67 protein-coding genes and 1 pseudogene (2 of these 68 only partly in view) are annotated in these 57,671 nt (G+C 33.1%); 16 read left to right on the forward strand and 52 right to left on the reverse strand.

Annotated elements, in window-relative coordinates:
* Together BGI23_RS13020 and BGI23_RS13025 are read right to left on the reverse strand one after the other, a co-directional pair.
* Positions 1-164: the beginning of a YxiJ-like family protein gene (locus BGI23_RS13020; RefSeq protein WP_000765926.1), read on the reverse strand. The gene continues 208 nt to the left of window position 1, outside the view; only the first 164 of its 372 coding nucleotides appear in the window; its start codon is at positions 162-164; its stop codon lies beyond the left edge, outside the window.
* 12 nt (positions 165-176) lie between these two features.
* On the reverse strand, positions 177-1,028 hold the full coding sequence (locus BGI23_RS13025) for a patatin-like phospholipase family protein (protein ID WP_070806167.1): 852 nt from the start codon (positions 1,026-1,028) through the stop codon (positions 177-179).
* 180 nt (positions 1,029-1,208) lie between these two features.
* Here BGI23_RS13025 and BGI23_RS13030 point away from each other — a divergent pair, with 180 nt between their 5' ends.
* Positions 1,209-1,586, forward strand: coding sequence for a PH domain-containing protein (locus BGI23_RS13030; protein ID WP_000522462.1), 378 nt, complete (start codon positions 1,209-1,211; stop codon positions 1,584-1,586).
* 121 nt (positions 1,587-1,707) lie between these two features.
* On the opposite strand, the gene BGI23_RS13035 is transcribed toward BGI23_RS13030, so the two are convergent.
* The 5 genes from BGI23_RS13035 to BGI23_RS13055 form a co-directional block, all read right to left on the reverse strand.
* Positions 1,708-2,181 carry a GNAT family N-acetyltransferase gene (locus BGI23_RS13035; protein WP_070806168.1) on the reverse strand — a complete coding sequence of 158 codons (474 nt, stop codon included), beginning with the start codon at positions 2,179-2,181 and terminating at the stop codon, positions 1,708-1,710.
* A 1-nt stretch (position 2,182) separates the two neighbouring features.
* Complete coding sequence (locus tag BGI23_RS13040) at positions 2,183-2,704, reverse strand: YfiT family bacillithiol transferase (protein WP_000999075.1); 522 nt, start codon at positions 2,702-2,704, stop codon at positions 2,183-2,185.
* A 16-nt stretch (positions 2,705-2,720) separates the two neighbouring features.
* Complete coding sequence (locus tag BGI23_RS13045; RefSeq protein ID WP_000708334.1) at positions 2,721-3,248, reverse strand: GNAT family N-acetyltransferase; 528 nt, start codon at positions 3,246-3,248, stop codon at positions 2,721-2,723.
* 63 nt (positions 3,249-3,311) lie between these two features.
* Positions 3,312-4,634 carry an FAD-dependent oxidoreductase gene (locus tag BGI23_RS13050; protein ID WP_070806169.1) on the reverse strand — a complete coding sequence of 441 codons (1,323 nt, stop codon included), beginning with the start codon at positions 4,632-4,634 and terminating at the stop codon, positions 3,312-3,314.
* Between the two features lie 82 nt (positions 4,635-4,716).
* Positions 4,717-5,496, reverse strand: coding sequence for an undecaprenyl-diphosphate phosphatase (locus BGI23_RS13055; protein ID WP_070806170.1), 780 nt, complete (start codon positions 5,494-5,496; stop codon positions 4,717-4,719).
* Positions 5,497-5,628: 132 nt separating this feature from the next.
* On the opposite strand from BGI23_RS13055, the gene BGI23_RS13060 reads away from it, so the two are divergent.
* Positions 5,629-5,835: a hypothetical protein gene (locus BGI23_RS13060; protein ID WP_070806171.1), complete on the forward strand. Its 207-nt coding sequence runs from the start codon at positions 5,629-5,631 to the stop codon at positions 5,833-5,835.
* Positions 5,836-5,886: 51 nt separating this feature from the next.
* Here the strand turns inward: BGI23_RS13060 and BGI23_RS13065 are convergent, their stop codons facing one another.
* From BGI23_RS13065 to BGI23_RS13080, 4 genes are all read right to left on the reverse strand, one after another.
* Entirely contained in the window at positions 5,887-6,267 is a 381-nt protein-coding gene (locus BGI23_RS13065) for a nucleotide excision repair endonuclease (protein ID WP_001048949.1), read from the reverse strand.
* A 77-nt stretch (positions 6,268-6,344) separates the two neighbouring features.
* Positions 6,345-6,908 (reverse strand): GNAT family N-acetyltransferase, encoded by a 564-nt coding sequence (locus tag BGI23_RS13070; RefSeq protein ID WP_000282935.1) that lies wholly within the window; start codon positions 6,906-6,908, stop codon positions 6,345-6,347.
* Positions 6,909-6,935: 27 nt separating this feature from the next.
* The gene (locus tag BGI23_RS13075; protein ID WP_001079215.1) at positions 6,936-7,508 is read right to left on the reverse strand and encodes a hypothetical protein; all 573 of its coding nucleotides are present in this window, start codon (positions 7,506-7,508) and stop codon (positions 6,936-6,938) included.
* Positions 7,509-7,689: 181 nt separating this feature from the next.
* The gene (locus BGI23_RS13080; protein ID WP_044792235.1) at positions 7,690-9,120 is read right to left on the reverse strand and encodes a PQQ-dependent sugar dehydrogenase; all 1,431 of its coding nucleotides are present in this window, start codon (positions 9,118-9,120) and stop codon (positions 7,690-7,692) included.
* A gap of 137 nt (positions 9,121-9,257) precedes the next feature.
* Between BGI23_RS13080 and BGI23_RS13085 the strand changes: the two genes are divergently transcribed.
* Together BGI23_RS13085 and BGI23_RS13090 are read left to right on the forward strand one after the other, a co-directional pair.
* Positions 9,258-9,515: a hypothetical protein gene (locus BGI23_RS13085; protein WP_070806172.1), complete on the forward strand. Its 258-nt coding sequence runs from the start codon at positions 9,258-9,260 to the stop codon at positions 9,513-9,515.
* Between the two features lie 91 nt (positions 9,516-9,606).
* On the forward strand, positions 9,607-9,786 hold the full coding sequence (locus BGI23_RS13090; RefSeq protein WP_000026319.1) for a hypothetical protein: 180 nt from the start codon (positions 9,607-9,609) through the stop codon (positions 9,784-9,786).
* A 111-nt stretch (positions 9,787-9,897) separates the two neighbouring features.
* On the opposite strand, the gene BGI23_RS13095 is transcribed toward BGI23_RS13090, so the two are convergent.
* The 8 genes from BGI23_RS13095 to BGI23_RS13130 form a co-directional block, all read right to left on the reverse strand.
* A complete protein-coding gene (locus BGI23_RS13095; RefSeq protein WP_029438549.1) occupies positions 9,898-10,560 on the reverse strand; it encodes a protein kinase family protein in 663 nt (220 codons plus the stop codon).
* A gap of 307 nt (positions 10,561-10,867) precedes the next feature.
* Positions 10,868-11,305: an NUDIX hydrolase gene (locus BGI23_RS13100; protein ID WP_044792231.1), complete on the reverse strand. Its 438-nt coding sequence runs from the start codon at positions 11,303-11,305 to the stop codon at positions 10,868-10,870.
* 203 nt (positions 11,306-11,508) lie between these two features.
* On the reverse strand, positions 11,509-12,624 hold the full coding sequence (locus BGI23_RS13105; RefSeq protein ID WP_000844373.1) for an NAD(P)/FAD-dependent oxidoreductase: 1,116 nt from the start codon (positions 12,622-12,624) through the stop codon (positions 11,509-11,511).
* A 125-nt stretch (positions 12,625-12,749) separates the two neighbouring features.
* Entirely contained in the window at positions 12,750-13,403 is a 654-nt protein-coding gene (locus tag BGI23_RS13110) for a YdeI/OmpD-associated family protein (protein WP_000022240.1), read from the reverse strand.
* 156 nt (positions 13,404-13,559) lie between these two features.
* Positions 13,560-14,327, reverse strand: a complete 768-nt coding sequence (locus BGI23_RS13115) for an arylamine N-acetyltransferase family protein (RefSeq protein ID WP_070806173.1) — start codon at positions 14,325-14,327, stop codon at positions 13,560-13,562.
* A gap of 138 nt (positions 14,328-14,465) precedes the next feature.
* The gene (locus tag BGI23_RS13120) at positions 14,466-14,969 is read right to left on the reverse strand and encodes a MepB family protein (protein WP_070806174.1); all 504 of its coding nucleotides are present in this window, start codon (positions 14,967-14,969) and stop codon (positions 14,466-14,468) included.
* A 109-nt stretch (positions 14,970-15,078) separates the two neighbouring features.
* On the reverse strand, positions 15,079-15,447 hold the full coding sequence (locus tag BGI23_RS13125) for a DUF4180 domain-containing protein (RefSeq protein ID WP_000403460.1): 369 nt from the start codon (positions 15,445-15,447) through the stop codon (positions 15,079-15,081).
* Positions 15,448-15,583: 136 nt separating this feature from the next.
* Positions 15,584-16,276, reverse strand: a complete 693-nt coding sequence (locus tag BGI23_RS13130; protein ID WP_070806175.1) for an HAD family hydrolase — start codon at positions 16,274-16,276, stop codon at positions 15,584-15,586.
* Positions 16,277-16,540: 264 nt separating this feature from the next.
* Between BGI23_RS13130 and BGI23_RS13135 the strand changes: the two genes are divergently transcribed.
* On the forward strand, positions 16,541-17,077 hold the full coding sequence (locus BGI23_RS13135) for a DinB family protein (protein ID WP_001167120.1): 537 nt from the start codon (positions 16,541-16,543) through the stop codon (positions 17,075-17,077).
* A gap of 505 nt (positions 17,078-17,582) precedes the next feature.
* A complete protein-coding gene (locus BGI23_RS13140) occupies positions 17,583-17,915 on the forward strand; it encodes a DUF1904 family protein (protein ID WP_001120954.1) in 333 nt (110 codons plus the stop codon).
* 431 nt (positions 17,916-18,346) lie between these two features.
* On the opposite strand, the gene BGI23_RS13145 is transcribed toward BGI23_RS13140, so the two are convergent.
* The 6 genes from BGI23_RS13145 to BGI23_RS13170 all read right to left on the reverse strand — a co-directional run bounded on the left by BGI23_RS13145 (position 18,347) and on the right by BGI23_RS13170 (position 26,809).
* Positions 18,347-18,946, reverse strand: coding sequence for an undecaprenyl-diphosphatase (locus tag BGI23_RS13145; protein WP_000010581.1), 600 nt, complete (start codon positions 18,944-18,946; stop codon positions 18,347-18,349).
* 409 nt (positions 18,947-19,355) lie between these two features.
* Entirely contained in the window at positions 19,356-21,926 is a 2,571-nt protein-coding gene (pulA, locus tag BGI23_RS13150; protein WP_070806176.1) for a type I pullulanase, read from the reverse strand.
* Positions 21,927-22,412: 486 nt separating this feature from the next.
* Positions 22,413-24,116 carry a M4 family metallopeptidase gene (locus BGI23_RS13155; RefSeq protein ID WP_070806177.1) on the reverse strand — a complete coding sequence of 568 codons (1,704 nt, stop codon included), beginning with the start codon at positions 24,114-24,116 and terminating at the stop codon, positions 22,413-22,415.
* 454 nt (positions 24,117-24,570) lie between these two features.
* Positions 24,571-25,548 (reverse strand): DUF4179 domain-containing protein, encoded by a 978-nt coding sequence (locus tag BGI23_RS13160; RefSeq protein ID WP_070806178.1) that lies wholly within the window; start codon positions 25,546-25,548, stop codon positions 24,571-24,573.
* Entirely contained in the window at positions 25,549-26,079 is a 531-nt protein-coding gene (locus tag BGI23_RS13165; RefSeq protein ID WP_017561583.1) for an RNA polymerase sigma factor SigX, read from the reverse strand.
* A 250-nt stretch (positions 26,080-26,329) separates the two neighbouring features.
* Positions 26,330-26,809 carry an AraC family transcriptional regulator gene (locus BGI23_RS13170; RefSeq protein WP_070806179.1) on the reverse strand — a complete coding sequence of 160 codons (480 nt, stop codon included), beginning with the start codon at positions 26,807-26,809 and terminating at the stop codon, positions 26,330-26,332.
* 179 nt (positions 26,810-26,988) lie between these two features.
* Here BGI23_RS13170 and BGI23_RS13175 point away from each other — a divergent pair.
* Together BGI23_RS13175 and secY are read left to right on the forward strand one after the other, a co-directional pair.
* Positions 26,989-27,174: pseudogene (locus BGI23_RS13175) on the forward strand (VOC family protein); the annotation flags it as partial.
* 354 nt (positions 27,175-27,528) lie between these two features.
* Positions 27,529-28,833: a preprotein translocase subunit SecY gene (secY, locus tag BGI23_RS13180; RefSeq protein ID WP_070806180.1), complete on the forward strand. Its 1,305-nt coding sequence runs from the start codon at positions 27,529-27,531 to the stop codon at positions 28,831-28,833.
* Between the two features lie 18 nt (positions 28,834-28,851).
* Here secY and BGI23_RS13185 read toward each other — a convergent pair whose 3' ends face one another.
* Both BGI23_RS13185 and BGI23_RS13190 read right to left on the reverse strand, forming a co-directional pair.
* The gene (locus tag BGI23_RS13185; RefSeq protein ID WP_070806181.1) at positions 28,852-29,883 is read right to left on the reverse strand and encodes a DnaA N-terminal domain-containing protein; all 1,032 of its coding nucleotides are present in this window, start codon (positions 29,881-29,883) and stop codon (positions 28,852-28,854) included.
* Between the two features lie 134 nt (positions 29,884-30,017).
* The gene (locus BGI23_RS13190; RefSeq protein WP_070806182.1) at positions 30,018-30,935 is read right to left on the reverse strand and encodes a DMT family transporter; all 918 of its coding nucleotides are present in this window, start codon (positions 30,933-30,935) and stop codon (positions 30,018-30,020) included.
* 146 nt (positions 30,936-31,081) lie between these two features.
* Here BGI23_RS13190 and pdxR point away from each other — a divergent pair, with 146 nt between their 5' ends.
* Both pdxR and mle read left to right on the forward strand, forming a co-directional pair.
* Positions 31,082-32,515: a MocR-like pyridoxine biosynthesis transcription factor PdxR gene (gene pdxR / locus BGI23_RS13195; protein WP_070806183.1), complete on the forward strand. Its 1,434-nt coding sequence runs from the start codon at positions 31,082-31,084 to the stop codon at positions 32,513-32,515.
* 318 nt (positions 32,516-32,833) lie between these two features.
* Positions 32,834-33,697 (forward strand): BCA family alpha/beta fold macrolide esterase, encoded by an 864-nt coding sequence (gene mle / locus BGI23_RS13200; protein ID WP_070806184.1) that lies wholly within the window; start codon positions 32,834-32,836, stop codon positions 33,695-33,697.
* A gap of 110 nt (positions 33,698-33,807) precedes the next feature.
* Here mle and BGI23_RS13205 read toward each other — a convergent pair whose 3' ends face one another.
* Positions 33,808-34,143, reverse strand: a complete 336-nt coding sequence (locus BGI23_RS13205; protein WP_042511174.1) for a hypothetical protein — start codon at positions 34,141-34,143, stop codon at positions 33,808-33,810.
* Positions 34,144-34,154: 11 nt separating this feature from the next.
* The gene (locus BGI23_RS13210; RefSeq protein WP_000025610.1) at positions 34,155-35,324 is read right to left on the reverse strand and encodes a ParM/StbA family protein; all 1,170 of its coding nucleotides are present in this window, start codon (positions 35,322-35,324) and stop codon (positions 34,155-34,157) included.
* Between the two features lie 209 nt (positions 35,325-35,533).
* Between BGI23_RS13210 and BGI23_RS13215 the strand changes: the two genes are divergently transcribed.
* On the forward strand, positions 35,534-35,938 hold the full coding sequence (locus BGI23_RS13215) for a DUF2178 domain-containing protein (protein WP_070806185.1): 405 nt from the start codon (positions 35,534-35,536) through the stop codon (positions 35,936-35,938).
* 44 nt (positions 35,939-35,982) lie between these two features.
* On the opposite strand, the gene BGI23_RS13220 is transcribed toward BGI23_RS13215, so the two are convergent.
* The 7 genes from BGI23_RS13220 to sleB all read right to left on the reverse strand — a co-directional run bounded on the left by BGI23_RS13220 (position 35,983) and on the right by sleB (position 41,440).
* Positions 35,983-36,519 (reverse strand): DUF1697 domain-containing protein, encoded by a 537-nt coding sequence (locus BGI23_RS13220; protein ID WP_070806186.1) that lies wholly within the window; start codon positions 36,517-36,519, stop codon positions 35,983-35,985.
* A 16-nt stretch (positions 36,520-36,535) separates the two neighbouring features.
* Positions 36,536-37,603 (reverse strand): aromatic acid exporter family protein, encoded by a 1,068-nt coding sequence (locus BGI23_RS13225; protein WP_070806187.1) that lies wholly within the window; start codon positions 37,601-37,603, stop codon positions 36,536-36,538.
* Between the two features lie 104 nt (positions 37,604-37,707).
* Positions 37,708-38,205, reverse strand: coding sequence for a GNAT family N-acetyltransferase (locus BGI23_RS13230; protein WP_070806188.1), 498 nt, complete (start codon positions 38,203-38,205; stop codon positions 37,708-37,710).
* 25 nt (positions 38,206-38,230) lie between these two features.
* Complete coding sequence (locus tag BGI23_RS13235) at positions 38,231-38,587, reverse strand: hypothetical protein (RefSeq protein ID WP_070806189.1); 357 nt, start codon at positions 38,585-38,587, stop codon at positions 38,231-38,233.
* A gap of 112 nt (positions 38,588-38,699) precedes the next feature.
* Complete coding sequence (locus BGI23_RS13240) at positions 38,700-39,296, reverse strand: YhcN/YlaJ family sporulation lipoprotein (protein ID WP_070806190.1); 597 nt, start codon at positions 39,294-39,296, stop codon at positions 38,700-38,702.
* Positions 39,297-39,322: 26 nt separating this feature from the next.
* The gene (gene ypeB / locus BGI23_RS13245; RefSeq protein ID WP_000943712.1) at positions 39,323-40,663 is read right to left on the reverse strand and encodes a germination protein YpeB; all 1,341 of its coding nucleotides are present in this window, start codon (positions 40,661-40,663) and stop codon (positions 39,323-39,325) included.
* 15 nt (positions 40,664-40,678) lie between these two features.
* Complete coding sequence (gene sleB, locus BGI23_RS13250) at positions 40,679-41,440, reverse strand: spore cortex-lytic enzyme (protein ID WP_070806191.1); 762 nt, start codon at positions 41,438-41,440, stop codon at positions 40,679-40,681.
* Between the two features lie 297 nt (positions 41,441-41,737).
* Here sleB and BGI23_RS13255 point away from each other — a divergent pair, with 297 nt between their 5' ends.
* Positions 41,738-42,070: a DUF3889 domain-containing protein gene (locus BGI23_RS13255; RefSeq protein WP_000793373.1), complete on the forward strand. Its 333-nt coding sequence runs from the start codon at positions 41,738-41,740 to the stop codon at positions 42,068-42,070.
* A gap of 27 nt (positions 42,071-42,097) precedes the next feature.
* On the opposite strand, the gene BGI23_RS13260 is transcribed toward BGI23_RS13255, so the two are convergent.
* The 5 genes from BGI23_RS13260 to kynU form a co-directional block, all read right to left on the reverse strand.
* On the reverse strand, positions 42,098-42,733 hold the full coding sequence (locus tag BGI23_RS13260; RefSeq protein ID WP_070806192.1) for a Pr6Pr family membrane protein: 636 nt from the start codon (positions 42,731-42,733) through the stop codon (positions 42,098-42,100).
* Between the two features lie 16 nt (positions 42,734-42,749).
* Complete coding sequence (locus BGI23_RS13265; protein ID WP_070806193.1) at positions 42,750-43,667, reverse strand: serine hydrolase domain-containing protein; 918 nt, start codon at positions 43,665-43,667, stop codon at positions 42,750-42,752.
* A gap of 116 nt (positions 43,668-43,783) precedes the next feature.
* The gene (gene kynA, locus BGI23_RS13270; protein ID WP_000661967.1) at positions 43,784-44,623 is read right to left on the reverse strand and encodes a tryptophan 2,3-dioxygenase; all 840 of its coding nucleotides are present in this window, start codon (positions 44,621-44,623) and stop codon (positions 43,784-43,786) included.
* 33 nt (positions 44,624-44,656) lie between these two features.
* Positions 44,657-45,286, reverse strand: a complete 630-nt coding sequence (gene kynB / locus BGI23_RS13275; protein WP_000858056.1) for an arylformamidase — start codon at positions 45,284-45,286, stop codon at positions 44,657-44,659.
* 2 nt (positions 45,287-45,288) lie between these two features.
* Entirely contained in the window at positions 45,289-46,575 is a 1,287-nt protein-coding gene (gene kynU / locus BGI23_RS13280; protein ID WP_070806194.1) for a kynureninase, read from the reverse strand.
* 159 nt (positions 46,576-46,734) lie between these two features.
* Here kynU and BGI23_RS13285 point away from each other — a divergent pair, with 159 nt between their 5' ends.
* On the forward strand, positions 46,735-47,346 hold the full coding sequence (locus tag BGI23_RS13285) for a TetR/AcrR family transcriptional regulator (protein ID WP_070806195.1): 612 nt from the start codon (positions 46,735-46,737) through the stop codon (positions 47,344-47,346).
* Between the two features lie 35 nt (positions 47,347-47,381).
* Here BGI23_RS13285 and BGI23_RS13290 read toward each other — a convergent pair whose 3' ends face one another.
* A complete protein-coding gene (locus BGI23_RS13290; protein WP_070806196.1) occupies positions 47,382-47,819 on the reverse strand; it encodes an NUDIX hydrolase in 438 nt (145 codons plus the stop codon).
* Between the two features lie 96 nt (positions 47,820-47,915).
* Here BGI23_RS13290 and BGI23_RS13295 point away from each other — a divergent pair, with 96 nt between their 5' ends.
* Positions 47,916-48,218: a hypothetical protein gene (locus BGI23_RS13295; RefSeq protein WP_070806197.1), complete on the forward strand. Its 303-nt coding sequence runs from the start codon at positions 47,916-47,918 to the stop codon at positions 48,216-48,218.
* A 29-nt stretch (positions 48,219-48,247) separates the two neighbouring features.
* On the opposite strand, the gene BGI23_RS13300 is transcribed toward BGI23_RS13295, so the two are convergent.
* The 8 genes from BGI23_RS13300 to BGI23_RS13335 form a co-directional block, all read right to left on the reverse strand.
* Complete coding sequence (locus BGI23_RS13300) at positions 48,248-48,706, reverse strand: SRPBCC family protein (RefSeq protein WP_070806198.1); 459 nt, start codon at positions 48,704-48,706, stop codon at positions 48,248-48,250.
* Positions 48,707-48,832: 126 nt separating this feature from the next.
* On the reverse strand, positions 48,833-49,072 hold the full coding sequence (locus BGI23_RS13305) for a YczI family protein (RefSeq protein ID WP_070806199.1): 240 nt from the start codon (positions 49,070-49,072) through the stop codon (positions 48,833-48,835).
* Positions 49,073-49,204: 132 nt separating this feature from the next.
* Positions 49,205-49,462: a DUF3977 family protein gene (locus tag BGI23_RS13310; RefSeq protein ID WP_070806200.1), complete on the reverse strand. Its 258-nt coding sequence runs from the start codon at positions 49,460-49,462 to the stop codon at positions 49,205-49,207.
* Between the two features lie 112 nt (positions 49,463-49,574).
* Positions 49,575-51,425, reverse strand: a complete 1,851-nt coding sequence (locus BGI23_RS13315) for a sigma-54-dependent Fis family transcriptional regulator (RefSeq protein ID WP_070806201.1) — start codon at positions 51,423-51,425, stop codon at positions 49,575-49,577.
* Positions 51,426-51,549: 124 nt separating this feature from the next.
* The gene (locus BGI23_RS28440; protein WP_000525553.1) at positions 51,550-51,723 is read right to left on the reverse strand and encodes a hypothetical protein; all 174 of its coding nucleotides are present in this window, start codon (positions 51,721-51,723) and stop codon (positions 51,550-51,552) included.
* Between the two features lie 17 nt (positions 51,724-51,740).
* Entirely contained in the window at positions 51,741-52,079 is a 339-nt protein-coding gene (locus tag BGI23_RS13325) for an NIPSNAP family protein (RefSeq protein WP_000499968.1), read from the reverse strand.
* 27 nt (positions 52,080-52,106) lie between these two features.
* Positions 52,107-52,649, reverse strand: a complete 543-nt coding sequence (locus BGI23_RS13330; protein ID WP_070806202.1) for a GNAT family N-acetyltransferase — start codon at positions 52,647-52,649, stop codon at positions 52,107-52,109.
* 12 nt (positions 52,650-52,661) lie between these two features.
* Positions 52,662-53,432, reverse strand: coding sequence for a DeoR/GlpR family DNA-binding transcription regulator (locus BGI23_RS13335; RefSeq protein WP_070806203.1), 771 nt, complete (start codon positions 53,430-53,432; stop codon positions 52,662-52,664).
* Positions 53,433-53,682: 250 nt separating this feature from the next.
* Between BGI23_RS13335 and BGI23_RS13340 the strand changes: the two genes are divergently transcribed.
* Both BGI23_RS13340 and BGI23_RS13345 read left to right on the forward strand, forming a co-directional pair.
* Positions 53,683-54,174: a hypothetical protein gene (locus BGI23_RS13340; protein ID WP_070806204.1), complete on the forward strand. Its 492-nt coding sequence runs from the start codon at positions 53,683-53,685 to the stop codon at positions 54,172-54,174.
* Between the two features lie 320 nt (positions 54,175-54,494).
* Entirely contained in the window at positions 54,495-55,091 is a 597-nt protein-coding gene (locus BGI23_RS13345) for a hypothetical protein (RefSeq protein WP_000914447.1), read from the forward strand.
* An 83-nt stretch (positions 55,092-55,174) separates the two neighbouring features.
* On the opposite strand, the gene lpdA is transcribed toward BGI23_RS13345, so the two are convergent.
* Entirely contained in the window at positions 55,175-56,554 is a 1,380-nt protein-coding gene (gene lpdA / locus BGI23_RS13350; RefSeq protein WP_070806205.1) for a dihydrolipoyl dehydrogenase, read from the reverse strand.
* 15 nt (positions 56,555-56,569) lie between these two features.
* Positions 56,570-57,671 carry the 3' portion of a dihydrolipoamide acetyltransferase family protein gene (locus BGI23_RS13355; RefSeq protein WP_070806206.1) on the reverse strand. Its footprint extends 98 nt past the window's final position, so 1,102 of the gene's 1,200 nt are visible here — the last part of the coding sequence; the start codon falls outside the window, past its right edge; it ends in the stop codon at positions 56,570-56,572.

Consider the following 57,671-nt stretch of genomic DNA (forward strand, 5'->3'; position numbering starts at 1 on the left):
TGCATCCAATAATAATTTAAATCAGCGCTTATACAATCATTTTCTGTAAACATAGTATTAAAATCTTTTCGTATTTTTCGAATGTCACAATTCGGAAACGGTTTATAAAGTGGACTATGCATTTTCTGCAATTCCTTAAAAATAATTTGTTTTCCTAACTTCAACTTTCTACCCCTTTACTTCTCTATCCAACTTAATAATTTTTCATAATGATATTGAGCATCTGTATAACCAAGATTATATAAATTAACGAGCTTTTCTTTACTTCTTTCTATTCCGCTTATTGGAAGCTGTACGCTAGGCTGAATAATATAAAAGTTGTCTTTTTGTTTTATTTGATGCATATAAGATATCGTCTCATTATAAAAACGATAATGTTCTACTAAAGATTGTGCGATATTCGGATATTTCCTATATAAAATTTTAGCTAGGCCTGAAAATTTATTACGTTGCTTCTCATATCCTTCTGGTTTTGTCATAATTACAACGTTCTTTTCATAACCATCAGTTTGCGCTTTTAACACCGGTATAGGATCTATAATCCCTCCATCTAGTAATTTGCGATTATCATATTCTACAGCAGGCGCTATAAACGGTACTGAGCTAGATGCACGAATGATTTTTAAAATATCATTTCCGTGTTCTGCTTTATTATAATAAATAGCTTGTCCCGATTCGCAATCAGTCGTCCCTATAACAAACTGTTCATTTGAGTTTAAGAAAGTTTGAAAATCAAATGGGACAATTTTATTAGGTACTTCATCAAATAAAAAGTCCATTCCGAATAATTCACGTTTTCGAATTAAATTTCGATAAGATATATAACGGTGATCTGCAACTAACTCTGTATTTACTTTTTTATTTCTCCCTTTTTGACGTGACAAATACGTTGCTCCCATACAAGCTCCAGCGGATACGCCAACTACATAAGGAAAGAATAAGTTCTTTTCCATAAAATATTCGAGTACGCCTGCCGTATATAAACCTTTCATTCCTCCGCCTTCTAATACTAAACCGATATTTTTCATGCTATATCCCTCTGCTTCTTTTTTTCTTACTTTTATATTAGCATAAGATATTAAGACGAGGTTATATAAAAGGATTACAACAATAGCCAGAAACTACTAATGTAATATCATAACTTCACACCGAGTTGCATGGTACAATATAAGTAACACATTCCACAAATAATGGAGGAGGAATTTCCTATGGGTTTATTTAGCGGTATTTTAGGAAATGCATCAAATGCGAGTACAGAAAGTGTAGAACGTGATTTAGAGAAGATTATGTTAGACGATGAGAAAGTTGAACATGCTTATAAATTAATTCGTGATTTAATCGTATTTACAAATCGTCGTCTTATTTTAGTAGATAAACAAGGAATATCAGGTAAAAAAACAGAATACCATTCTATCCCTTATAAAAGCATTACACAATTCAGCATTGAAACAGCTGGGCATTTTGATTTGGATGCTGAACTTAAAATTTGGGTATCTAGTTTGAGCGCCCCAATTACGAAAGAATTTAAAGGTGACGATAGTGTTTTAAGCATTCAAAAAGCGTTAGTAACATATACGACAAAATAACGCCTTTCCGTATATTTATTCATTTCTGAAATTACTAACCCGATTATTTTGGAATAATATTCATCGATTTTGTATATTTAATCTAAAATAACAGAAAAAGGTAAAGCGTATTTTAAATGCTTTACCTTTCTTTTTTGTAATAAATAAGTGTAGTTTTATCATTTAATTTCTTTATTACTTCTGTTCTTTTATACCCCATCTTTTCGTATAGAAAACAATTTCTTTCTTCTTCTAAAATCGTAGCAAGTTCAAAGCTTCGTGCTTCTGGAAACATCTCTTCAATTAAAATAAGTACCTGCTGAGCAATTCCTTTCCCTTGATAGACTGGATGAATAAACATTGGACTAATCCAAAATTTATAAGGTAGTTCTTTTTTGGATATACATATCGCTCCAACAAGGTTAGAATCTATTATCATTTTATAATAGTTACTGCTGGGATTATTTATCCTCAAAATCGTTTTTTCAATAGATTCATTTGCTGGGTTTGTTTCGTAGTCTTTATATTTATGTAATAAAGGGCTAAATGAGTCTATTTGCATCTGGAATATAACTTCTGCGTCGGTTTCTTTCGCTTTCTCTAAATGCATCTCCATGTTACCAATTTAGTCGCTTTCTTAATGAAGTTATATGAGCTGTATGATGACGTCCGTGCCATGCGTATAGTCCTATTGCAGCAGCAAGTTTTGTTTCACCAGTATCTGGATGGTTAAATGTCTTTTCTAGATCTTCAAGTTCTAAGGAATATAAAAGGTTAACCCATCTTTTATGTAATGACTCTAACATTACTAGTGAAACATCTACTGGTAATTTAGAATCAGGTAATTCTGCCCACTTCTCTTCTTTATATGGTTTAATCGTTGGATTCTTTTCTGTTAGTGCTAATTTAAAACGTATGTAGCTATTCATATGGCTGTCAACAACGTGATGGACTACTTGACGAACTGTCCATCCACCAACGCGGTACGGTGTGTCTAACTGCTTCTGATCTAAATCTTTGATAGCCTTCGTTAGTTCATTAGGTAAATCTTCAATTTCTTGAATCCATGTATCTATCATTTCTTCCGTTATAGGACGTTTGTATGTAAATTGTCCAATTGGATAACGTAAATCATTCATGAATAAATCCCCCTTCTTATAAGCGCGAAGTATTTCTCCAAATATAATGTACAAAATTCACCTGTTCCCCATTCAATTGTACAGATGTTGTATCTGCTTCGTTTTGATAAGAAGAAAACCCGCTTTTTTCTAGTACAATTTGTGATGCAAGATTATTAGAAGTTGTTTTAGCATGAACCTCATTAATTTCATTATTTTTTGCTACGTCTAAAATTAATTTTACGGCTGCAGTTGCAACTCCTTTTTTAGTAAATTTTTCTCCGACCCGATAACCTAACGAACTGATTCGAGTCTCCGAATCTATATCTACTAAATTTATTCTCCCTACAATTTCATTTTCTTCGTTACGAATTAAATAAAAATAAGATTCTCCATCCGCCTGTTCTATTAATAAATTATCTAGTAGTTTTTGGAAATATTCAAAATCAAAATATTGCGAGCCACGATTAGGTACCATTGTTTCAAAAAAAGACTTATTCGTAAGTTCAAACGTAAATAAATCCTTAGCATCGTGTTTCTTTAATTGTTCTATGTATATTTTCATCTCGATTACCCCTCCTATATCTACTAACTGCTATATATTCGTTTTTAATCAACTACTTTCCTGCTATTTCTTTTGTTTTAGTAACACAGCAAGTAGTACTTTTGGATGAAATAGGTGAAATGGACTACGAATTAAATTCATCACTCGTACTAACCGAATATAAACATCAGAATTACTTGCGGATAGTCGATATATTTGTTTTGTATACCATAGCTGAAATTTTTGTTTTGTAGTTAATGCTGTCTGTAGCTCCGGGTGACGCGATATTTCCGTTGTTGTCATATCCCAAGGGGTTTCTATTATAGTAGCTGCCTTTTTATAAAATTGTTGTGTAAATGTTTTATCAAGTTGTTTTCTACCTTGCAGAAGTAATTGCAACTGGTGAGCTTCCATAGCAGCAACGGAAACACCTTGACCGAAAACAGGATCAAAACGACAGTGTGCATCTCCAACTACTAACAATCTTTCGGGTAGATTATCCACTAAATCAAATCGCCTACGTACTTGATATGGAATTTTGTACGTTTTGGTATGTGAAATGGCTTCAGCTTTATTTAGAAAATCAGTAACATTAGAGATTGATAGGTTTTCAGCAAAATTATAAAATTCTTCATCTGTTTGTGGTGCTTTTTTATTTGCATATCCACTGAAAGTAACAAAATAACGATTATCCTCAATCGTTTGAATAAGAACGCCATACGGATTGTCAGGGAAACTTGGAGACATTAGCGTATTACAGTAATCTAATTTCTCATTTTCTTTAAGTTTAAACATTCTAGTTGTGTAAAATAAATCAATACGTGCTTTCTCTTCCTGCACTTCGATATTACATTCGCGTAACCATGCTATACTTTTTGAACCGAATCCACTTGCATCAACAACAATATCTGCATGTATTTCTTCTTGTGTGTCTGTCTCTAAACATTTCACTTTTACACCACATACTTTGTTAGCTTTTCTGTCTACTATTAACCCTTCCACTAGTGTTTTAAATTTACTAGTGATATTTGAAATTTGATGTATTCGTTTTTGAATATGCCATTCTAGCAAAGGACGACTTTGTTGAATCATATGTACTTCCCCTATGAACGGCTGTTTCCATAAACCAAATTGATGCCATTTTAAATCACGAGTAAAGTTATGTACGACACTACCTGCTTCTATTAATTCATTCGTAATATTAGGAAACAATTCCTCAATGGCGTTTTCTCCACCTTTTAATAACACATGAGGATGATTACTTTGTGGGACTCTTTTTCTCGAAGACTTTCCATCCCATCTTTCACCGGCTTCTATAATGATTACTTCTTTAAAAGCAGTTGATAATGCTTTTGCTGCGAGCTTTCCTGCAATACTTCCGCCAATAACGATAGCTTTATTAAACATATTTTCCTCCTTAATAAAAAGAGATCCTGTCTTTTATGAATGAAACAGGATCTTAAACTAATTAATTTCTTTACTATTATAATTAAAACACATGAGTATATTGCAACGTTATAATTAAAATACCTAATCCCCATACGTAATACGCAAATACTTTTAAAGAGTGACGTTTTAAGTATTGAATCATCCATGAAACAGCTATGTAACCAAAAAATGCTGCTGATAAAGTTCCGACAATTAAAGATGTACTAGAAATAGATTCTGCTTTCCCTTGAAAAACATCTGCAAATTGCAAAATAATAGCTCCGACAATGGCTGGTGTTGATAATAAAAAAGAAAAGTAAGCAGCAGTTTCGCGGTCTAACTTTCTCCATAATGCAGCGACGATTGTCATTCCAGAACGAGAAATTGCCGGAAAAATAGCAGCCGCTTGAAATGAACCAATGATAAATGCATCTTTATATGTAATGTTGACCATTTTTTTACGGCCATTCTTTTGTTTATCCGCCATGTAGAGAAAGAATCCTGTCACTAAAAACTCCCAACCAATCGTAATACCTGTTTTTGAAATATCCTCAAAAAAGTCTTTAAATAACAATCCGATTACAACTGCGGGTATCGTCCCGACAATAAGTAGTAGCATTAGTTTTGAAAATGGATTTTTAATTAAATATATAAATTCTTTTTTGTAATAAATAAACACAGCAAGTAAAGTCCCAATGTGCAGCATCGTATCTAAAAACAATCCTGCTTCATCTAATTGAAACAAATGCCTTCCTAAATAAAGATGACCTGTACTACTTATCGGTAAAAACTCTGTTAAACCTTGTATGATCCCTAATATAAAAGCTTCTAACCAATTCATGATGGTCCCCTTTCTTGTTTGCTTGTACCAATATATGAAGGTTAAATTTTCGATATGAAAAAAACTATATTTCTCTATGAATTTACTTTTAATTCATGGATATATATGTAAAAAGAGGTAAGGAGGCTTACTATGCGGAAACATACAAAATTCGGCAATGTATTACTGTGGGTAGGACCTATCCTCGTGTTTGTAGGGTTATGTATGACAAATGTTATTTCTGATATTCCTTTCTTTTTTGGAAAACATAAAACAATTGGAATTGTACTTATATGTATAGGTGTAGTTTGTTTTATTGCTGCTAATCATTTAAAAAAAGGAGGCAAATATGAGGAATAATTCTAAATAAAGAACAATCCCAGTATATGTACTAGGATTGTTTTTTATTACTTATTTATAGAATACTTTATCAACGTTATATTTTGCTTTGTATTCATTAATGATATATGTTTCGTAAATTTCTCTTTCTGTTGGATCTTCTACGATACATGCATCAATGCGGTATACTTCGTCACGGTGATTTTTAATTGGCGAAACGTTATCTTCGAAATGCTTCTTAATACGTTGTCTAATTTTACGAGCTTTACCTACGAAAAGAAGTTCGTCATTAATATTGTAAAACATAAAAATGCCGCCTTTATCTCGTGGGAACAAGTGGAAATCGATAAAACCATTGATTGGCGTAATTCTTGGCTCGTCTCCTCTAATAACTTGTTTACGTTCAGTAATTGTAACATCAACTTCAGGGATACTAATTTTAATCAAGTTCATTCACGTCCTCTTTTATTATAAAGGTAAATAATAGCATACATATGTAAGAAAAGCTACGTTCAGAGGCATTTTTCATTTTATAATTTAAATATTATAGGGGCATCATGTAAACTCTTCTTCCAAATCATATGATCACTTGATTCTCCCCAATAATCCTTCAGTACATAACTAGGCTCTCCAAACTTCTTCGTCCATATACTTTGCGCTTTTTTGTATCCACTATCTAAACAGTACTCTGTTATACCTTTGCTAAGTAACGTAAGAAATATTGCATTTAGTAGTAAACTCCCGATACCCTTTTTTTGATACTCCGGCAGTATAAAAACAGTTCCTATTTCATACAAATCCTTAAGTACACCGCCTGTACAACTATTAATTAATGTACTTGCTGGACCAACTTCGATTGTACCAATGATTTTATCGTTATTTGTATCTATTGCTAATAAAAAGTAACGTTTTTCTCCATTACTATCAAAATCTGTTTTTAAATATTGCTTTTTCGTGTTAATTTCATTTTCTATGTCATCCGATAATTGTGATAAACCTTCGTCTTTAAAGGTATTCGTAATAACTATACGAAAAAATGAGTGAAGTTCCTCTAAATCATCCGAATTCGGTCTCCTAATTTCAACGTTATACATGTTTTAAATCTCCATTCTATGCAATTGTTAAAACAATACTTTATATAACCTATTCAACAATATTCTACAAAGCCCTGCATAGATCCAGCAGTATAGAAAGCTCAGTATAAATATTGATAAAATAATTTTTATATCCATAGTTGTATGAATAGTAGGACCAAGCACGGGAAAGCGAAAAATATCTAGAACAATCGTAATTCCTATAAGTAGACAAATCGCAGAAAAGGAAATTACCCAAATTCTCCTCTTGAATTGTATAAAGGAAAGCCCTAAGGCTATACCTAATAAGCCTGTAGTAAATGGAAAAACAATTAGTTCACTTGGCTCAATAATAAATAATAGGAGGATAGTAAGGAGATAAGAAAGTACTCCCTCACGAATAGAGTAGCAAATAGCCAAAAAAATTGGTAACGTCGCAAAAGGGCTAATAAATAACCCTATACCAGGAATTAAGTTACCTGCTGCTTGAAACATGGTGGCCAAAGCACTCATTAAAGCGGTAATGACTACTTTATTTGCTAGGGATAATTTTCTTTTATGAACAAAGTCCCCATTATTCTCTATCATAAGTTGACACCAATAACGTACAAATCGATTCATCAAAATACCCCCTAAAGATATCTCATTCATCACTTTCTATCTTATTCATACACTAGTGGTTTATGAGCTGCTTTCTACTTGTTATGAGTTACTATACAATAAAAGGCTTTTAGGGGGAGAACTTGTACGTTTTAAAACAAAGGGAATTCCTTGTATGATTAAACTACGAGTGTATATCGTATTAAGGGATAATTTCAAAAATGGTACCTTTGTTAAAATCAGTTACTTTCATAGAACCGTAAACTCCTAAATATAACCTAGTTTGATCCAAATTTGTTCCTAAACTCATATAATAAGCTGCTTGCGTACCAAAATCATAATCAGTTTCAATAACATGAAAACCAGTATGTTTACCATCTGTACCTGCTTTAGTATATGCTAATACACCTTTAACTGGCGGCCGAGACTCTTCTTTTCTAGCAAGGTCGGTAAACACAACGCTACCATTTAAATTCGGGATTGCAGTTCCCATATATGGCTGAACTCCTGTTAGAGAAGTCCCGCCAAACTTATCTGGTCTCGGGTCTTTATGAAAATAACTAATGAGTGGCTGAATTCGCTTCGTTGATGTTTCTATTGTTTCATTATAATAAACCATTGTTCTCTCATCCAAAGTAGGATTTTCAGAACAGTGTTTTATAAAAGAAGTAGGCAATTCTCCTTCCCATCCTCTCCAACCAAAATTAATAAATCCATCTTGATTTGAAGTGAGTCTCATTACATGTATTTGAACAAGTTCGGTAACCGGTATTGGTTTATATTGAACAAATGAAAAAATAGACTCTACAATATCCTGTCCGACATTACCTACATATTTAATATACTGATTATAAAACCTTTGGAATGAAATACCGGTTATATTACGAATACCTTTCGCAATTACTGTAAGTGTTTCTTGTATAGATAGAGGAAGTTCATTAAAGCGTGTAACGACTGGAGGATTATTTATGAATGTATTTTTACTTACATCGATTTCAATAATTTTACCTGCTATTTCTAAATCATCTTGGCTTAAATTGAACGGATCATAACCCGAGCCACCATCTCCATTTGTAAAAACAAGTTTCCCCGTCTCTGGAGAAAAGTTTAAAGTATTTACCCCATTATGATTAAAAAATGGGCGTTTTATATTAAGTAATGTTCTACGTTTTTGAGGTTGACCGTTTGATTGTAAAATCCATTCTTCGATTGTATCGATATGATCATATTGCGTATCTCTATTTGTCCACTTTAAGTTTAACGTTTTTGGGTCACAAGGATTCGGTTTAAATTGTTCAGAAAGTGCACCTGGCCCTTGGGTTCCAGCGACAGAATAATGAAGATAAAATAAACCGTTTTGATAAAATTGTGGATGAAATGCTAGTCCAAGCAATCCTCGTTCATCATAACCACTACTAGAAACGCCTTCTTCAGATGTACCTAAATTTATAATTCGTTGACGAATATTTAAAAATGTTTTTATGACGCCATCTCCTATGTGAAAAACCTCTCCTAATTGCGTTGCGATAAATAGCTTTTCAGCCGATTCACCTGGAAGAATTGCTGTTTTTATTACAGTGGGTAAATTTATGTTATGAACAATGGGTCGTAAACGAACTTTAACTTTTGTCAATTAACTTTACACCCCTTTATATTCTTTTTAATAGAAGAATATGTTTAGAGTAATCTTATTAGTATCAAATAAGTCGCATTCCTTTTTATTACAATTTTGTATATAATATAATTATAGATAAATTAGGGGGCTACCTTATGACACTATTGCTACAAATCATCTTACCACTTATAGTTGCACTATATTTATTTACCCTCTATTGTAATACAGCTATTGGAAAAGCCGCTTTTCTTTTAGCAGTCATTATTGGAATTTATGGATTAGAGAACATTTTTCAACATGCTCATCTAACAGATCATGTTATTTATCCATATTGGGGCAGTTTAAAGGCAGTTATTATCGTTTTATCAGTCGTATTTCTATTTAAAAAAGGTGGTTTAACAGGAGAAACCTGATTTGTAATACTGTACATATTTTCTAGTTAAATTGCTTTCATTTTACAAAATAAGAAATGTTTATGTGAAAACAAAAAGGAAGGTGTTACATATGTCCATAAATATTATCTCGATAGTATCTATAATAATTTGGATTGTGTTGATTACAGAACTGATAAAACCTTCAAAAGAACAGAATGGACGAAAAATAATAATGTTATTAACTGCTGGTTGCGCATCAACATTTATTTTAACAGTTTCATTTATTCAAAATATCTCGTTTTGGAATTGATAGTGATATAACTAGCAAAAATATGTATACATAAAAAAGATTAGGACCGTACATATTAGACATATCTAAAATGTACGGTCCTTTTGTTTACTAGTGGTCCACTTATAAGTATTACAATTCGAATTTCTTTTTAAGTTTCTTATATTTTCTATACGAACGTCTAACAATGTTTAACATAAAATACGGTATTTTAACAGGGAAAGGTAGTTTATAAATGAAAGGCAAATAAAATGTAAAATATGCCTTTTCTAAGTCTCTCCATTTACTATCTTCTTTTGCTTTTAAGAAATCAGATACATCGACTACATAACCTCTTCCTTTTTCCATCATCACATTTTTTCCGTGAACATCACAAGGAGTTAATCCTTGTTTCCTTGCATACTCTAAAGCTTTATTTATATCAAGAATCACCTGCTTAGGAATTTTAATCCCCTTATGGATCGCATCGTATAAGGTAATTTCTTTTAAACGTTTCAATACTATGAAATTTTCTCCTTTATAAATAAGCTTTGAATAAGAAGGATGATTTCCGATTCTTCGGTATACTTCTGACTCTTTTTCAATTCCTTCTCCTTCGCGCGCGTAAACTTTTACTACCCAATCTTTGAATTCTCTGTGCATGAATACTGCGGCATAATTACCTTTCCCTAAACACTTCCAAAGTCTAGGAATATCTTTAACTACTACAGGCTCGAATTCATCCTCACTTCTTATGATTACCTCTTTTAATAATTCGTCCTTTATCAATCCCACAAAACTATTTATACTCATCATTTCCACTCCGGTTTTGCTAAAAGTGGGCCTGCCCACATTTTAGCGAAAATATACACTAAGCGAATTTTAGCATAAAACGAGTCATCTTTCTTCTTAAAATAAAAAATGACTCGTTCTATTTGAACTGTTGAATACTTAATATGTATTCCGTTATTCATAGTCAACAACCGTGCAACATAAAAATATTTCTAACTATTTTCATTTTTCCAGAGGCAACTGTATAGAAAAAACTTGCTACATATGAAGAATAGCAAGTTTTTTTAATTGTTCAATTCTTGTTCCACTAACGTCTTTGCTAATGCTTTTACTATTTTAATAGTCTTTTGTTTAATTCCCACAATGCTGTTTTGTTGCTATCCCATTTCAAAAACTTTACTGCCTCCTCAAAGCATAACCATTTATAATGTAAGTGTTCTTCAGATAATGAGATGTTTTTGGTAGGTACTTTAACTCCAAAAGAAAATTCTTTTATTACATAAACCTCATCTCCCCAAAGGAATCCTCCAACTACATCCTCTACTGGTAGTGAAGACACAGAATCTAATTGTATATATGGACATTCTCTTGAAATACCAGCCTCTTCAAACGCTTCCCGTTTTGCTGATTCAATAGGAATTTCACCATCTTCCCCACCACCAGCTATTCCTTGCCAATAACCATAATCACTTCGGTTGAAAATCGCATATTGAATAGAGTTATCAATTTTTATATAAGGAAATATTAATACTTGATATGGTGCTCTCATTGCTTAACCTCCTCTCGAAAATAAGCTTTAAACACATATGAATAAAGAGCCGACATCATAATTCTACATTAATAATGCAAGTTTATGGTGTCGGCTCTTTATTTTTAAAGAATTTCATTTTTCATAAACAGTCTTACTCTTAACGGAGAAAAAACTACTTATTTCCTATCGAATTTGCTTAGTGTATTTTTTCATACCCGATGTTATTCAATTGCGCCAGCAACGTCATAATCATTTAAATCTAAATCAATTGGTTGTCCCAGCGCTAACTTAGCAAGTTCTGATCCTAAATATGGACCAGCAGTTAAACCTGAAGCTCCTAATCCGTTCGCAACGAGAATACCGTCGAAGTTAGGAAGTGGTCCGATAACAGGTAAGAATCCTGGAGTAAACGGTCTAAATCCAACTCTCGTCTCAAGCATAGTAGCATCTTCTAAGCCAGGTGCAACTGTTAATGCTTTATGGAATACTTCATGTAAACCACCAGCCGTTACACGGTGATCGAAACCAGTATCATTCTCATGTGTTGCACCAATTACGACATGGCCATTGTCAAATGTTAAAATGTATTGATCATTTGGCGGCATAACAACTGGCATATTTTCTGTTGCTGTATTTTCCATTTGCAAGTGAACAATTTGTCCTTTTTGGAACGTAACTAAGAAATTAATTCCTAAAGGGCTTAAGATTTCGTTCGCCCATGCACCTGCCGTTACAATAACCTTCTCTGCTAAAATTGTTTCATCTTTTACTTTAACTCCCGTAATTTGACTACCTTCACGGACTAATACTGCATTGCCTTTTATAAAAGTTGCACCATGTTTTTTCGCAGCACTTATTAATGCATTACGTAATAACCTTCCATTTACTCGTGCAGCACCACTAACATGAACAGAACTATATTCTTCTGATAATGCTGGGAATAATTTTTTCGTTTCTTCAGCTGATAAACGAGTAATTTCACCAATCTCTGGTGCATCTTCACGGCGCTTATAAGCTCGCTCTTCCATTTGATTTAGTTTTTTCTCATCAGTATGTAAACTAATTGCACCTACACGGTTATAACCTGTATCCGTTTCACCGTCTTCTTCTAATTGCTGAATTAACGAAGAATAGTAACGTGCACCGCCTTTAACAATTTTATACCATGCTTTATTACGACGTTGTGAAAGCCATGGACAGACAATACCTGCTGCTGCATCTGTTGCTTGACCTACTTGTTGACGATCCACGATAGTAACGTTCACGCCAGCCTTAGCAAGATGATAAGCAGTAGACGCTCCTAAAATTCCAGCTCCAACTACAATATACGATTTCATTTCAAACACCTTTTCTCTTTTACTAATTATATAAATATAAGAACATCCCTTAGTATAATGGAAGAAATACTTTTTTCAATGTACTCATCGCAATTAATTGTTGCATCATTGTGACTTTCCCAATCTTATTTTTTCTTTTTGCGGAATAAATCAATTGTTTTATAGCCTTGTGATAGAACCTCAATCATCTTTTCAAAACGTTTTTCACGTGTTTTTTCTTGTTTGACAGAAAACAGATTACGTGCCCAATCTTTTTTGTATCCAGGTGTTAAACTTTGATAAAACTTAAGTTCATTTGGGTGATTAGCTAATAAAGCTTCAACATCTTGAATTCGATCTGCATAATCAGCTACACATTGGCTCATTGCAGGCGTTTTTGTCGCTTTTTTCTTCTCACGCTTTAAACCTACAACAGTAAAGATGTCATCCATACTTACCATTCGCGCAAATTTAATATCGCTTTCTCCCACATATCCATCTTCTCCAACGTTTAATGCTGGAAACATCTCATCACGGTGAATAAACGTACTGTAGCGAGAATTACCCTTTTTCGGATATGCGAAGAATATGTATCCTTTTTCAATTAATAATTCTTTATTACTAATAATATAATTCGTTTGTTTCACCATTTCATCCAGTGTTTCTACAAAAATAAAAATGGCATCGTGTTCTTTTGAAAATACAGTTTCTTTTCCTGTAAAAACTTCGTAATCACTTGGTTCATTAATAACAACCATATTCGTATACTTATTAAGTTTCAATTTATCGATAATTGACATGAAGATCTTCCTTTACATTCAAAATTCATTGTTTATACTTTTTCATACTGTTCTAGTGTATTATATCTATTAAGAAAATCAAACTTTAATAGTTGTTTTAAATTAAATTAATAAAATAGCCGGTTCTTATTCAGAACCGGCTAGCTATTCGCGTTATCATAACTCAATAGCAAATAAAGTATATAAAAGCTCTCTATATTGCTCTTCTGTAATTTCACGTTTCGTTTTTTCACCATGAACTATTTCAGTGAAACTAGTATTGGTTAAAGAGACATGACCAGATTCCGTTAATTTGGCTGCAATTGGTCCTTTATTAAAAATAGATTTCTCATCTTCTACTACTCTTTTTTGAACATCATTCACTACTGCCTCATCAATGATACGATTATAAAAAGCATGACATACTTTCCACTCACCGTTCGTATCTTTTCTTTCTAGAACGTAATTCCCTTTACTCGTATCTTTTCGTCTCACTCGATACGTACCATTTTTAGAAGAAACAGCCTCACCATTAAAAGGTACAGGGACTAGAGGTACTAATGAAGCAATACCTACATCAATTACGTATCGTACGTTATCATAATTTAGAATAATCGTTATATGTCCATTCTCAAGTGCCCATGCGTTTATATCATTTTTATATACGGTACCTAATGCGAGTTGTACATCATAACCACAATCTTTTAAAAAGTAGTACAAAAGAGTATTTAATTCATAACAAAGTCCGCCGCGGGATGTACTTAAAATTTTATTCTGTAAATTTTCCATAGTAATTGTATTCGTGTTACTTGCTATAACATCTAAATTCTCAAATGGTATAGTGTGTGCAAATGCAAAAAGAATTGTATTTAATTCTTCAAACTTCACTTCAGTACGCTTTGCAAGATTCAATCTTGTAAAAAGCTTATGTTGTAGACTTGTCATAGTCAGCACCCCTTAAAATGTATAAGTTAAACTAGTATATGCTGATTGTAATTTTGATGGGGTACTGAAACAATGTACATTTCGTTTAACTGTACCGGTACAAAAAGTCTAACTAACAAGATTACTTAAGATAAGAAGCTACGAATACAAATGTAATAGTTTGTCTATAGGTAAATTATTATGATCGCTTAAATCAACAAAATACTGAAGCTGCCACATTTGGCTCTTTTTAGCTTGGTTGCTAACAGGGGTATTCCAGATCGGATAAATCCTCATAGCCATCTTGCCTTTTTGATTTTGTGTTCTCAAGATTTTTTCCTTAAGAAGAATCTCTTTAGGGAAGATAAATTGTCCTAGTTTATTATCATCTATACAAGTGATAACTAATAAGTCAGGAGCAGCGTCATAAGAAAACGCTCGATTCTGCATATTGTCATCTTTCTCCCAAAAAGAAACAAATTGACCAATTTTATTAGGAGTAATTTTGGATTTTCTAAAACGAATGGTTTTGTTATTTAAGTGAAATAAATATCCTGCATATTCTGTGTTTTGCTTTTCTTCTTTTACATTCGCAATCAGTAAATTGTTAGGTTTGTAAATTATGTTGTTTAAGTTTTGTATCGCATCATTAAAATTGTTCAAAAAAAACTCCCCCTTTATTCAGTTCTTAGTTTACCACAAACGTCAGTTCTTCTATATCGTATATAATCATGAACTAAGTGAAATCGGGGGATTTAGCAGGATATACTTATTACTTTAATGTACTTAGTTTTTCAATTGCTTGTTGTTCAGTTGCTAAGTAAAAAATATCTTTACCTTTATTACATTCATAAATAAAATCCTTTAAGCTTTTACTAGTATACATAGAGAAATCTCCAACAATAGCAAATTTCACCTTGTAGTTTATAAACTTTTGAAGAATATCGCCCGCAAGACGTGTTTTTAGATCAAAGAAATCTTCACTTATTAAAGATTTATGGATAATAATATGCTTCGCATCTACCTCATATTGAACAGTTGCCATAGTATCTAATGCAGATTGAACATCGGATATTAATACCTTATCATTTCTAATGACCGCAATATTGATTCCATCGATTACTACTTTCTTTATTTCCATAGTCTCACCCCTTTATAATTTACACAGTATAAGTAAAATTGTTTTACAAAACTTCGTATGAATCATAGATTAAATTAGCCGCAGCTATTAAAATCGCATCTATTTTTTATTACTAATACGGTCAATGAAATTAATTTTACTTGTTAAAAAAATATTGTGGCGTAATATAACTTAACAAGCTATCCAAAGTGTTAATCTCGGCATATGGTTGTATTTTGGTAGTATTCTTGATTTTCTGAGGGTTAAACCACACACCTTTTATATTTACATTTTGAGGACCAGCAATATCCTTTTCTAAGTCATCCCCAACAAATAAAGTATTTTCCGGTTGTAAATTTAGCTTATTTAATGCTAGTTCGAATATACGTTTATCCGGTTTACTAAATCCCACTTCTTCAGAAATAATGATCGTATCAAAGTAATTGTTTAAATTTGTGTTAATTATTTTAGCCTTTTGCCTCTGCGTTGAGCCATTTGTTATAATTCCAACTTCAAAGTACTTCTTTATATGATTTAAGAAATGAATAGTATTTTGATCAAGTGAAAAACATTTTGGGAAGTTTTCATTCCAAAAATCTTGGATATAATTGCGTGGCAATCTATACTTCGGCGGGAATTCATCAAACAATGATTCTAATACTATCGTTTTATCACTCATGCCATATTCTCTTTTATCAAATTCTTTGAATTTCTGTAGCATATTGTTTTTGATTGTATCACTAACATCCTCATAACACTTTTCCAAAAGTAATAAAAACAGATTATCTACTGCCTTATCCCTATTAAGTAACGTATCATCTAAATCAAACAGCATAGCTTTATAACTCATCAAATAAATTCACAACCTTCCTATATTTCCTAGTTATAATCAAAAGTAATCAAAAAAACAATTCATCTCAAAGAACTTCTAATAGAACGATATTCTAAGAGTTAAATCAAAAACCCTTTTTCTATTTGTTAATTGATGTAAAAGTACACAATTTTAACTAAGTTAGTAGGTGAATTTTTTAATTGTAATTTCGAACTTTCAGATTAATTTGAAAGTCTTTTGTGATAAACTGTACTTAAAGATTAAATATAAAGGATGATTCGTATGCAAATTAGACCAAAGGCAAGTGAATATAACTCTTATTATGCAACGTATGTTAACTTAGTATCAGACGGAAATATCATACAAATTTTAGCACAACAAATAGAGGAAACGAGTCTTTTATTAAAAGAAATTTCTGATAGTGAGGGACTTTTCCGATATGCTCCTACTAAATGGAGTATAAAAGAAGTAATCGGCCATATTGCGGATACAGAACGTGTTATGGCGTATCGCTTGTTATCTATTGCTCGAGGCGAGACAGCAGAACTTCCAGGCTATAACGATGATATGTACGTTCTTAAAGCAGCTTTTGATAAGCAATCTATGCAAGATCTTCTTGAGAATTTAATAGTTGTTCGCCAATCTACCTTGCATTTACTGAAAAGCTTAGATAAAGACACTTGGTTACAAAAAGGATATGCGAACAAATCTGAAGTTACAGTTCGTGCATTAGCATACATCATAGCTGGACATGAGCTTCATCATCTACAAATTATAAAAGAACGTTATCTAGGTTCTAATGCATATCCAGTAAGTTAATACTTGAAGAAAAAGAGTCCCATTTATATAGGACTCTTTTTCGCTATTTGTAAAATTCACCACATAAGATACAAACTAGCCCTTATAAGGGTACCGTCGCATATCCATTAACTTAAGAATTCAGAATTACCCCAAAACAAAAAAATGCACTTTTTGTTACAAGTTAACACAAAATTTCATTCTGAAGGTACTAAAAAATTTAGCTTGATAGTGATCGGATAGCGTCAGGATTTTGCGCTTTTACAAAGTTAAAGATAAAAAGTCTTTTGTATCAATGTTTTTTAGTTCGTTCCAATAGAGGAAAGCCTATTGAGACAAGGCTAATATAACGTGGAATAAGGCTTTTGAATGTCTCATATGACTCATTTCAAAATTCAATCCGCCTTTTCGGGACGGGGCCCCATTCTGAAGAATGTCATTGAAATGTACCAATAGATTCTAGTGCAGCCAAATAAATTGTGCTATGATGTGATCAAATATAAAGCTATCTAACGGAGGGGTTCACATGCCGCATGTTGTGTTTCGTGGAATTACTACTGAACAATTAAAACACATAAGCAAGCCATTAGTAGAAGAGCTCGCAGAGATTTGTGAGTGTGGTACGGATAATTTTACGTTGGAACTACCAAGTTCTACGTTTGTATTTAATGGAGAAGAAATAGAAGCGTTTCCTCTTATTGAAGTGAAATGGTTCGAGCGTGGACAGGAAATTCGTGATCGATTTGCCAAGGCCATTACTACATATGTAATGGATTTTGGACTTCCAGAAGTAGAGGTTGTTTTTACGGTTTTCACAGAGTCAGCGTATTATATTAACGGGAAGCATTGCGCAAGTTAGATCTATTCGAAAGATTTTTGTAACCATTAAAAGGGGTAGAACCACATCACTATCAAGGTAATAAGACAAAATCTTCCCTAAAAAGAAAAAGGCGTTATTCTTTCTGAGAAATCATAGGAAAGGATAACGCCTTTATATCAATATGACGGTATCCTATATGAAAAATTAACATCGTTCCAAATTTATATATTGGGATCACGCCACCTGTCTATCCACTGAAGAAAATAAGTTACCTCAAAAACGATAAAAATACACTTCGGTGCTAACTAAATGTTTTGCGATATGGCCTTCATTGTTATCTAAATAGTAGGTAATAAACTGTTTTATTACCTAGACGTACTACCTATTCCTTTTCATCTTCATGGATGTAAATAAGTGCATTTAACATTCAACTTGTGGAGAATAGTAATGAGGGTGATAAAGCTCTATACTCACAATCCTTTTGATTTGTTTTTGGATGGTAAAACATGTTTCTCTACTCTTTCATATTGAGTAAGTAATTGCCTAATTAAAGATAATTTCGGTACTAACCAATGCGAAAATACCGCTGAAATACATCCTATTAAAGCCCCTACTGCAACATCAAAAGGATAATGAACCCCTACCCAAATACGAGAGATCGCTACACAAAGTGCAAGTATAAGCCATAGCCATCCAGTTTTTTTACGAACAAGCCAAAACGAAAAACAAATTGAAAAAAAGAGAATCGTATGGTCACTAGGAAATGAATTATCTACAGCATGGTCGACAAGTTTATTAACATCAGGCAATACTGCAAACGGTTGATAATTTAGATGGAATTTCCCTGCTATTTTCCCGATTACCTCAGCAATTACAAAAGCAACCATCGCTTGAATAACCATCATTCTACTTTTTCTGGACCTAGTAAACCAATAAGCTAAAATAATTAAAGCAAACATATATACCATATATTCTGCCAAAAATACTATGGCCGGGTTTAGGAATGAATATTGTTTACCTAAATCATTAATGGCTCGAAAAATATCGATATTGAATTGAGAAAAAGACATTTCAAATCCCTCCTTATTAGTAAGGTGTCTTACTGATTGCCATATACTTTTATTACATGGATAGTGTTGGTTATTGTCCACCATCTAAAAATACCAACCTCTTATGACACCGCTTTCTTCTTTTTCACTTTAATAAAAAAAGAAAAAGGAAAACATCGAACTTTCTTACAATCATTCATGCATTCTTACAGTTTTGTCATTTTCTCGTCACTTTGAAAATAGATTCATCGTCTAGCCTTTTGCTATATTCACAACCACAGAAAGAATAATTACACATAAAAAAGAGAAGAACCTTGGTGAGTTCTTCTCTTTTTTATTTATTAATTTGTAATATAATTACAGTATGTGAAATTATATCATTTTGATTTAAAAAGCGAAGTAAAAATACCCTTCACTCCGCTTTTGGCATTTATTTAATCGGTTTCTCTGTTTTTAAAACTAAAGAACTTAACGCAGGAACTTTAATTTTATTATCATGAATAACATAAAGTGGTTTACTTCCCGCCTGCTTCCCGTCTACTAGTACTTTCCAAGGACCTTTCGATGGAAGCGAGATTTCAACGGATTCCCTATTTGCATTATGAGCCACTATAAAGTATTCATTTTTATTTCCTTTGCCCTTTCCATCTATTGAATAAGCTACTACATTTTTGGGAGTATCAATAAAAGATACTTGTTTTTTTATTTGTTCTGCAGATGTCATTCTAAAGGATGGATACTTTTTTCGTAATTCTATTAATCCCTTCATATAATCTACTTCATTATTAAACGCTGCACGGCGCAACCAGTCCATCTGGTTAATTGAATCTGGAGATTTGTAACTGTTATGATCACCATATTTCGTGCGCATAAACTCTTGTCCCGCATGTAAGAACGGAATACCTTGTGATGTTAATAAAATCGAAGAAGATAATTTATGCATTTGCTTTCGCACTTCTTCACTGTCACTTGAATTAGTCAACTCAAGTTTATCCCATAATGTATGATTATCATGCGCTTCCACATAAGTTAGCACCTGCTCTGGATCTTGGTAAGTCGACGAATTTATATCGTAGTCAATGCCTGCGGTAATGCCTTTTTTAATACGGTCTTCCATGTTTTCCTTTCCATTTACAAAGCCATTTTCTTTCTCCTCAAATACACTACCTTTTAATCCATCACGTATATTATCGTTAAAATGAGCAATTCCTTTCATTTTCTCCGCATTTTTTTGATTTGCTTTCAACTCTGCTGCAAGAGGTGTATTTAAATCCCAGCCCTCTCCATGCAATATAATAGAAGGATCGATTTGATTAACAGCTTTACGTATTTCATTCATCGTTTCATAATCATGAATACCCATTAAATCAAAACGGAATCCGTCTAAGTTATATTCTTTTGCCCAATATGTGACCGAATCCACCATAAATTTTCGCATCATTTTTCGTTCTGAAGCTGTATCATTTCCTACTCCTGTTCCATTTGCAAATGTTCCATCTTCATTGTAACGATAATAATAACCTGGAACCAACTTATGGAAATTAGATTCAGCAGCATTATACATATGGTTATAAACTACATCCATAACAACACGAAGATTATTATCATGTAGTGTTTGAATCATTTGTTTTAATTCAGTGATTCGAACAGTTGGCTCGTATGGATTTGTAGAATAGGACCCCTCTGGTACGTTAAAGTTTTTTGGATCATATCCCCAGTTATATTGTGGTTCGTTTACATTCTCTTCATTTACTGAAGCATAATCAAATATCGGCAAAAGCTGAACGTGTGTAACACCAAGATCTTTTATATGATCAAGTCCTGTTTTCACATCTTCAGGCCCTCTTGTTCCTTTTTCTGTTACACCTAAATATTTTCCTTTCTGTTTAATGCCACTTTCGGGCTGAATAGAAAGATCACGTACATGCAATTCATAAATAATAGCATCTTCCGGATTTTTTAATTTAGGCTTTTTGTTAGTGTTCCATTTTTTCGGATTTGTTTCTTCTAAATCAATAACCGCACCTTTATCTCCATTTACAGAAGCAGCACGTGCATAAGGATCAACGGCCTCTGTCCATTTATCACCAATTTTCACCTTATACGTATAATAGAGACCTTTTTGATTCCCTTTAAGTTCTGCTTTCCAGGTGCCCTTTTCACCTTGTTGCATGTTTATTTCAGTACCTATTTTATCGTTCCATTTTTTATATGTAACTAACTTCGCTTCACTCGCAGTAGGAGCCCATACACGGAACTTTGTATGTTGTGGTGTATATATATTACCTAAATCGTTGCCACCATAATAAAATAAATGGTCAAACTCCTCAGTACGAATTACTTTACCGATTTCAGTATTCGTATCAGCTAAGTTTTCTATTTTAACTTTGTATGTTTGTTTTAAATCAATTTTCTTTTCCGTAATTATTTTCACCTTATTCGTAATATCTCCACTGTTTATATCATAAGGACTAATACTCTTAATTTTAATGCCTTCCATTTCAATTTTCTTTTCCTTAATATGAAACGGGACATTCGTCGTTACAGTAATTTTATGGAAACTATCAATAGTTGCTTTTTGAATTGAGAGATCCGATGAAGGCTTAGCGTTATATACTTTTTCATCACCAGAAAGAACCCATACTTCAGCACGACCGTCCTTTATATTTTCAATCCAACGATCGCCACCATCTTTTTCCCACTCATTTGTACGAATGATAAATCCTAAACGGTTATAATCACCATCTATATTAATCTTTGCGTACTTTCCAAATTCATCTTCACCAGTAAATTCATATGATTTTCCATTTGAATTTTCTCCCCATATCCAAAGGTTCCAGTCTTTTGTATTTCCAGACTGCTCTTTGTAATGAATGATAACTTCAGTTGTTTTCGAATTTGAAACTGCCTTCACATTCTGAAAGGAGAAAACAGATGATAACATAACGATTAAAGTAAGTAATAAAACTGTTTTGTTAATTAATCTTTTTGTAATTTGCACCACATACACCCTTTCTTTAAATAGTACGAACGATTTATTATGCCTGTACTACATTACACAATTTAAATTAATCTAGAAATCTCTTTTGCTCCCCCCCCTGTATTGGTTATTTTCACATATGTATTTCAATGATCTTTCCAATGCGAAAACGTTTGCATTAATTGTTAAAAAAATAGTTTATTTGTGTCTTCATATATTTGTAAATACAAAAAAATCAGGGAAATTATTTTAAAGCAACCGTTTGTTATCGCTTTCATTTTATAGCACTTTCCGTTAAGAGGTCAATATATTATTAATTTTCTGTTTTTACATACTATAAACCTTACATATTTGACGTAACTTTTAAAGATATCATCCCTAATTATTGCTAAGTAAGTATATTTTCACTAATGCATAATTACGTAAAAAAACAGCTAATGTCCTTTTAAGGATATTAGCTGTTTTTTCATAATGTAATAATATATGAATAAGAACTATATTTCTAACTTACTTAATTTTTGCTGCATCAAATGCCTTTTGTACCGCTTGAACTTCAGCTGAATTCGCACCATATTTATTAGTCGCCACTCGAATACATGCTGATCTCAATTCTTTGAAATTAGAAGTCATGTTTAACTCATCTGTATTGGCGTAATAGAAGATATCAAACATTTTATCTTCACCAATTCCTTTAACAGTTACACCGTTATGAGTTCCGCCTTTTGCGATGAGATACGCAACTTTATTAATAATGCTTGAATTAAAATGAACGCCACCTTGATCCCATCCATTAAAATCATTAAATTCACTGTAATCATCTGGATAAGGTACTCCAAGTGAAGATGGAACAGAAGCTGGGTTTTCCATATCACGGAAGACAGATCCAGTTTGTTCTCCCATCGTCCAGTTAAAGCTTCCATTATTTACATATTTCTCAATAGATGTTCCCATAATATCAGATAGTGCCTCATTAATCGCACCAGATTCACCGTAATATTCAAGATTAGATTCACTAGAAGTAACAGCATGTGTAAATTCATGCCCAGCTACGTCATATGCTTTGACGATAGGATCTCCATATACAAGCATACTACCATTATTAGCACTTAACGCATTCTGCCAATTTTTCGGATCATTCGTATCTCCAGAATCCCAAGCGTGTACAACTGAAACTACCTTTTGTCCCTTATTATCAAAGCTATTACGATTGTATTTATCTTTATAAAAATCAAACACTTTTGTTGCTAAGTAATGGGCACTTACTGCTTTTGGATCGTTAAAGGTTGTCGAAGTACTAGTTGCTAATGTACCAGGATAATAGCTTTCTTCTTTCGTAATATCTCTGTAATTCACATCATATGTTTCAATTCCTTGCCCTCTTGTATAATCAGCAAGAGCATATTTGCCATTACTTTGTTTAGAAATACCAAATGAACGAGAGATCCCTAAATCATCTTTTCCAGTGCCCGTTAATGATGTAAGACTGCTTTTTTTACTTTTCTTTAAGGCTCCAACTAGTTTTTCGCTTGCTTTCAAGTTAGACTCTTGTACCATATTTTTTAACATATCACCATTTTGTGCATTTACTAAATATGTTCCGGAAACATATTTTGGTGTTGCCGCTTCAAATGTAACCTGGTATGCATTGCTAGCCTGTCCATTATTTTCATCAACAAAAATAACTTCCTTAACTTCTGGCTCCGAAATAAAATTGATATCGTTCCCGTACTTCGTATAAATATATTGTTTCGCTTCATCTTTTGATAGATTGATAGGCTTTTTCAATTCTTCTTGTTTTAAATTTTGCGCGCTATCGCCTGAAACACTTTTAATAACACCGTTATGATCTACGTGTGCAGTTAATTGATGGCCATATACTTCTTTTCCTTCATATGTTTGTTGTATACGTACAAGTGTAGTCCCATCATATGAATCACGTTTTTGAAGAACTTTATAATCTACTCCAGTTTCTCCATTGACTTGCTTTGAAGAAAGGGCTTGTTCTGTTTTCTCCTTAAGAGCATCTTTTACTACATTCTCTGGTGCCTTTTGTGACGGTTGTGTAAGTTCACCAGAACGGAATGATTCCTCCTGAATTTGAACTTGTAGTTGATCTGTTTCCTCTGCATGACCTACTCCGTATGGTGCTACTGCTGTTAAAGCTAAACCTGTTGTTAATGCTACCTTAGTTAACGTCTTTTTGTTTTTCATTTTTTCACCTCGTATAATTTTGAAATAGAAAGCTTGTACAAAGTATACTTGCTGTTCTTGTCGAAAAAAAGGGAAAATACACAATTTATGTAACATTATGCAAAATTACATAATATAAGGACGATGATTCAAATTAAGAACAACTTATATAAGTGCATGAATTTCAATAAAAAAAGAGCACTTTAAGGTGCTCTTCAAATACGATTATAAATTATGCATTGTGTCATTTATTAGTATATGCTCGTCTCATTCAATTGTTTATTTGGTGATTTCGCTGCACAATAACTTATAAAAATTAGTTATCTCATACATTGAAATTCTTCGTTACTATTTGATTAGTAAATAAAAGAGATAGTTAAAATAATGTAAGAAATAAGCATTATAAAAGCAAACCAATAGATAAAGATATCACTCGACATGTATTGTGTTATTCTTTTTTTCATATAAATTTGTTTTACTTATTTACTTTTTCAGGATTAATTTGAAATTGACCTTTCCAAGATCCAGCTATTTTTCCTATTTTATTTATGTTTACATCTAATGTTAAAGGCTGTTTAAAGGAACCTTTTCCTTCAGAACCTTCAACAAATGTAATGACGCCTTCTGGTCTGTCTTTATCACGAATGCCTACATGCTCTAACTGTTTTCCTTCTGACAATAATTCAAATGGTGAATTGTCTTCACCTTGAATAAATGATAATTGTGAAAACATACCATTTCCTGTGTTATATTCAGGATTTTCTTCTTGTTGTCCATTTACTTTTCCATCGCTTTTTATATCTAATCCATTTGTATCAAATTCAAATGGCATTAGAGTTCCATCGGCTTTCTCCACTCTATAATGAACAGATATACGTGCATCTGCCACATATAATTCTTTAAAATGTACAGTTATCCCTTGATCTGTTATCTTTTCATCAATAGGTATAAACTGCCCGTTCAACCTACCTTCTTGTTGTACACCGTTTTCATCTTTACTTCCTTCATTCACAACCGTATCATTTAATACTTCATTAGCAAAGTAAGAAGCAATATTAGTTGCTGCAACTTGAACTTGCGGGATCATAGCTATAGTAAAAATGCCTACCGCAGCAACCGACGTATACATGAACCGTTTTGATTTTTTATTCATATTTGAAAATACTCCCTGCTTTCTTTCTATCGTTTGATTTGTACTAAGTACATTATTAGTCTGGTTATAACCATTAAATGTTTGCCATGCTTTTTCGACATCAATATTTATTTCTGGAGTCTCATGAAGCTTCTCCTCGGCTAGTGTTGAATGTTCCCATTGATTTAATTCTGTTAGCTCAATTAATAAATTTTGACACTTCTTACATTTGTCTAAATGCTTTATAAATTGTTTTCTTTCCTCACGCGAAAGTTCGCCATCAATATATGATTGAATGGATCCCATTTCATAACAAGTCATTTATTTCCCCTCCATTTGTTCAAAAGTTTTTCGGAACTTAAGTTTAGCTCGTGCCAACAATGTTCCAACAGACGAATCTTCAATTTGAAGTACTTGCGCGATTTCTTTATATCGAAACCCTGAAAATTTCATTAATAATATTGTTCGATCTTGTTCTTTCATTTTTCGCAAAACCCTTTGTACTTTTGTAATTTCTTCTTTTCTAATCCATTCATCATCTAGTGACGAATCAATTTGAACTTCTTGATACTGGGTTTCTTTATCGATTCTTGCCCGATGTCTCTTTTCAGAGCGAATGTAGTTATAGGCGACATAAGTAGAAGACTTTATAAGCCAAGCGCGTAAATTTTCTATTGATTTCCAATCTGAATGATACAGTTGCAAAAACACCTCTTGCGCTAATTCCTCAGCAACTGTCTGTTCTTTAATGATCCATATTATTTGTTTAACAACATACGCATAGTTTTGTTTAAACAACGCTTCAAATGTTATATGTGAAACATTCCTCTCTTCACTTTTTATTGTTTGCATGTAAATAAAACCTCTCTCTCGTTTGATGCCTGCATTATAGAGAAACCAGAATGCTCATTTTTGTGACAAAAAAATAATATTTTTATTATGTACTATTACGTACATTCATCAAATAAACAAATATTCATATTAATTAAAGTAAACTTTTTTCTCAATAACAACATAAAACCCACTCTCAACTATTTTTAAGAGTGGGTTTAATACTATTAAAAAACAAATTTTTAATACCGCTTATAATTTATACTACTTATTATTTGTTCTTTTTTATTGGCACAAATAAATCAATCTTTAATTTTCCTTCTAGGTCTTCTGCAACATTGTTCATACAAAACTCTAAATTATCCCTATCATAATCTGCACTATATTCACTATTTGGTAACCACACTGCGTACATATATCGATACACTTCACTTAATTTATGGGGTTCATCATAGAATTGGTATAGAGCGTATAGACCTCCATCTACACTTTTAAATTGCACATCCTCATGTTGTTCTTTTTCAAAGTTTTTAGGTATGGTAACGCAAGCATCATGTCGGCACATATGACTTGCAACAAGTTCAGGATTATCTAATGAGATTCCGATAAATGATTGCTCCGGTGGATAAAGTTTATTTTCAATAGACCAGTTCAATAACTTCCCCCAATGATCTTGTGGTTCAAAGTAACTACCAGTTCTTCTTATGAATGCCACTTCTAATGGTCGTAATTCTTTTACAACTACTTTCATTTATATCATCCCCTTATTAAGTATCTATTCAATTTATTTATCTTTCAATTTGATAAATCCCTTTTAAATAAACAAATTTCTTAATTGCATAAATCTTAATTGAAATAAGATTATTTACTACTAAAGTTGTATGTACTTTCATACTTTTACTCGATTCTATATTCTTTTTTAACAGCTATAGTAATGAATCTATTGCACCTTTTGTCCGTCCACATCAAGGTAATGCATCTGTTTATTTTATTGATTCAGATGGTAATAGCTTAGAACTTATTTGTCATATTATTGTACCTAATGCACTAAAACATATAACTAATAAATTATCCTTTAAAGATTGGGAGAAACTATTAGCTGACACATTCGAATGAATATTAGCTATAAATCATAATGTCTCACCTTTATTTTTATAACATGTATAACAATCCCTAATAATAATGTCCTATCAATTTATCATTAAATAAATGTAAAAAATGACCCTATTTATTCATTTTTCATGCGTATGTATGTACATTTGTTAATTTATTCGATATATTATGTGTATTGAATGATTACGAAAAGCTTATAGGTCGCTAAAAAACACCTTATATTTTTATATCCATGAAAACTACAAAATGTATAAAATTCCATTTGTCAAATGAATTTAATGCGGAAGGAGGTTTGTGGTTACTTCATCGGGATATAATAATCAGTTTTAAACTGATAAAAATATAGGAGGCGACATTATGTTTCGTACGATTTCAAATTTCATGAGAGTAGCTGAGATAAGAAGGAAAATCCTTTTTACATTAGCGATGTTAATTATTTTTCGAATTGGCACGTTTATTCCAGTTCCTCATACTAACGCAGAGGTATTAAAAGTACAAGATCAAGCTAACGTTTTAGGTATGCTAAACGTCTTTGGCGGAGGAGCACTACAACACTTCTCAATCTTTGCTGTAGGTATTACACCATATATTACAGCTTCCATCATAGTACAATTACTACAAATGGACGTTATACCTAAATTTTCGGAATGGGCAAAGCAAGGAGAAATGGGCCGTAAGAAATCAGCTCAATTCACTCGATACTTTACAATCATTCTCGCATTCATACAAGCCATTGGGATGTCTTATGGCTTTAATAATATAGCAAGTGGACAATTAATAACAGATCAAAGCTGGACTACATACTTATTTATTGCGACAGTTTTAACTGCAGGTACTGCATTTTTACTTTGGTTAGGCGAACAAATTACCGCTAATGGAGTAGGTAATGGTATTTCAATGATTATCTTTGCAGGACTTGTAGCAGCGATTCCAAATGTTGCGAATCAAATCTATTTACAACAATTTCAAAATGCAGGCGATCAATTATTTATGCACATCATAAAAATGGTTTTAATTGGTCTCGTAATTTTAGCGATTGTTGTTGGCGTTATCTACATACAACAAGCCGTACGTAAAATTCCAATTCAATATGCAAAAGCTGTTTCAGGAAACAATCAATATCAAGGAGCAAAAAACACTCATTTACCTCTAAAAGTAAATAGTGCTGGTGTAATTCCAGTCATCTTTGCTTCCGCATTTTTAATGACGCCGCGTACAATTGCGCAGCTCTTCCCTGATTCAAGCGTATCAAAATGGTTAGTTGCAAACCTTGATTTCGCACATCCAATTGGAATGACACTTTATGTCGGTCTTATCGTTGCTTTCACATACTTCTATGCATTTATTCAAGTAAATCCTGAGCAAATGGCAGAGAATTTGAAAAAGCAAAATGGATATGTACCTGGTATTCGTCCTGGTAAATCAACAGAACAATATGTAACGAAAATTTTATACCGTTTAACATTTATCGGTGCAATTTTCTTAGGTGCAATTTCAATTTTACCGCTTGTATTCACAAAGATTGCTACATTACCACCTTCTGCACAAATTGGTGGTACAAGCTTACTGATCATTGTCGGTGTGGCACTTGAAACAATGAAAACGTTAGAAAGTCAGCTTGTAAAACGTCATTATAAAGGGTTTATAAAAAAAGCGAATTAAGTAAAAAAACACAGTTGGTTATTTTTCCAACTGTGTTTTTAATTCTACTGCATCTAATTTTTCTACTAATGTACCAATGATCTTTTCCAAGTTCATTATTTTTTCTTCTAGGGCTCGAATGCGTTTATTGCTCTCGTCTACATCATTATATTTTAAACTGTTATTGGATACTTTGAACTGCTCCCCTAATTCGGAAGTGATATCTTTAATAGTTGATTTTTCAGCATTACCTAGTGCATTTGTATTTGATTTTAATTCAAATTGAAGCTCATATGTATTTCCAGTTAACTCTTTTGCTATTTGCGAAATTAAATCTTTATAAGACTTTTTAACCCACTCTTGTTGGAATTCGTTTTCAAAATAAATGATTAATGAATCTTCATTTATTCTAGCTGTCGTTTCTTTGACCCAAGTTTCATATGACGGTCTCGAAATTTTCAATTGCATTTTATCTTTTATTTTATTCCAAATTGTTTTTGATTCATCTTGTCCGGAAGTACGTTGATTATTTTGCACGTGATGAACCTGTGCTTTAGAAGTAGCGCTTGATCCTATTTCGAACCAAATTTGATATTCTTCATCAGTAATTTTCTGTATGGTACTTGAAATTATATTTTTATACTCCCCTTCAAGCAAATCACGATGAAACGCATCTTCACAAAAGATTATTACTTTATTATCTTTTATCGTAGCATTTGTATTTCTAATCCATGTCATAAATGTTTTCTCTGCTATTTTAGGTCTTAATGCTTTCTTTACTTCATCCCAGCTACTAAGCTTTTCTTTTTGGACATCTTTCAAGTTAGATGGTTCGCCATTACATAGATCAAACTGAATTTCAAACGTCGTATTAAACATTTCTCTTAATGTATTAAATACTAATTCTTTATAATGAGATTCTAACCAGTCACGTGCAAATTCATTTGGACAATAAATTGTTAATATATCATCCTCTAAATAAACAGTAGTATTAGTAAACCAAGTTTCATATGATGGTTTTGAAATTTGCGGTCGAATTTTTTCCTTTACTTCAGTCCAATTTATTTTCATAATAACTCCCCTCTTCTTACAGATCTCTTTCATATAGCTTAATAATATTACGCCTTTCCAATAAATAAAGTCAATCCGTATCATGAATAAAATGAAAGCAGCCCTGTTATATGCAGGGCTGCTACTTTATACAACTACATTTCTTTCTCAAATAATCTTCCTTGTTTGAAATAAGACCGGAGTGTGGATCGATTAGCTAAAAATACACCAACAAAAATGAAACAAGCACCTATTCCCATTGTAGGGTTTAAAGGTTCTCTTAATATGATGTATCCTACAATAATAGCAATTAATGGAGAGACATATAACCAAGTTGACGGGAATACAGGATTTGTTTTTGATAAGAGCCAATAATATAATCCGTGTCCACCAATTGATCCGATAAAGATAAGATATAAAATAGGCCATTGTACACTCCATGAAGTTAATATAGTTACATTTGGCTGTTCTACAATTATTGATACAATTAGTAGTAAAATCCCTCCATAAAACATTTGAATACCGTTAATAAGAAATGGTGATACACTTTGTAAATCCGAAAGTATTTCTTTTGAGCGAATAGAGCCTATTCCGTAAAAAAATTCTCCTATTATTAATACAAAACAAGCGATACTCCATATGAAACTTACTTCTTGGTGCATTCCTGGTAAAGAAACAAAAACAACGCCTATTAGTGCAATAATTAAAGCTAGCAGTTGCTCCTTTTGTAGTTTTGACTTATTTCTCTTCGCTTGTAATAACAAAATCATCATCGGTCCCGTAGCAGATAACACAGCAGCTAACCCTGAAGAAATATATTGTTCTGCCCAATATAATGTTGCGAATGTCATAAATGTTAAGCAAAAACCAGCATATATAATTCGTCTTGAAAATATGTGTGGCATAATTTCTTTTCGTTTTAGCTTAAATATAATCATTAAGATTACTCCTGCTAAAAAGAAACGAATTCCCGCTGAAAATAATGGGGGCGCTCCTGCTTCAATTCCGATTTTTATCGTTAAAAATGTTGTTCCAAAAATAATACATACTAAAATATAATTAAAAATGACCATTACTCTTCCTCCTTTTTACTCTTAACATGAGTATAGAAGGTATAGTGTATAACAGTGTATCTATGTATATAACAGTTGCCTAAAATTGTAGTTGATTCTCTTTATATTTTTCGCTTAAATTTAATAAAAACGAAAAAGGTGAAACCATGAAGATTGTACTGCGTAAAGAATCCAACATACCGTATTACAAGCAAATATATATGCAAATCGTTGAAAGAGTACAAAGTGGCATGCTTTCGCATGGTGACTCACTTCCATCTTTACGCTCTATGGCCGAAGATTTACAGATTAGCCTATTAACTGTTCGTAAGGCGTATAAACAGCTAGAAAAGAAAGAATATATACGCATCCAGCAAGGTAAAGGTGCTTATATACATAAACATGTAAAGAAAGATTCCAAACCAATTCCGTATAAATGGCAACAAACGAAAACGATTAATGTTATGCGATCTCAATATGCAATGAATCAGCACCGGAAATATTACGATTTTTCACAAGCGATTTTATATCCACGTCTATTGCCAAATCCATTCTTGGCAGACGAAATGCATAAAATACTTAATAAAGACCAGATGATCCTAGCAACCTATGGGCCAGTTCAAGGTGATTATGAACTACGGGTTGAAATAACAAAATACTTACATGAACACCAGAAATTAGTTACAGACCCATCTCAATTATTAATTACAAGCGGAGCACAACAAGGAATTGATTTAATTGCTCAAACACTATTAAAACCTGGTGATATTGTATTAGTGGAAAGTCCGTGTTACAGTGCTGCGCTTGATATTTTCATCAATAAAGGGGCTCAAATTATACCTATTTCTCTTGATCATCATGGTGTTCGCTCCGACTTAATCGATGATATTTGTCAAAGTAAAAATCCCGTTTTATTGTATACGAATCCAACGTTCCAGAACCCAACAGGTACCGTAATGAGTAAAGAACGGAGAATGGAACTTATAGAACTAGCAGAGCTATATAAGTTTTTTATAATTGAAGATGATTCTTTCGGAGAAATATATTTTGAGGGCGCGACTGTTCCCCCTCCTATCAAAAATTGGGATACGAATGGTCATGTAATATATATAAAAGGATTTAGTAAAACATTAGCACCAGGACTACGTATCGCATCGCTTATTGCCGATGGCCCTATTTTCGAATGGCTATATGCTGTAAAAGGTTCAATGGATATCGGTAGTCCTTTATTAACACAAAAAGCACTTCTACCGTTTTTACGTGCAGAACGTATGAAACATCATTTAGAAAAATTACGTACAGCTTTACAAATTAGACGTGATATAACGATTGATATGTTATCACCACTTAAAGAAATGCACTTTGAAATACCAAATGGCGGCTTTAATTTATGGATTACTCTTCCTAATTCGATAGATCCCTTTACCTTATTACAAAAAGCAAATGAAGTAGATGTGTCTTTTTTACCAGGTACAGCTTGTCTATTAAATCCCGAAACAAATAATAATCATTTAAGAATTAGCTATTCAATGTTAAATGAAAAAGATATGATAAGTGGATTAGAGAGATTACATGATACAATGCGAAAGTTTATGCTATAAAAAACCTGATTTTATCCCTTTTACTTTTTGAATTGGTTCATGAACAATTGAAACTGAAACACCACCAGGTTTTAAAACTTGTTTTTCTTTTCATTCTTCAACACTATCATATTGATCTATAACAATTGCTTTCAATTCCTCACCTCCTTGCTGTTTATTGTAATAACATACAAATATTTCTCAATTTTTTTTGCCTTGAATTATCATAAACTTATTTTTGGGGGTAATTACGCAAAAAACAAAGCAAATCTAACACACAACTTAGAGTCATTCAAAATTTTATGTTTAATTACATTCAAAAGAAATGGAGAGAACTCTATGACTGAAAAGATATTTAAAATAAACGGGATTGATATATGTACAGAAAGCTTTGGAAACCCTAAAAATCCAGCTATTTTATTAATTATGGGTGCTACGTGTTCAATGGTTTATTGGGATGAAGAATTTTGTGAACAGTTGGCTAACACGGGGAAATTTGTTATTCGTTTTGATAACCGTGATGTGGGACGCTCTGTCGCATATGAACCTGGAACTTCTAATTATTCCGTTACGGATATGGCTGAAGATGCAATTGGGGTAATAGATGCTTATCATATTGACAAAGCGCATCTATTTGGTATGTCTTTAGGCGGTATGATCGCTCAAATTGCTGCTGTAAAACATCCCGAAAGAATATTAACATTAACATTACTAGCTACAAGTGTGATAGGCTCTGACAATAACACACGTGACTTACCCCCGATGGATGAAAGAATTTTAACACATCACGCAAATAGCACGCATTTAGATTGGACAAATGAAAATATTGTAGCAGAATATTTAGTTTCAGGGTCCCGTCTATTATGCGGGTCCAAACGCACATTTGATGAAAAAAGAGTCTATAATCAAGTAAAACAAGAAATTGAACGAGCTAACAATTTATTAAGCATGTTTAATCACGCTTTACTTCAAGGCGATGATGCATATGAAGGGGTGCTTCACTCCATACAAGCACCTACATTAGTCATTCACGGAACAGACGATACCGCACTCCCTTTTGAACATGGCCTTGCACTTATTGATGAGATTCCTAACTCAGCTCTATTAACTCTTGAAGGCGCCGGACATGAGATTCATCCTGATGACTGGGAAGACATCATTCATACTGTTACTGAACATACAGCTAAAATAATAGAAAAATAATGAATAGGAGGAGCACGCCGCAATTTGTGTCCCCCCTATCTTTACATATAAAAAAGCCCATCACTGTATCCGTATGTATAGTGATGGGCAATACTTATATTTTTCTATGTTTAAAAAAACGGACAATCTAATTGATCAACAGCTTCCCATGATTTTTTTTTTATATTATCGGTAGATTTATTTGCTTCTAGTGGTACGTTTTTAAAAGGATTAACTTCGACTTTTAATAAGGATGATGGTTCTACGTATAATGAGAAAACATGGCTACTTGGTATAGCTTTTGCCACATCAATATCTCCCACTTGTTTAAAGAGTTGCTGTGCAGCAAAGAAAAAGAAATTGGTTGGGTTTGATTGTTTATTCAGCCACGCAAGCATTTCAGGTGATACTGATTTATGAATATTAATTTTCACTCGATCACCACGTTTATATCGCCTAGATCGCATGTTTCCACCAACTAACTTATCGTTAAGTTTGTAAATCCTAACTCTTTTTGCTTATGCTCTCTATATTTTGGTGAACAAGTGTATACTAATAATCCACGTGCATTTGTAAATAGTGGATTATCTACAAAGATTACATTTGTTAAACGCCCTTTTTGTTTTAAAATCATTTTCAAGCTATTTTTAATGATAACTGCGCCCCCGCCGTAAATAAATACGTACGGATCGTCTTTCATATCATCAATTTTGTTTATAATATCCGTTGCAACGCGCGCTGCTAAACCTAATAGTGCTGGTTGTGATTCCTCAACTAATAATGCATTTCTAGGATGTTTATCATTTAAATAAATTTGATTGAATTCTGTAATGCTATCAATCGTCTTCGTTGGGTACTTCCGGTTCCATCTCGTAATAATTTGTAGTAACGTTTCTTTCACGCCATAAGATAAGCCCTTACTTAGTTGTGGTCGAAAGTTTACACCTAGTGAAACGACTTCTTCTGTCGTTCCTGCACCAATATCAAAAGATAATAATGTTTTATCAACAAAATCAATTTCTGAAACTTTATTTTGTTCACATTCTATTTTATGTTTCACAACATTTCCTTCTTCATCATATACAATGCCCCACGTCCCAGAAGCACCCTCAGGTAGACATTTGCAATATTCAATTGAAATATTAATTGTAACATCACGTCCGTTTGGATAATGGAACACAACCTTATGATTCCCCATATAACGTTTCGCATTTTCCGCAGCTATTTCTTGCGTAATAAGTTGCATAGGAAGAGCAACAGATAAATCATATCGAATATTAATATGGCTAGAAGTTGGGCTTTGACGCATAGCACTTACGGCTAAACCAGATAGAATTGTAATAACCATTAACTCATCAGTTGACTTATTCGATTTCTTCTCAACTTCAGTACCTTTTAATTGATCTTGAATGACTTTTTCTCCAACGATATACCGCACATTATTTAACATTAACGATGGAGAACTAATGGTCACGTCAATGTGATTTTCTAATTCAGATAATGAAACATCTTCCTCATCTAAGAGTCCTGTAGGCTCTCCTATATATAAAGCATATATACTCGGAATAAAAATAGGATCTTGCCCTTTCACCATTAACTTCAAACCATTATTTCCTGCATCAGCACCAGCTTTTAAAAGAATAGACATAACTACCCCCTAAATTAATCTGACATCCCTTCCAAATATATGCGAGCCCGTTCTTTTACATTCAAATGTAATGTAATTTTTTATTAACCGTAAATACAAAATATCATTTTCGCGGCCCTATGTGTAAAAAGTATTTGACATTAAACTTCCCCAATTTTATACTATAGTTGTAAAGAGTTTTTTACAACAATGGAGGTGCCATTTTTAAATTGAACCATAAAAAATTTATTTTCATAATTATCGTTTTATCATTACTTGGAGTGCTTATACATGGAGTTTATAAATACATCGCTGAAGGTGAAATTTTAGGTGGCACAATTTTCACTAGCGCTATAATAATTAGCTACCTTATCAATCATATTACATGGGGAGATCCTCACGGTGTATCAGAAGAAAGTCAAGATGAAATGGGACAACAAATTACATATAAAAGCTCTAAAATTGCATATTTTACGCTCGTAGTTGTAATGTTCCTTATATTACTCTTCTCTGAAGGGTTTTCTATGGGAGCTAATTTAAATGGGGTTAAAAACTTCCCTCTTTTTATTGCACTGTGCTCTTCATTCTTTATTTATCCTATTGTCGAATTTATTGTCACAAAACAATATAAATAAAAAGATGAGATTTTCTGTATAAAGAAAATCTCATCTTTTTATATTTACATCCCCTCAACTATCGCTTTTAAATTATTCACAGTCCGCCAATTTCTTACTGTAGCTGGTGTATGTAACTTCTGGAACTGATTCATTAATTTTGAATTTCGAATGCTATTTTTGAAAAATAAATATACAACTTTTTCATGAATACAACAATCTTCAATCTCATTTTTTTGCATAAGTAGCTGATCTTTTTCTGTTTTAGAAAGTTCATGTGCTAAGAAGGCAATATGTATACTTTCGCCTTCTCGCAATGAATTGACTTCATAGGGGCATCTTTTTGTAATGTTTATAAATTCCTCATGTGTTCTTAACATAACCGGAACATCAAAACCAAAAACGTTTTTAATTTCAGACTGTATTCGTTCCTTTAGAAATGTTATATCTTCCTCAGATTTGAATACGATATTCCCACTTTGAATATATGTTTTCACTTGTTTCAACCCTATTGATTCAAACGCTTGTTTTAAATCAGCCATTTTGATTATCTTATGACCGCCTACATTGATACCTCTTAGTAATGCAATATAAATTGTCATATCAATCCTCCACATTTTAATGAACTGAGCAATTAAATTGATTTTCACTCTCATATTTCTCGAATATTTGTTTTAATTCCTCTAACATATCATGTATAGATAATACCTCAAACAAAATGATAGATTTGCTTGAAAAATGATGATGATATTGATTCGGTTTACAATGTGCTAAATCATTTTTATTAGTCCAAAATTGCTTATCTAATTCATCAATCAGTTTAAAATGTTCCTCATCTATTTTTTCACAATGATTTCTTAATATAGAAATTATAGAATGAATTGTTCGTCGTAAAATCTCTTTTTCATTTTGCGACCAGTCACATGTTTCAATTGGTGCTCGAGCTAGATTATCTATATGATAAATAATTTGCTGTAATAAATGAAGTTGCTTTTGTACAAGTAAAAAACTTCTCATTTCTTTTTTTGTATGTCGATGATATTTCCAATCTTTTTGCTCATATTGAACAAATTGTACTGCTTTATTTAATAATACAGTTAAATTAGAAAGAGTATAGGTTGTCTCCTTTTTTATAACTTTCCCATCCATTAACACAGTAAGCCATTCCTCCATAACATTTGCCGTTTTAACAAATAGCTCCTCTGTGCATCCCGAAATTGTTTTAACATAATGTGGTGGTAAGATGAAAAAATTCACTAAAGTAGACACTATAATACCAGTAAATGTAGTAGCTAATCGAATTAAAAATGCAGTAAAATAGTGATCTACCGTAATTGGGATCATTGCAACAGCAGTTAATGTTGCAACTAACGTTCCCGCATGTAACTTTAGTTTTTGACATGTAACGATTGTAAACATCGCTGCTAACGCATAAGAAAGCGCCTGATGACCTAGGAAAAATGTGAAAGTCATTGCATACGCTGATCCAATTGTTGAAGCTGGAAAGCGAACCAGTCCTTTTTTTATAGAATCTGTTGCAGTTGGCTCAATCGTTACAATTGCGGTGATAACAGCAAATATAGTTGGAATATTGAAAAATTCACAAACTAGAACTGTAAGAAAAACCGCAATTCCTGTTTTTATCACCCTTCCACCAATAATATTCCATTTTCTAACTTGATTCATTTTGTATTTCCTTCATTTCTATTTCGTTTATTTATATATTCTATATTATATATCTTTCTAAATAAAAAACTTACTACTTTTGTATAAGAGTAAGTTTTTTCTCGTTATTTTATGATAGGTAAATGCATTATGATTTGTTGACCAATTGGTCCCATTCTTCTAAAACCTTTATCTTGGAAGCCAACTTTTTCATATAAATTTTGTGCAGGAATATTTTTTTCATTCACAGCAAGTACAACTTCATTTTTCATCGGAAAATAACGTTGTACAAACTCTTGTAATAGTGCCAGTGATTTTTTAGCGTATCCTTTCCTTTGTCTATTGTGATTTATAGAAAATGAAGTTAAAAGTAAAGCGTTCTCATTTTCTGTGAACTCCTGCACTCTGTCTCCTGTTTGCAATGCAAAAAGACCAACAGGTACCCCATTGTAATCTAAAATAACAATCACATTTTTTGTACAATCATTTTTTGCTTTTTTCAATAATTCAACTGGGTCCGATGTAAATTGAACTTGTTCACTTGGTAAAGTAAATGTTTGTATAACTTCCTTAAATTCCTCTTTATACGGAACTAATTGAATTTCCCCTGTATGTATGTTCATGATAAACTCTCCCATTTTTTACTTATTAACTTAAACCTTGCTGCACTTTAGAATGTACTTTTCCATCTAAAAATGTAATTTCAACTAATGCAGTTGGATTGCTTCCCTTCCAAGCAAAAATTTGCTTAATTTGTGTAGAATGTTCTACACCTTCTTCTATGAGTAAATCCCCTTCAAAACCAATTAAATCTTTTACTTCTTTATAAGTCATTCCTTCATTTACATTTAAAAAATGATTTATATTGATAGATTCTTTCTTCTGATTTTCCATTACAGTAGAAGAAGTCGCTGTGTGCTTTTTTACTTCTTTCTTCTGTTCACACGCTGTCATACTGAAACCTAAGCATAAACTACATAATATTAATGTGCTTTTTTTCATCATAACAGTTGTCCCTCCCATAATAATTAAACCATATATTCCCTTAAAAATAAACTGAATATTTAATATTATATTGAAAAACCCTGTACAATTTAGTACAGGGTTACTGTTAAATTTATTTATTTAAATGATTATTTGATTGGTCATTCTGTTCTTTTCTCAGTTCTTGCTCTTCATCTTTTGGTAATTGTTTATCATTATCTTTTATTGGATTCGTTTCTCGATTTTCAATCATGTCATTTGGAACTTGTGGCATTACTCGGCCAACAATTGCTGCTAACTCATCCAGTATACCTTCACCTGTTTTTCCTTTTTTAATTTGCTTTCCAATTTGTTTCAGTCTTTCATACGTATCAACATCTGCTACAACGACTGCATTAGCACCATCAGGATCGTTTTTTAAGCTTTCTGCAACAGAGTATTTTATGGATTCAACACGTGTTCGATCTAGTTTCGCTTTTACATCAATTCCTACAATTGCATATTTCCCAACTACTACCGCTGTCGCATCATTTACACCTGGCACACTTGCTGCTAAAGATGCTAAATGGTCCGCTGCTTTTTCATTTGGCTTATTTGACTTATTTGTATAATTAACATTTTTCATTGAAACCTTTTTTTGCTCGGGCTTTTCGTTTGGATTATCCCTTTTTCCAATACTACATCCAGTTATTAAAAAACAAACCATCAATATATATATTAAGATTTTCATTATTCTCACCACTTTACCATTCAAGTTTAATCATAAATTTTTTCAACAGCTTGCATTTTCTTCACTTTTTCTTCTGCTCCGCTATTTGCATTAATGAAAATTTGGTACGTATCTTTCCCTAAAGTACCTACAAATTCATAACAAAGTACTTCGTTATGCAAATCATTTACTACCATTGCTTTTCGCTCTTCCATTACCTTTACATCAGGGTTTATTTTCTTTCTTGCTTCTGCTGCAGTTAGCTTTGCCGAAGGGATTGTTCGTTTTTGATGTGATGCTAAATATTCTTTCGCCGAAAATCCGACGATAGAACCGTCATCTAAAGCAATTTTCATTTGAATTGCCTCTGGATAAATTCGTACGCCATTCTCATTTACTACATACGTAAATACTCCAACATTATCATATTGTGAGCTATCATAAAGCTCCATATTATGAAACTTATGGTCCTTTAAGAATTTCAAACCTTTACTTCCTGCATCGTTTAAACTAATTTTCTGTTCTTTAATTTCTCGATTATTCATAACCCAAATTGGATATCCGCCTTTTCCGGTAATATCCATATAAAACTCATTATTCGTTGCCTCGTCTTTAATTTTCACACTATAGAAAGATTCTTTCGCACCTTTTCCACTTTTCTCGACTTCTACTTTTTCATTTCCTTTTAAATTTAAAAACGATTTTGCAATTTTCGCCGCTTCATCTTTTGAAATTGCTTTTCCTTCTGCTGCAAATCCACCTTTTTTATTTTTTTGTGCACTTGTAAAGGTCGGTCCGAAGTTTGTAGATGAATACGATGTTACATTTTTTTCTACTGTCTTTAACCCGTCAATAATTGTATTGTCTGCAGGATCACGATTGGATGCGAGTGCCATCTCAACATCCATCCAGCGTAAATTGTTTTTCAAAACAAGATGTTGCACTTTTCTTAGTTCATCTTGTATATTCCCTGCATTGGAATATAAAGTTTGCAACGTTTTGTATTCTTGATCATTTAATGGTTCTTTTTCTAAATCACGAATGGCTGCACGGTAACTAAAATCACCGATATTCGCTAAAAATTCTTCCGTTTTATTAAAAGGCATTAATGTTAAAGGAAGTTGTCCTACATCCGAACGAGCTTCCGATGTTAATCTCCATACATCTGCTAATGCAGGCGATAAAGATGCGCGCGAATTCATCGCAAGCGTTGTTCCAATTTTATCGTGCAATAAATCAACCTCATACGCTAAATCATGAAACGCACGTTGATAGCTATTTTCTGCTCGAATTAATACTGCATTCTTTTCTTGGTGCTCTTTATAGCCCCAGTATCCAGTTCCAACTACACCAACTGTTAATAATACGATTATAATACCTCGTAACATAGTTCCACCTCCGCTCTATTTACAGAAAATATGTTTCCCGATCTTTTTAATTTGTGGACGAGTCCAAATCCATTTACTTGTTGCAGTATCTGGATTGAAATAATACAATGCGTTTCCTGTTGGATCCCATCCATTAATTGCATCTAATACAGCTTTTTTTGCTGTTTCATTTGGTGTTAAATATATTTGTCCGTCTGCTACCGCTGTAAATGCTCTTGGCTCAAAAATCACACCCGAAACAGTATTTGGAAATGATGCACTTGTAACACGATTTAAAATAACTGCAGCGACTGCAACTTGTCCTAAGTACGGCTCACCACGAGATTCTCCATATACTGCGTTTGCCATAAGCTGAATGTCGTTTTGGGAATAACCATTTGGAACATTTGTCCCTTTATTTTGAGGTGGTTTATTTTCTTGTGCTGTACCACCACTATTTCCTTTATTAGCAGTTGACTTATCATACTTCGTTGCCTTCACGAGCATTTGCTTCGTTTTAGCTCCGGCTAAACCATCAACAGGTAAACCGAATTTCTCTTGAAAATTTCGAAGTGCCCAGTATGTACCCCAGCCGAAAACTCCATCCACTTTTCCTGTATAAAATCCGTTATATTTCAAACGAGATTGCAGTTCAATGACATCTTCGCCAGATGCTCCCCTTTGAATGACTTGATTAGAAAAGGCTTCTACATTTTTTAGTTGTATACTACTGACCATGAAAGACAGTCCTATGAACGCAAGCAAAACTGCTATTTTAAAAACAGCTTTTTGGCGCATAATTTTCCCTCCTTAATTACGGAAATGATTTCTTGGTTATGTTTTGTAAAAGCCTCGCTTTTATGTAAAGAAGACAAAAAAATCCAAACTAATATCGTAGAAAGAATATGTAAACAATATAAAGTGAAACTTTAATCAGTGGGGGTTTTCTTCATCCCCCACTGATTATCAGCCCTCACCAATCGGACTTTAATGGGCAGTTGATCCCCCACCTAACTTCTTTACTTTCGCTGAATTTTGAGATGGGGGGCTTACTGCCCATTAAAGTGGGATAAAAAAGGATAAAAGGAGTTCATTATGAAGAATTTGTTAAAGCGTGTCGCACTCGTCCTTCTGTTCCTGACAACATGTTCAAATGTATATACAGGCTCATCAATTGTTCATGCACAGCCGCCATATGCAAAATGGGGTAAGCTTGCTGTAGAAAAAACGAAAGAACAATACCCAAAAGCAGAGATTATTGATTACCTTCATATAGGTAGAAAACCAAAAACCGTTCAAATAACAGTTGAAAAATTTAAATTATGGCTACGCGAGGATGGAAAAGAATATGGTGTTTTTGTTGATGTAGAGTTTGAAACGAAGACGGAGAAATTTATTAAAATGTCGTTTCAGAAAACGAGTAGATAAAATGAAAGAAACCCGGCTGTTATGAATTTAAACAGCCGGGTTTCTTTCATTTCTAAAATTTCGATTCCCTAAAAATTTTACCAATATACAAATAGCGCCAATTACAACTGCTATCCCTATACTGTATAAAAGTACTCTACCATATCCACCTATTCTCGGATCTAAAAACGGATAAGGATACCAATTCGCGATTGGGCCACGTATTAAGCTATATAAAACATAAAAAAACGGGAATAAGAGCCAACTTGCGGCTTGTTTCCAAGTGATTTTCTTACTAGGCGGATTTAAAATCCAATCTAAAAGCATTGCTATTGGCATGATATAATGTAACACCGTATTTACCCATGGTATTGCGGTTTGAAGTGACTCTTCTAACCCTCTTAATAATAAAAAATAAATGAGTCCAGTCGTAAGTATGTATACAGTTGCTGCACCACGAAGTATACCAAACTGTTCTGATCGACCAAATGTAGCTGTTCCGATACTACTTAAAAGGAGAATACATGCAACTAAAATGTTACTTTCGATAGTGAAGAAACTAAAAAAGTTAACTGGATTGAACGGTTTCACTTGTGCCCGTATTATAAATTGCGTAATGATTGCACTAAATGCTAGAAGGCTTAAACATAGTCTAAATAGAGATAATGTTTTTACATCCCCCATACAGTCCCTCCTCTTCTCATACAAACTTATAATTCTCCTGTACATGCTCGATAAATAACTTTAATGGAACGAGCCCACGTTTAGGCATATGACTACTTATTACAGCAACCACCTCTAACTGCGGAATGATAACGATATATTGTCCGCCATATCCCATAGCAAAGTACATACAGTACGGTATGTGAAATCTTTCGTTATTCAATACCCACCAGTGATATCCATATGCCCCGACATGTTCATACGTTTCAAATAGAGGTGTACTTGATTCTTCTAACCATTTCGATGATACAATTTCATTCCCCTGCCAAATTCCATTCTGCAAACATAATATTCCGAGTTTTAATAAATCTTTAGATTTCATTTTCATACCGAAACCACCGACATATATTCCCTGGGAATCTTGTTGCCACTCATATTCTGTAATCTCTAACGGATTAAATAAGTACCTTTTCGCAAACTGCTCTGTCGACATTCCAGTAGCTTTTTGGATAATGTAGCTAAGCAAATGCGAAGAACCTGAGTTATAATTCATTTTTGTAGCGGGTTCTTCAATTATTGGTTTTTCTAATATATATTGCACCCAGTTCGCTGATTCTACAAAGTCATTCGGGAATACTACTCCATTTCCAAACTCTTTCCACTCCTCACCAGTAGTCATTGTTAATAAGTGATAAAGCGTCAAATCATGTTTTCCCTCAGGTACATTTTCAATCCACTCTGTAATAGGTGTATGTATATCATTTATATAGCCTTTATCAATTGCAATACCTATTAATATAGATACAATGCTTTTTGTAATCGAATTTATTTTATATAAGTTATTTGCACATTCGGGTGTTTTATAATACTCAGTTGTTAATTCCCCTTTTTGATAAACAAGAAATGTATTTACTTTTTTCTTTTCAAATTTATTTTCTAGCTGCTTGAAATCCAATACTTTACCTCCAATTAAATCATTACCTAATTTATTATATCTTGTAGCTTTAATTAAAACATACTTGGGTTCAAATAAAAAACAAACCTGCCAGTAATGAACTGACAGGTTTGTTTTTATAATTTCGTGCGAACATTCCAAAGCTCTGGGAAGAAACGTTGATCAAGTACTCGTTTTAAATAAGATACACCAGAAGAGCCACCTGTTCCCATTTTATGTCCGATAATGCGTTCTACTGTTTTCATATGACGGAAACGCCATTGTTGTAGCCAATCTTCAATATCGATAAGTTTTTCAGCAAGCTGATATAAATTCCAATATTTTTTCACATCCGCATACACTTCAAGCCATGCTGCTTCTACTGTTGCATCTTCTTCGTATGGCTGCGTAATATCACGATTTAACACGTCTTTATGAATTGGGAATCCTTCTTTTACAAGAGCTTGAATTGCCACATCATACAAACTTGGTGCATGTAGCGCCGTATGAAGTCGAGCGTGTAATTCTGGATCTTTTTCATAAATTTTTAAGGCATGCGGCGTTTTATAACCAAGCGCATACTCAATCATACGATATTGATACGATTGAAAACCTGAAGCTTGACCGAGCGAGTCACGGAACTCAATGTACTCTGACGGCGTTAATGTCGCAAGAATATCCCAAGATTGAATGATTTGTGATTGGATTTTTGATACACGTGCTAACATTTTAAAAGCTGGTTGTAATTTGTCTTGTTTAATAGATTCAATTGCTGCGTTTAACTCATGTAAAATAAGCTTCATCCAAAGTTCGCTTGCTTGGTGAATAACGATGAACAACATTTCATCATGGTGGTCTGATAATCTCTTTTGAGAAGATAGTAAACTATCTAATTGTAAATATTCCCCGTACGTCATATTCTCTTTAAAGTCCGTATGAATCCCTTTTTCCATAATTACCTTTTCATTTTCTTTCATATTAGCAAAACGCCCCTTTATATATATTTCTACTTATATTGGTCTAATAACTGCTCGAACTGGACTTCCATCTGCATCTGATAAGGCAAGTGGTAATGCGATCAATTCATAATCGCCATCTGCTACGTGATCTAGTACGACATTTTCTAAGATGTGTATGCCATGTTTAAACAATTGATGATGCGCTGCTAATTCTTTATCATCTAATGGATCAACTGATGGTACATCCACCCCGATTAAACGTATACCTTTTTCTGAAAGAAACGGTGCTATATCCGCACGTAAATGCGGGATTATATCTGGGAATTCATTCGCTTTACCATGTGAAGATGTACGTAACAACAAGCGTTCTACGCCTTCTAAATGAAATTTCTCTAATTCCTTTTTCCCAATGCTTTCAAGATTAGAAACGTCAATGATTCGCGTAGGTCCGACATAAACTTGGATATCTAAATCTAACACTTTCTTTCCATCATTATCAAAATGAAACGGTGCATCAATATGAGTGCCTGTATGAATACTCATCGTTAACTTTCCGACATTTACTGAGCCACTCTCTTCTTTTGACCATGATACTTCATACGAGAACGGTGTATCCCCTGGCCAAGTAGCAATATCATTATTTAGCGGTTGTGAAATATCAATCCACTCTGATGTTTTCATACTTATGCCACAACCTCTCGCTTATTTTCAAATTGCTTATACTCTTCATCTTTCATAATTTTCTTTAAAATCATAACAGACTGCCATACTTCTTCGTACGTATTATATAAAGCAACTGGCGCAAGTCTCACTCCATTTGGCGCTCTAAAATCTGGAATTACTCCATTTGCTTTTAACGCTTTACATATACGTGCTGCTTCTGCATGCTCTAAATAAATATGCCCGCCTCGTTTTTCATCCTCTAATGGATTTCCAATTGTAAATCCAAAATCACTTAATTCATGAGCAATTAAATTAAGCATGTATCTTGTAATATGTAAAGATTTTTCACGTAAACGTTCTATACCAGCCTCTTTAAACATTTCAAGAGAACCGATTAACGGCGCTGTACTTAATACGTGAGGGGTACCAATTTGATATGCACCGGCATGGTCTGCTGCAGTTAATGTATGTTCCATATCAAACTGCTTATCTTTTCTAGAACTAAACCAGCCAGACAAGCCTGGAAGTCTATTACAATGTTTTTTATTTACATAAAGGCCAGCAACACCACCAGGTCCTGCGTTTAAGTATTTATAATTACACCAAATAGCGAAATCAACATCCCATTCTTTGAAATGATGCGGAATAGAACCGATTGAGTGACATAAATCGAACCCGATATGAATACCACGCTTATGCGCTTCCGCTGTTAAACGTTTCATATCAAGAATTTGGCCGCTTCTATATAGTACAGAAGGTAATAAAATTAACGCGATATCATCTGTCATCGCATGAATAATATCATCTTCAGAAAGTGTTCTACCATCTCGGCTCTTCACTCGTACTAAATGCTCATCTGAATCTAGGCCCTTTAAACGAATTTGACTTTGAAGTGCATATATATCTGACGGAAATGTTAATTCATCTGCAAGAATTTTTGTGCGTATTCCTTTCGGCTCATAGAAAGTTGCGATTACTTGATGAATATTCGTTGTCGTGGAACCGGTTACAATAGTTTCTTCTGGTAAAGCTCCAATAAGAGGTGCAGTCAATTCACCTAATTTCTCCGAAAGGAAAAACCACGGATGCTCACCCTCGGTCCAGCCGTCAATGCCATACTCTTTCCATGAATCTAGCAAAGTAAGTAACGATTTCTCTGCTCTTTTTGAAAGTAGCCCTAATGAGTTTCCATCTAAATATATTGTTCCTTCTTTTTTATAAAATTCAGTTTGAAAATCTTTCAGTTCATCATGTTTATCACATTCAAGCGCATACTCATAAGTTGGTTGAAATGGTTCTTTATACATGGTGTCACCTTCTCTTAATTTTCTTTTTATTCTAACTAATTGAAATATATCACCTTAGTTGATATAACGTCAATGATATTATGTCAGTTGACTTTATATATGAATTTCTTTTACAATACAGTTATATTTTCAGATATTTCAGTATAAAGAGGTGATTCTTTGAAAAACACTACTCTTTCATCAAGAAAACACCGCTCCTTAGAAACTAAAAAGAAACTTTTACATTCCGGCTACATTGTTTTTATTAATAATGGATTTCAGAAAACAACCATTACACAAATTATTAAACATGCAGAAACTGGTTATGGAACGGCATATGTATACTTTAAAAACAAAGATGATCTCCTCATCGTTTTAATGGAAGATGTCATGAATCAATTTTATGATATTGCTGAGCATTCCTTTTCGCCCCAAACAAAAGAAGAAGCAAGTATTATGATTCAAAATCAAGTTAGAGCATTTCTACAACTAGCAAAGAAAGAACGAGCTATTTTACAAATTGTGCAGGAAGCAATTGGTTTATCAAAAGAGATACGTCAAAAATGGGATGAGATCCGAGAACGCTTTATAAACAGCATTACGCAAGATATTACATACTCTCAAGAAAATGGGTTAGCACATCCTGAATTAAATAAAGAAATTGTAGCACGTGCTTGGTTCGCAATGAATGAGATGTTTCTTTGGACGATTGTGCAAAATGATAAAAAGATCGACTTAGAAGAGATTGTGCATACGTTAACTGAAATGTATACGACAGGGTTATATAAATAGCACACCTTCAATAAGTAAGGTGTGCTATTTTACATCTATAAAAATATTTTATCTGGGTATGGTAGTGCCAAAGGAGGCTTTTCAGATAATGAGAAATATTGTAGTTTTAAAGATTCACCATCTATTGACTTCAGTTTTCCACTAGTAGTTTCACATTCAAACACAACAACAATATATTCTACTTGATCTCCATTCGAATATGTATGACGGAACTCTTTCCCTCCAAATATCCCTTTTTGCTTTTTCACTCGTACTTTCAGCCCCGTTTCTTCCCAAACCTCCCGAACTACTGCTTCTTCTGGAGTTTCTCCAGGTTCAATTGCTCCAGCTGGCAAGCTCCAGTATTCTCCGCCAGGATATTGAAATAAGATTTCCCCTTGCTCATTTTTAATAACAGCAGCTACACTCGGTATAAAAATTAGTTCATGACCTAATTTCTCCCGGATTTTTTTATAATATAGCGATATAGACATATAATTCTCTCCCACTCCATTAATAAATACCTGTATTTTCTGATATCTATTGTATAATAATACCAAAAACGATTTCTATATAGAAAGGATTAGAAAATGTCTCAAGAAAAACTAGTAAATAAATTTCTATCATTTTTAGGTACTACAAATCAACCTACTAGCTTAAAGTTTTTAAATGAGCTTATTAAATCTCATCAAGAAAAAATAAAGTGGGAAACTCCTACTAAAATAATTGACTGGGAAAAAGGTAAGAAAAGAGAACAAAGCCTTACATCTTCTGAACTTAATTATTGGATAACAGAAAGATTTTGTATTGATAAAGAAATGTATGAAAAAGCTATTGAGGTTTTCAATAAAAAATCTATAAACAGTAAAAGCGTTACTCATGAGATTGAGTAACGCTTTTACCTTAATACATGTCTTTAATATTAATCTTCTTTATGATAAGCAGCTTCTACACATTCTGCTAGACGCTCAATTTGTTCCATAGTTAAACCTCGTGAAATCCAGCCTGTTAACTTATACATAATTTTATAGTAAAGATTACTAGGTTCATATTCTGAAATTAATGTAAGTGCTGTACCCTCTTCATCTTCTTCTAACATATAAGTCATTGCCGAATAACCTTGCTTCATTTCACTGCCAAGTGAAATAATATAGGGTGCATCGTATTCAAGAATTTCTACTTCTGCTTCAATTATTTTCTTACCGACTTTTTGAACAGAGATATATGTATCTCCTACACATGGATTCTCTTTATCCATATTTGAAGGATAACGATTTTCTATTATAAACGTATTCCATTCTTTTATTTTTTCATCTTCTACAATATAGTCACAAACTACATCAATTGGTGCTTTTATTACTATTTCTAGTGCGAAACTCATTAAACTGCCCCTCTCAAATACCCTATCCAATTCTATATTAACTCAATCATTATGCCATATTTTATATAGTGAAATACAAGTAGAATTTTTATTTTTAATGTGAGAGTGCTTATTGTAATAAAAAAATCATTTAAAATATTTTATAAACGATACAACAATTAAAAATAAAGAAACAAGTAGTACAGCAACTCCTACACTCCTATTTTCTTTTTCTTTATTTTTAAAATTTTGCACCCCCATACTAACTAACATACATCCTAAAAGCGTTTGTAACATTAGCACACTCTGTTTTGAAGCATCATTCCAGCTATAAATGACATACCCCATTACAATAATTGCAAGTAAAATCGTTAAGATTCTATTCATACGTAAATCCCTCCTATAAAAGAAGCCACTAAGTTTCCTTAGCGACTTTCTTAACAATTTATATTTACAAAATTGCTTTTTATGAATTTGATATAGGTCCAAAGAATTTCCTAGCCAATATAACGACTTATGTTAGCACACTTTTTCTTTATTTAGCCTACTTACAATCCCAAAAATAAATTTATATTCAAATCTACTCTTTTTAACCTTTTTAAACCCTTCTTTCGTATCAAAAATTAAACACGTTTTCCGAAACCACATTCGTACATACAGTGACTCAAAATAAATAGGTTTTATAATTCCTCTTTCCTCAAATTCAGTTCCATCTTTATTTTCGGTTTCTGTTCGAACAAACCACTTATTTCCGAAGCCGATTTCAATATACTTCATAGTAAGCCCCCTTCCGGAAAATACTTTCTAACTATTCTATTATTTCCCCGGTAAGCGCACATTCCGACAGAACATGAGCCCACAAAGAAAAAGTAGATTACAAAAATCTACTTTATAACTTATATTTTTGCATTCGTTTATAAAATGTACTTCGAGGTACATCTAAAAGTTTTGCAGCTAATGAAACATTTCCATTTGTCTTTTCTAACGCTTCAATCATGCTATCACGCTGTATTTTTTCACGGAAATTTAATGTTTTCTCTGTTTTATTTTCTGCTTGCAATTCAAAATGAGGTTGATTTCCCATCACTGTTTGTAATAAAAAAGAGATTTGTTTTTCGCATATTTCTCGTCCTTGCGACAAAATGTAGATGCGTTCTAATACATTTAATAATTCTCGAATATTTCCGGGCCATGTATGCTGTGAAAACTGATTACAAATACTCTTCGGTAATACAATATTCCAATTCTTTCGTTCACAAAAATGTTGTATGAAGTACGGAATATCCTCTTTTCTTTCTATTAATGATGGAACATATAGCGGATAAACATGTAAGCGATAATATAAATCTTGACGAAATTTCCCTTCTTCTACTAATCGCAATAAATCTTTATGCGTCGCAGTGATAATACGGATATTTACTGGCACCTCTTTTGAACTGCCAATTGGGGTTACTGTTCGTTCTTGTAAAACACGCAATAATGCTACTTGCATCTCTGGTGGCACTTCACCAATTTCATCTAAAAATATTGTTCCTCCGTCTGCTTGTTCGAATTTCCCTTTATATCCTTGGCGCCGTGCACCTGTAAACGCTCCTTCAGCATAACCGAACAATTCACTTTCCATTAATTCTTTCGGTAATGAACCGCAGTTAACAGCTATAAAAGGACCATTTTTTCTTGGACTATTTTCATGAATCGCTCTCGCTACATATTCTTTCCCTACACCTGTTTCACCACAAACATATACACTAGCGTCAGTAGGAGATACAAGCTTAATTTCTTCTAAAGTATGTTGAAATGCACTGCTCGTCCCAATAACTCCAGGGAAAGTAATTCCGTTTATAAGTGGGACAGTTGAAAATAAATTTCCTTGTTTATTTTCCTTTACATAAATACATTTCCCGATCATTCTATCATTACTATATACTGGTACCTCTAATTTAGATTTCAATCCATTTTGCATTAGATCTTCAAGTTTCATTCGTGACCAATTAGAAACTCGTTCTCGAACCTTCTTGCTTGCAGAAACGATAACATCACGATGATTACAAATTACAACTTGTTCATCACTATCAATTACATCTAAAAAACGATGGATTAACTGCAGTTCATTTTGATGCACTCGAATACTACATTCACGTTCAATCGCATGTGCAATCGAAGTTACCATCCCGAGCATATACGGATGGGAAAATTCAATGGGACAAGAGAAATCTAGAATTCCAATTAATTTCCCGTCATCATTATGAATGGGAGCAGCCGCACAGCTCCAGCTATGAGATGCGACAGAATAATGCTCTGTACCACTTATCATAATAGCCTCTTCAATCTCAAGCGCTGTTCCTATCGCATTTGTACCAACAGCTGCTTCCGTCCATTTCACACCTTCAATGAAGTTAATATGTTTCGCTCGTTTTAACGTTTGTTCATTTCCACTTAACGATAGAACGTAACCATCTGGATCAATTAATAATGCCATCATTTGCAGTTCATCAATGGTTTTTCTCATATTTTGTATTTGAGGTATTGCTATATCTAGGAAGATTTCACTCTTTTTCTTTTGGTCTTGAAAAACATTAGAAGACAAAATTTTCTGACCTTTATTCATATGAGGATTCACATTTGCTTGTTTACATCGATACCATGACTCTGAAATTCTTTCATTTATACGGTTCGAATCAAGGACACCTTCATCAACAAACTTTTTCCATGTATGTAAGTAAAACGGTGAAGCTAGCATTGTATCATCTCCCTATTCATTGTTTTGGAGATCTGTAAAAAACATACTTTTATTATAAAACTGAATAAAAGCGTTTTCAACAAAACTAGAAAGACGACACAAATATGTTAATAATTTGAATATCTTAATGCACTTCTTTATTCTTTTTTAGTAGCACTATATTTTGTATAATGGAAGCAAAGAAAATACATAACCAAAACCACTTTTGTGGATTGCCATTTATAAAGAAAACAATCACGGCTATTGCAAATAAAATTGTGGATGCTACACTAAAATATAATTTTGTTTTCATTCCCATTATCCCTCACCTCTCTATCACTTTACAGTACATACTAACTCTTCATTTTTCATCTCTACTATGTACTCCTGTAAAACATATTCTCTTCCGCCATGTTTTTCATACCATTCATGTATTTTTCTAATATGCTTCTCGTCATTTCTAATCTTTGATTCTATTTCTTTATACTGTTCATAACTATCATATTCCCATATGGCAAACACTTCGGTCGTACCATTCTTATTATCTTTCATCCAGCGTCCTATTAGCCTAGAGCCATGCTTTAACTGATTAGGTAAGTTCGTATGATTGAAATGATCATTAAAAATTTTAATAAATTCATTTTTTACTATATAGTACTTTCTTCTATAAAACATACATTTCCACCTCTTTAATGAACAGACTCAAATACACCTTCCCATTACAACCGTATTATAATACTTCCCATCCGACAGCCTTTTATCATTTTTTAAAATACCTTCTACTTCAAAACCTAATTTTTTATATAGCTGAATGGCTTTTTCGTTTGTCTCTAATACTTGTAATGATATCTTTTTAATCTCATTTTCATCAGCCCAATGAATAGATTGTTGCATGAGACTCTTCCCGATTCCATATCCCCAAAACTCTTTTAAAATACAAACGCCAAACTCTACTTTATGGGATAATCTTTTCAAATTTGACCCTTCACATCTTGAAAACCCTACGATTTGGTTGTGCACTTCTGCAACTAAAAAGAGATTCTTCACCTCTTCACTATCTGCTTTTATTATTTTTTGAAAACCTATTTTATCTATAAATCCCTCTCCAGCTTCTCTATCCATATTTTCAGTTTCGCCATCAATCTGAACTCTAATCTTCGATAATTGCTCCGCATCCGTTTCAGCTGCTGAACGAATTGTGTAAGTTAATCCATTTATATGAAACTCTTGTTCTTTTATAATCATTTTAAACTCCTTTTAAATGCAATCTATTGATGCTATCAAAATTTCTTTGCCTTGTTTCTCAAATTGTTGAATTATTTCTTTAGGAGCTCCTTCATCTGTTATTATAAGTTCAATTTCTCTCAGTGACTCTCCTTTTATAAAGCAATCTCTTCCAAGTTTAGTATGCGGAGCTAAACAAATATTTCTTCTGGCAATTTTACTTACTGTTTTTCCAAAATAAGCAACTTCCGGCGTGGCAGTACTTATACCATCCAATGAAATGCCGCCACCTGTAGAGAAATACAAATCAATAGACAATCTATTGATCATTTCAGAGGCAAGTGTATCTGTCATATTTCCTGATGATTTCACCTTTCCACCAATTAAATATGTTTCTACATTCTTATACTCCCTTAACTTACTAGCAATTTCTAAAGCATTCGTAATCACTGTAAATGATGTTTCAGGTAAATATTTTAACATGGCATAATAGATAGAAGCTCCGCCAATAAAAACGGAATCTCCTTCTTGTATGTAGGATGCAGCAACTTTCGCAATCGCTTCTTCACCTAGTGAACTATCACGATAACATTTCGATGGTTCAGCAGTTAAATTTCTTACTCTAGTAAGTTCGATTGCACCTCCATGTGTTCTTTTTAACAAGCCATCCTTCTCCATAATAGACAAATCTCTTCTTATAGAATCAATAGACATATCGAAACTTTCCGCAAGATCTTTAGCAATTACCCTTCCGTTTTTCTTAAGTAATTCTAAAATTTTCTCTCTGCGCTCTTCAGTAAACATGTATCCACCGCCGTCATTGAAGATTCTGAAACTTTATCTTTATTTTAATTATATGCATGTCTCTTCCGTGTTACAATATTTTTAATTCTTGTTTACTCTGTTTTATTCAGCTTTCTCCCTCTTTCTATTCCATTAACTTGGCAACAAAATAAATGCATATTTGCATATTCTGCAAATATGCTTTCTTTTCCTTTCCTATTCATGTAAAATTATTCCTATGTTTTACTTTTTAACACAGAAAGGAATTATTATGAAATCTATAATGAAAGTAACTTGTACAGCATTATTATTTACAGGACTTATGGCAGGATGTAGTGGGAATACTGCACCGAAACAAGAAAAGAGCGCTCTTGAAAAGAATGCAATGCACTATGGTGAAATAGTTAAAAATGAATACTATAGAGCAACTGTTGAAAATGCTAAATTCGAAAAAATAGACAAAGAGTGGCGTCTCACAGCTCGTGTTACTATAAATAACGCTCGTGCTAACGGACAAACGATAGATCTTTCAGAAATAAAATATTTCATAAAAGATGAAAAAACGGGTAAAAAATACGAAGGTGAAGTTATACAAAATGAAAATGCTAAAAAGGTTCCATCTGAGTTTTCTTTAACTACCGACATTGTATTTAATATGAAAACTTCACCAAAAGATTTAAATAATATGTATTTATTCATAGATAGCAAAGCCGCGCCGTTAACAGATACATATTGGAAACTTGATAATTTAGCAATTAAATAAAAAACAGTCAAATACGACTGTTTTTTTGTTTGTAAAGTAATCAAGTTTACTAGTAATCTATCTCCAGCAATACATCTTTTGCACAAATCGTTACTTCTTCAGCTTCCCTCCTAAAACATTTCAACATCCAACAAAAGCGATATATCTATTTATTATATCATTCCAATAACTATTTTTTCTAAAGAAAAAATGCAAAACTGTAAATATTCCGCCTTTTATTTCTAAAACTTCAGAATATTTACAATAGTTGATAATTAGAATACATTTTACTAGTACAAAGATTCACCTGTACAAAAATCTAAACAAAAAGGGATGGTTATATGTTGAAGAAATTAGTAGCAGGTACATTAGTAGCGGGATTTGCATTAACTGGAGGACTAGGAGTAGCAAGTGCTGAAGAAAAAGGTAACACAATTAAGTCTTTTGATTATTTAAAAGTGGATGAACAGAATGTTAATTCTCTTACAAAATTAAGTGATCAAGATAAGAAAGACATCCAAATTACTATGGTATTACCAGAGCAAAATGAAAATGGAGATTGGCTAGCTTATGGTTTTACTAGCCGCGAAACATTAGATGCTTATATTGAAAAGGATAAAAAAGTACTTAAAAATAAAATTAATCCTTTAGGTAGCGGTGCTGGTAGTACTGATTTTTATGAACATAAAGATAAAGGTGGCCAATATATTTACTGGAGCAGCGGCTTTAAAAACTTACCATCTAGCTGGAACGACAGAATTTCCTCTGTAAGTACAGCATCACCTTCAGCAAGTTATTCAACGACACTTTGGGAGCATACTTCAACACAAGGCTATGGAAAAGGTGTTGTATTCAAACATGCGGATTGGTACGGCAAAACTGCTAATTTAGCTGCTGATTGGAACGATATTACTTCAGCGATTGACGTAAAAAAATAATAGGATATTCAATTTTTTTCTGTAAAAATTCAAACCACTATTCTCTTATTCATTTAGAGAATAGTGGTTTATTATATTTCCATCTAAGCATGTACAGCATGTCCTACCGCTTGCAATAAAGCTTCATGAATCGCTTCAGATAAAGTTGGATGCGCTGCAATATAATCTCTCATAATATCGGCAGTAACTTCCGTATGAATCATTACAGTTCCTTGACCAATTAGTTCTGTTGCACGAGGACCAATAATAGAAATTCCAACAATTTCTTGATATTTAGGTTCCACAATAACTTTTACTTTCCCCGTTTGTTCTCCAATAATAAGCGCTTTTCCATTTGCTGTAAAAGGAAATTCTCCAATTTGTATGTCACCGTACTGCTCTCTTGCATCTTTTTCTGTTAAACCGACACTAGCAATTTCTGGAGCGGTATAAATACAGCGAGGTACAGCATGGTAGTTTACTTTTACATCTTCTCCACTCGCGTGTAATGCTGCCGTCGTTCCTTCATGGAAGGCAACGTGAGCAAGCTGGATTCCACCAATCACATCGCCTGCTGCATAAATATGTGATACATTGGTTTGCATATGTTCATTCACAGAAATTCCTTTATTTGAATATTGAATGCCTGCTTTTTCTAAATTTAATTGTTGTACACGTGGTTTTCGGCCGACAGAAACGAGAACAAATTCTGGATTAACTTCTTGGATACTTCCTTCATATTCAAATGAAGCCTGCTTCTTATAATTATTTAATCCTTTTAAAGCTGCTCCTGTAAATATTTCTACACCATCATTTTCTAGTTTCCCTCTTAAAATGTGTGAGATATCTTCATCTTCACCTGGTAATAATTGCGGTGCCATTTCAACAATCGTAACTTTTGTTCCAAGGCGACTATAAATACTTGCAAACTCGCACCCTATTACACCACCGCCAACGATTAATAATGATTTTGGTATATAATCTATGGACATTGCATGGCTGCTATTTAAAATCCACTTTCCGTCAAATGGAGCAAAGGGTAATGCAGTCGGTTCTGAGCCTGTCGCTATAATGAACTGATCTCCATCTACTACATCTTCTTTATTACCGTTTGTAACTCGAACACGATGATCCGTTTCAAAGTTTGCTTTACCTTGTATAACTTTTATTTTATTTTTCTTCATTAAATATTGGATTCCTTGAACGAGCTGCGTTACGATTTGTGATTTCCTCGCCTGCATTTGCTTCCAATCAATTGATATACTTCCATTATTGAGTGTAACTCCATAATGATTCGCTTTTCTCACAATGTCATGCACTTCTGCACTTTCTAACAATGATTTTGTAGGCATGCACCCAACATTTAAACAAGTCCCGCCAAGATCAGCTTCATCAATAAGAGTGACATCTTTTCCATTTTGAGCTGCGGTAATTGCCGCTACATAGCCAGCAGGTCCGCCACCAATAACGACTAGTTTACTCATTCTCTCACCTTCTCTTTATAAAAGAATTGTTACAGGTTCTTCTAAATAACGTTTAATTGTGCGTAAAAATGCAGCTGCTGGTGCACCATCTAATACACGATGATCGAATGTTAAACTTAAAGGTAACATACTGCCTTTTTTTATTTTCTTCCCTTTATATACTGGAACATGTTCAATTGCACCTACACCTAAAATACCAGTTTCAGGTGTATTTAATACTGGCGTAAAATATTCAATTCCAAAGCTACCTAAATTACTAATTGTAAAGGTTGTCCCTTGCATATCATCACTACTTAAACTACCTTCTCTTGCTTTTTGTGCAACGTTTTTAATTTGTTTAGATAACTCTACTAAAGATAGATTATTAGCAAAGCGAATAGCTGGAACGACTAATCCTTTTTCTAATGCGACTGCCATGCCTAAATGAACATGTTCAAATTGATGAATTGTATCATCCATATAAGCACTGTTCATTTCTTTATGCTCTCCAAGCGCTAATACAACAGCACGAGAAACGAAATCCGTAATAGTTAGTTTGTTATCGTATCGTTTTTGTACAACTGACGCTATTTCTTTATGTAAAGCAACTAAATCTGTAACATCTACTTTCATCGTTAATGTTAATTGCGCACTATTTTGTAAACTTGCATGCATACGGTTTGCGATTGCTTTCCGCATACCAGTAACAGGAATTACTTTACTTTCTTCTTGTTCAAGTACTTCTGGAATTGTTACTCTTTCTTCAATCGCTTTTAATACGTCTACTTTTGTAATCCTTCCGCCAGGGCCTGTACCAACTAATGCTTTGATATCTAGATTTTCAGACTTTGCAATTTTCTTCGCTACAGGTGAAATTTTGATTCTTTTCTTCGCCACTTCTTTCGCATATGGTTCTGGATGTTGGACCTTTTTAGGCTCTAGATTAGGTGCTTTTTCTTCTACAACATTTATACTTTCATTGATTTCTACTTTTTCGTTCAGCTTACCGATATAGCAAATGACAGTGCCAGGTGGAACTCCCTCATCTTCACTTACAGCTATATCAAGAACAGTTCCATCCGCTGGTGCTTCTATTTCAGTTTCGATTTTTTCCGAATTAATACTAGCAATTAGTTCA

Source organism: Bacillus sp. ABP14 (assembly GCF_001831375.1).
GTDB lineage: Bacteria > Bacillota > Bacilli > Bacillales > Bacillaceae_G > Bacillus_A > Bacillus_A paranthracis.

Bases quoted from the DNA above. Each gene is read 5' to 3' on its own strand.
- BGI23_RS13025 (WP_070806167.1), bottom strand. From the start codon at position 1,028: ATGAAAAATATCGGTTTAGTATTAGAAGGCGGAGGAATGAAAGGTTTA.
- BGI23_RS13030 (WP_000522462.1), top strand. From the start codon at position 1,209: ATGGGTTTATTTAGCGGTATTTTAGGAAATGCATCAAATGCGAGTACA.
- BGI23_RS13035 (WP_070806168.1), bottom strand. From the start codon at position 2,181: ATGGAGATGCATTTAGAGAAAGCGAAAGAAACCGACGCAGAAGTTATA.
- BGI23_RS13040 (WP_000999075.1), bottom strand. From the start codon at position 2,704: ATGAATGATTTACGTTATCCAATTGGACAATTTACATACAAACGTCCT.
- BGI23_RS13045 (WP_000708334.1), bottom strand. From the start codon at position 3,248: ATGAAAATATACATAGAACAATTAAAGAAACACGATGCTAAGGATTTA.
- BGI23_RS13050 (WP_070806169.1), bottom strand. From the start codon at position 4,634: ATGTTTAATAAAGCTATCGTTATTGGCGGAAGTATTGCAGGAAAGCTC.
- BGI23_RS13055 (WP_070806170.1), bottom strand. From the start codon at position 5,496: ATGAATTGGTTAGAAGCTTTTATATTAGGGATCATACAAGGTTTAACA.
- BGI23_RS13060 (WP_070806171.1), top strand. From the start codon at position 5,629: ATGCGGAAACATACAAAATTCGGCAATGTATTACTGTGGGTAGGACCT.
- BGI23_RS13065 (WP_001048949.1), bottom strand. From the start codon at position 6,267: ATGAACTTGATTAAAATTAGTATCCCTGAAGTTGATGTTACAATTACT.
- BGI23_RS13070 (WP_000282935.1), bottom strand. From the start codon at position 6,908: ATGTATAACGTTGAAATTAGGAGACCGAATTCGGATGATTTAGAGGAA.
- BGI23_RS13075 (WP_001079215.1), bottom strand. From the start codon at position 7,508: ATGAATCGATTTGTACGTTATTGGTGTCAACTTATGATAGAGAATAAT.
- BGI23_RS13085 (WP_070806172.1), top strand. From the start codon at position 9,258: ATGACACTATTGCTACAAATCATCTTACCACTTATAGTTGCACTATAT.
- BGI23_RS13090 (WP_000026319.1), top strand. From the start codon at position 9,607: ATGTCCATAAATATTATCTCGATAGTATCTATAATAATTTGGATTGTG.
- BGI23_RS13095 (WP_029438549.1), bottom strand. From the start codon at position 10,560: ATGATGAGTATAAATAGTTTTGTGGGATTGATAAAGGACGAATTATTA.
- BGI23_RS13100 (WP_044792231.1), bottom strand. From the start codon at position 11,305: ATGAGAGCACCATATCAAGTATTAATATTTCCTTATATAAAAATTGAT.
- BGI23_RS13105 (WP_000844373.1), bottom strand. From the start codon at position 12,624: ATGAAATCGTATATTGTAGTTGGAGCTGGAATTTTAGGAGCGTCTACT.
- BGI23_RS13110 (WP_000022240.1), bottom strand. From the start codon at position 13,403: ATGTCAATTATCGATAAATTGAAACTTAATAAGTATACGAATATGGTT.
- BGI23_RS13115 (WP_070806173.1), bottom strand. From the start codon at position 14,327: ATGACAAGTCTACAACATAAGCTTTTTACAAGATTGAATCTTGCAAAG.
- BGI23_RS13125 (WP_000403460.1), bottom strand. From the start codon at position 15,447: ATGGAAATAAAGAAAGTAGTAATCGATGGAATCAATATTGCGGTCATT.
- BGI23_RS13130 (WP_070806175.1), bottom strand. From the start codon at position 16,276: ATGAGTTATAAAGCTATGCTGTTTGATTTAGATGATACGTTACTTAAT.
- BGI23_RS13135 (WP_001167120.1), top strand. From the start codon at position 16,541: ATGCAAATTAGACCAAAGGCAAGTGAATATAACTCTTATTATGCAACG.
- BGI23_RS13140 (WP_001120954.1), top strand. From the start codon at position 17,583: ATGCCGCATGTTGTGTTTCGTGGAATTACTACTGAACAATTAAAACAC.
- BGI23_RS13145 (WP_000010581.1), bottom strand. From the start codon at position 18,946: ATGTCTTTTTCTCAATTCAATATCGATATTTTTCGAGCCATTAATGAT.
- BGI23_RS13155 (WP_070806177.1), bottom strand. From the start codon at position 24,116: ATGAAAAACAAAAAGACGTTAACTAAGGTAGCATTAACAACAGGTTTA.
- BGI23_RS13160 (WP_070806178.1), bottom strand. From the start codon at position 25,548: ATGACTTGTTATGAAATGGGATCCATTCAATCATATATTGATGGCGAA.
- BGI23_RS13165 (WP_017561583.1), bottom strand. From the start codon at position 26,079: ATGCAAACAATAAAAAGTGAAGAGAGGAATGTTTCACATATAACATTT.
- BGI23_RS13170 (WP_070806179.1), bottom strand. From the start codon at position 26,809: ATGAAAGTAGTTGTAAAAGAATTACGACCATTAGAAGTGGCATTCATA.
- secY (WP_070806180.1), top strand. From the start codon at position 27,529: ATGTTTCGTACGATTTCAAATTTCATGAGAGTAGCTGAGATAAGAAGG.
- BGI23_RS13185 (WP_070806181.1), bottom strand. From the start codon at position 29,883: ATGAAAATAAATTGGACTGAAGTAAAGGAAAAAATTCGACCGCAAATT.
- BGI23_RS13190 (WP_070806182.1), bottom strand. From the start codon at position 30,935: ATGGTCATTTTTAATTATATTTTAGTATGTATTATTTTTGGAACAACA.
- pdxR (WP_070806183.1), top strand. From the start codon at position 31,082: ATGAAGATTGTACTGCGTAAAGAATCCAACATACCGTATTACAAGCAA.
- mle (WP_070806184.1), top strand. From the start codon at position 32,834: ATGACTGAAAAGATATTTAAAATAAACGGGATTGATATATGTACAGAA.
- BGI23_RS13205 (WP_042511174.1), bottom strand. From the start codon at position 34,143: ATGCGATCTAGGCGATATAAACGTGGTGATCGAGTGAAAATTAATATT.
- BGI23_RS13210 (WP_000025610.1), bottom strand. From the start codon at position 35,324: ATGTCTATTCTTTTAAAAGCTGGTGCTGATGCAGGAAATAATGGTTTG.
- BGI23_RS13220 (WP_070806186.1), bottom strand. From the start codon at position 36,519: ATGACAATTTATATTGCATTACTAAGAGGTATCAATGTAGGCGGTCAT.
- BGI23_RS13225 (WP_070806187.1), bottom strand. From the start codon at position 37,603: ATGAATCAAGTTAGAAAATGGAATATTATTGGTGGAAGGGTGATAAAA.
- BGI23_RS13230 (WP_070806188.1), bottom strand. From the start codon at position 38,205: ATGAACATACATACAGGGGAAATTCAATTAGTTCCGTATAAAGAGGAA.
- BGI23_RS13235 (WP_070806189.1), bottom strand. From the start codon at position 38,587: ATGATGAAAAAAAGCACATTAATATTATGTAGTTTATGCTTAGGTTTC.
- BGI23_RS13240 (WP_070806190.1), bottom strand. From the start codon at position 39,296: ATGAAAATCTTAATATATATATTGATGGTTTGTTTTTTAATAACTGGA.
- ypeB (WP_000943712.1), bottom strand. From the start codon at position 40,663: ATGTTACGAGGTATTATAATCGTATTATTAACAGTTGGTGTAGTTGGA.
- sleB (WP_070806191.1), bottom strand. From the start codon at position 41,440: ATGCGCCAAAAAGCTGTTTTTAAAATAGCAGTTTTGCTTGCGTTCATA.
- BGI23_RS13255 (WP_000793373.1), top strand. From the start codon at position 41,738: ATGAAGAATTTGTTAAAGCGTGTCGCACTCGTCCTTCTGTTCCTGACA.
- BGI23_RS13260 (WP_070806192.1), bottom strand. From the start codon at position 42,733: ATGGGGGATGTAAAAACATTATCTCTATTTAGACTATGTTTAAGCCTT.
- kynA (WP_000661967.1), bottom strand. From the start codon at position 44,623: ATGAAAGAAAATGAAAAGGTAATTATGGAAAAAGGGATTCATACGGAC.
- kynB (WP_000858056.1), bottom strand. From the start codon at position 45,286: ATGAAAACATCAGAGTGGATTGATATTTCACAACCGCTAAATAATGAT.
- kynU (WP_070806194.1), bottom strand. From the start codon at position 46,575: ATGTATAAAGAACCATTTCAACCAACTTATGAGTATGCGCTTGAATGT.
- BGI23_RS13290 (WP_070806196.1), bottom strand. From the start codon at position 47,819: ATGTCTATATCGCTATATTATAAAAAAATCCGGGAGAAATTAGGTCAT.
- BGI23_RS13295 (WP_070806197.1), top strand. From the start codon at position 47,916: ATGTCTCAAGAAAAACTAGTAAATAAATTTCTATCATTTTTAGGTACT.
- BGI23_RS13300 (WP_070806198.1), bottom strand. From the start codon at position 48,706: ATGAGTTTCGCACTAGAAATAGTAATAAAAGCACCAATTGATGTAGTT.
- BGI23_RS13305 (WP_070806199.1), bottom strand. From the start codon at position 49,072: ATGAATAGAATCTTAACGATTTTACTTGCAATTATTGTAATGGGGTAT.
- BGI23_RS13310 (WP_070806200.1), bottom strand. From the start codon at position 49,462: ATGAAGTATATTGAAATCGGCTTCGGAAATAAGTGGTTTGTTCGAACA.
- BGI23_RS13315 (WP_070806201.1), bottom strand. From the start codon at position 51,425: ATGCTAGCTTCACCGTTTTACTTACATACATGGAAAAAGTTTGTTGAT.
- BGI23_RS28440 (WP_000525553.1), bottom strand. From the start codon at position 51,723: ATGGGAATGAAAACAAAATTATATTTTAGTGTAGCATCCACAATTTTA.
- BGI23_RS13325 (WP_000499968.1), bottom strand. From the start codon at position 52,079: ATGTTTTATAGAAGAAAGTACTATATAGTAAAAAATGAATTTATTAAA.
- BGI23_RS13330 (WP_070806202.1), bottom strand. From the start codon at position 52,649: ATGATTATAAAAGAACAAGAGTTTCATATAAATGGATTAACTTACACA.
- BGI23_RS13335 (WP_070806203.1), bottom strand. From the start codon at position 53,432: ATGTTTACTGAAGAGCGCAGAGAGAAAATTTTAGAATTACTTAAGAAA.
- BGI23_RS13340 (WP_070806204.1), top strand. From the start codon at position 53,683: ATGAAATCTATAATGAAAGTAACTTGTACAGCATTATTATTTACAGGA.
- BGI23_RS13345 (WP_000914447.1), top strand. From the start codon at position 54,495: ATGTTGAAGAAATTAGTAGCAGGTACATTAGTAGCGGGATTTGCATTA.
- lpdA (WP_070806205.1), bottom strand. From the start codon at position 56,554: ATGAGTAAACTAGTCGTTATTGGTGGCGGACCTGCTGGCTATGTAGCG.